General features: G+C 70.5%; 51 protein-coding genes, 2 tRNA genes and 1 pseudogene. 26 read left to right on the top strand and 28 right to left on the bottom strand.

Annotated elements, in window-relative coordinates; all coding sequences use genetic code 11:
* The first annotated feature begins 1,152 nt into the window (after positions 1-1,152).
* Positions 1,153-1,887 (top strand): hypothetical protein, encoded by a 735-nt coding sequence (locus tag AB0C25_RS29375; RefSeq protein ID WP_357377323.1) that lies wholly within the window; start codon positions 1,153-1,155, stop codon positions 1,885-1,887.
* Positions 1,888-2,003: 116 nt separating this feature from the next.
* Here the strand turns inward: AB0C25_RS29375 and AB0C25_RS29370 are convergent, their stop codons facing one another.
* The 4 genes from AB0C25_RS29370 to AB0C25_RS29355 form a co-directional block, all read right to left on the bottom strand.
* Positions 2,004-3,341 (bottom strand): biotin carboxylase N-terminal domain-containing protein, encoded by a 1,338-nt coding sequence (locus AB0C25_RS29370; protein WP_357377322.1) that lies wholly within the window; start codon positions 3,339-3,341, stop codon positions 2,004-2,006.
* 71 nt (positions 3,342-3,412) lie between these two features.
* Positions 3,413-4,012, bottom strand: a complete 600-nt coding sequence (locus tag AB0C25_RS29365; protein ID WP_357377321.1) for a TetR/AcrR family transcriptional regulator — start codon at positions 4,010-4,012, stop codon at positions 3,413-3,415.
* Between the two features lie 104 nt (positions 4,013-4,116).
* Positions 4,117-6,960, bottom strand: a complete 2,844-nt coding sequence (locus AB0C25_RS29360) for a hypothetical protein (protein ID WP_357377320.1) — start codon at positions 6,958-6,960, stop codon at positions 4,117-4,119.
* A 2-nt stretch (positions 6,961-6,962) separates the two neighbouring features.
* Positions 6,963-8,750 carry an HSP90 family protein gene (locus tag AB0C25_RS29355; protein WP_357377319.1) on the bottom strand — a complete coding sequence of 596 codons (1,788 nt, stop codon included), beginning with the start codon at positions 8,748-8,750 and terminating at the stop codon, positions 6,963-6,965.
* 81 nt (positions 8,751-8,831) lie between these two features.
* Between AB0C25_RS29355 and AB0C25_RS29350 the strand changes: the two genes are divergently transcribed.
* Positions 8,832-9,065, top strand: coding sequence for a hypothetical protein (locus tag AB0C25_RS29350; RefSeq protein ID WP_357377318.1), 234 nt, complete (start codon positions 8,832-8,834; stop codon positions 9,063-9,065).
* Here AB0C25_RS29350 and AB0C25_RS29345 read toward each other — a convergent pair.
* The gene (locus AB0C25_RS29345; RefSeq protein ID WP_357377317.1) at positions 9,062-10,219 is read right to left on the bottom strand and encodes an FAD-dependent oxidoreductase; all 1,158 of its coding nucleotides are present in this window, start codon (positions 10,217-10,219) and stop codon (positions 9,062-9,064) included. The two genes, AB0C25_RS29350 and AB0C25_RS29345, sit on opposite strands and share 4 nt — an antisense overlap.
* A gap of 105 nt (positions 10,220-10,324) precedes the next feature.
* Between AB0C25_RS29345 and AB0C25_RS29340 the strand changes: the two genes are divergently transcribed.
* The 3 genes from AB0C25_RS29340 to AB0C25_RS29330 all read left to right on the top strand — a co-directional run bounded on the left by AB0C25_RS29340 (position 10,325) and on the right by AB0C25_RS29330 (position 12,704).
* Positions 10,325-10,906 carry a TetR family transcriptional regulator gene (locus AB0C25_RS29340; RefSeq protein WP_357377316.1) on the top strand — a complete coding sequence of 194 codons (582 nt, stop codon included), beginning with the start codon at positions 10,325-10,327 and terminating at the stop codon, positions 10,904-10,906.
* A 68-nt stretch (positions 10,907-10,974) separates the two neighbouring features.
* Complete coding sequence (locus AB0C25_RS29335; protein ID WP_357377315.1) at positions 10,975-11,523, top strand: SigE family RNA polymerase sigma factor; 549 nt, start codon at positions 10,975-10,977, stop codon at positions 11,521-11,523.
* Positions 11,520-12,704: a hypothetical protein gene (locus tag AB0C25_RS29330; RefSeq protein WP_357377314.1), complete on the top strand. Its 1,185-nt coding sequence runs from the start codon at positions 11,520-11,522 to the stop codon at positions 12,702-12,704. Before AB0C25_RS29335 ends, AB0C25_RS29330 begins: the two co-directional genes overlap by 4 nt.
* A 62-nt stretch (positions 12,705-12,766) precedes the next feature.
* On the opposite strand, the gene AB0C25_RS29325 is transcribed toward AB0C25_RS29330, so the two are convergent.
* Complete coding sequence (locus tag AB0C25_RS29325) at positions 12,767-13,669, bottom strand: sulfurtransferase (RefSeq protein WP_357377313.1); 903 nt, start codon at positions 13,667-13,669, stop codon at positions 12,767-12,769.
* 114 nt (positions 13,670-13,783) lie between these two features.
* On the opposite strand from AB0C25_RS29325, the gene AB0C25_RS29320 reads away from it, so the two are divergent.
* Together AB0C25_RS29320 and AB0C25_RS29315 are read left to right on the top strand one after the other, a co-directional pair.
* Positions 13,784-14,311 (top strand): SigE family RNA polymerase sigma factor, encoded by a 528-nt coding sequence (locus tag AB0C25_RS29320; RefSeq protein WP_357377312.1) that lies wholly within the window; start codon positions 13,784-13,786, stop codon positions 14,309-14,311.
* Entirely contained in the window at positions 14,304-15,548 is a 1,245-nt protein-coding gene (locus AB0C25_RS29315; protein WP_357377311.1) for a hypothetical protein, read from the top strand. Before AB0C25_RS29320 ends, AB0C25_RS29315 begins: the two co-directional genes overlap by 8 nt.
* 86 nt (positions 15,549-15,634) lie before the next feature.
* Here AB0C25_RS29315 and AB0C25_RS29310 read toward each other — a convergent pair whose 3' ends face one another.
* Positions 15,635-16,081, bottom strand: coding sequence for a hypothetical protein (locus tag AB0C25_RS29310; protein ID WP_357377310.1), 447 nt, complete (start codon positions 16,079-16,081; stop codon positions 15,635-15,637).
* Between the two features lie 2 nt (positions 16,082-16,083).
* Entirely contained in the window at positions 16,084-16,851 is a 768-nt protein-coding gene (locus AB0C25_RS29305; protein ID WP_357377389.1) for an SGNH/GDSL hydrolase family protein, read from the bottom strand.
* A gap of 367 nt (positions 16,852-17,218) precedes the next feature.
* On the opposite strand from AB0C25_RS29305, the gene AB0C25_RS29300 reads away from it, so the two are divergent.
* The 6 genes from AB0C25_RS29300 to AB0C25_RS29275 all read left to right on the top strand — a co-directional run bounded on the left by AB0C25_RS29300 (position 17,219) and on the right by AB0C25_RS29275 (position 22,911).
* Positions 17,219-18,358 carry a transporter substrate-binding domain-containing protein gene (locus AB0C25_RS29300; RefSeq protein WP_357377309.1) on the top strand — a complete coding sequence of 380 codons (1,140 nt, stop codon included), beginning with the start codon at positions 17,219-17,221 and terminating at the stop codon, positions 18,356-18,358.
* Positions 18,322-19,401 (top strand): hypothetical protein, encoded by a 1,080-nt coding sequence (locus AB0C25_RS29295; RefSeq protein WP_357377308.1) that lies wholly within the window; start codon positions 18,322-18,324, stop codon positions 19,399-19,401. The genes AB0C25_RS29300 and AB0C25_RS29295 overlap by 37 nt, the downstream gene beginning before the upstream one ends.
* Before the next feature lie 80 nt (positions 19,402-19,481).
* On the top strand, positions 19,482-21,251 hold the full coding sequence (locus AB0C25_RS29290; protein ID WP_357377307.1) for a proline--tRNA ligase: 1,770 nt from the start codon (positions 19,482-19,484) through the stop codon (positions 21,249-21,251).
* Between the two features lie 57 nt (positions 21,252-21,308).
* Complete coding sequence (locus tag AB0C25_RS29285) at positions 21,309-21,734, top strand: CBS domain-containing protein (RefSeq protein WP_030487636.1); 426 nt, start codon at positions 21,309-21,311, stop codon at positions 21,732-21,734.
* A 68-nt stretch (positions 21,735-21,802) separates the two neighbouring features.
* Positions 21,803-22,231 (top strand): SufE family protein, encoded by a 429-nt coding sequence (locus AB0C25_RS29280; RefSeq protein WP_357377306.1) that lies wholly within the window; start codon positions 21,803-21,805, stop codon positions 22,229-22,231.
* 20 nt (positions 22,232-22,251) lie between these two features.
* Positions 22,252-22,911, top strand: a complete 660-nt coding sequence (locus AB0C25_RS29275; RefSeq protein ID WP_357377305.1) for a DsbA family oxidoreductase — start codon at positions 22,252-22,254, stop codon at positions 22,909-22,911.
* A gap of 69 nt (positions 22,912-22,980) precedes the next feature.
* Here AB0C25_RS29275 and AB0C25_RS29270 read toward each other — a convergent pair whose 3' ends face one another.
* From AB0C25_RS29270 to AB0C25_RS29260, 3 genes are all read right to left on the bottom strand, one after another.
* On the bottom strand, positions 22,981-23,529 hold the full coding sequence (locus AB0C25_RS29270; RefSeq protein WP_357244069.1) for a YbaK/EbsC family protein: 549 nt from the start codon (positions 23,527-23,529) through the stop codon (positions 22,981-22,983).
* 95 nt (positions 23,530-23,624) lie between these two features.
* Complete coding sequence (locus tag AB0C25_RS29265; protein ID WP_357243056.1) at positions 23,625-23,819, bottom strand: hypothetical protein; 195 nt, start codon at positions 23,817-23,819, stop codon at positions 23,625-23,627.
* 130 nt (positions 23,820-23,949) lie between these two features.
* The gene (locus tag AB0C25_RS29260) at positions 23,950-24,234 is read right to left on the bottom strand and encodes a flavin reductase (RefSeq protein WP_357377304.1); all 285 of its coding nucleotides are present in this window, start codon (positions 24,232-24,234) and stop codon (positions 23,950-23,952) included.
* Positions 24,235-24,414: 180 nt separating this feature from the next.
* Here AB0C25_RS29260 and AB0C25_RS29255 point away from each other — a divergent pair, with 180 nt between their 5' ends.
* Positions 24,415-24,624, top strand: a complete 210-nt coding sequence (locus AB0C25_RS29255; protein ID WP_357377303.1) for a hypothetical protein — start codon at positions 24,415-24,417, stop codon at positions 24,622-24,624.
* Positions 24,625-24,649: 25 nt separating this feature from the next.
* On the opposite strand, the gene AB0C25_RS29250 is transcribed toward AB0C25_RS29255, so the two are convergent.
* From AB0C25_RS29250 to AB0C25_RS29240, 3 genes and pseudogenes are all read right to left on the bottom strand, one after another.
* On the bottom strand, positions 24,650-25,303 hold the full coding sequence (locus AB0C25_RS29250; protein ID WP_357377302.1) for a GAP family protein: 654 nt from the start codon (positions 25,301-25,303) through the stop codon (positions 24,650-24,652).
* Positions 25,304-25,354: 51 nt separating this feature from the next.
* Complete coding sequence (locus tag AB0C25_RS29245) at positions 25,355-26,743, bottom strand: MFS transporter (RefSeq protein WP_357377301.1); 1,389 nt, start codon at positions 26,741-26,743, stop codon at positions 25,355-25,357.
* 58 nt (positions 26,744-26,801) lie between these two features.
* Positions 26,802-27,118: pseudogene (locus AB0C25_RS29240) on the bottom strand (hypothetical protein).
* Between the two features lie 162 nt (positions 27,119-27,280).
* Between AB0C25_RS29240 and AB0C25_RS29235 the strand changes: the two are divergent.
* Positions 27,281-31,723, top strand: a complete 4,443-nt coding sequence (locus tag AB0C25_RS29235) for an HAD-IC family P-type ATPase (protein ID WP_357377387.1) — start codon at positions 27,281-27,283, stop codon at positions 31,721-31,723.
* A gap of 227 nt (positions 31,724-31,950) precedes the next feature.
* Here the strand turns inward: AB0C25_RS29235 and AB0C25_RS29230 are convergent, their stop codons facing one another.
* On the bottom strand, positions 31,951-32,259 hold the full coding sequence (locus AB0C25_RS29230; RefSeq protein WP_357377300.1) for a hypothetical protein: 309 nt from the start codon (positions 32,257-32,259) through the stop codon (positions 31,951-31,953).
* A gap of 52 nt (positions 32,260-32,311) precedes the next feature.
* Complete coding sequence (locus AB0C25_RS29225) at positions 32,312-32,686, bottom strand: YciI family protein (RefSeq protein WP_357377299.1); 375 nt, start codon at positions 32,684-32,686, stop codon at positions 32,312-32,314.
* Positions 32,687-32,986: 300 nt separating this feature from the next.
* Here AB0C25_RS29225 and AB0C25_RS29220 point away from each other — a divergent pair, with 300 nt between their 5' ends.
* Positions 32,987-33,400, top strand: a complete 414-nt coding sequence (locus AB0C25_RS29220; RefSeq protein ID WP_357377298.1) for a contact-dependent growth inhibition system immunity protein — start codon at positions 32,987-32,989, stop codon at positions 33,398-33,400.
* Positions 33,401-34,306: 906 nt separating this feature from the next.
* Here the strand turns inward: AB0C25_RS29220 and AB0C25_RS29215 are convergent.
* The 6 genes from AB0C25_RS29215 to gyrB all read right to left on the bottom strand — a co-directional run bounded on the left by AB0C25_RS29215 (position 34,307) and on the right by gyrB (position 41,579).
* A tRNA-Ala gene (locus AB0C25_RS29215) sits at positions 34,307-34,382 on the bottom strand.
* 30 nt (positions 34,383-34,412) lie between these two features.
* Positions 34,413-34,541, bottom strand: a complete 129-nt coding sequence (locus AB0C25_RS29210) for a DLW-39 family protein (RefSeq protein ID WP_357377297.1) — start codon at positions 34,539-34,541, stop codon at positions 34,413-34,415.
* A 43-nt stretch (positions 34,542-34,584) separates the two neighbouring features.
* Positions 34,585-34,658: transfer RNA gene (locus tag AB0C25_RS29205), tRNA-Ile, on the bottom strand.
* A gap of 151 nt (positions 34,659-34,809) precedes the next feature.
* Positions 34,810-35,715 carry a DUF3566 domain-containing protein gene (locus tag AB0C25_RS29200; RefSeq protein ID WP_357377296.1) on the bottom strand — a complete coding sequence of 302 codons (906 nt, stop codon included), beginning with the start codon at positions 35,713-35,715 and terminating at the stop codon, positions 34,810-34,812.
* Between the two features lie 4 nt (positions 35,716-35,719).
* On the bottom strand, positions 35,720-39,502 hold the full coding sequence (gene gyrA / locus AB0C25_RS29195; RefSeq protein WP_357377295.1) for an intein-containing DNA gyrase subunit A: 3,783 nt from the start codon (positions 39,500-39,502) through the stop codon (positions 35,720-35,722).
* 130 nt (positions 39,503-39,632) lie between these two features.
* Complete coding sequence (gyrB, locus tag AB0C25_RS29190) at positions 39,633-41,579, bottom strand: DNA topoisomerase (ATP-hydrolyzing) subunit B (protein WP_357377294.1); 1,947 nt, start codon at positions 41,577-41,579, stop codon at positions 39,633-39,635.
* A gap of 521 nt (positions 41,580-42,100) precedes the next feature.
* Between gyrB and AB0C25_RS29185 the strand changes: the two genes are divergently transcribed.
* On the top strand, positions 42,101-42,655 hold the full coding sequence (locus AB0C25_RS29185; protein WP_357377293.1) for a hypothetical protein: 555 nt from the start codon (positions 42,101-42,103) through the stop codon (positions 42,653-42,655).
* Here the strand turns inward: AB0C25_RS29185 and AB0C25_RS29180 are convergent.
* Positions 42,640-43,128 carry a MarR family transcriptional regulator gene (locus tag AB0C25_RS29180; RefSeq protein ID WP_357377292.1) on the bottom strand — a complete coding sequence of 163 codons (489 nt, stop codon included), beginning with the start codon at positions 43,126-43,128 and terminating at the stop codon, positions 42,640-42,642. The two genes, AB0C25_RS29185 and AB0C25_RS29180, sit on opposite strands and share 16 nt — an antisense overlap.
* 118 nt (positions 43,129-43,246) lie before the next feature.
* On the opposite strand from AB0C25_RS29180, the gene AB0C25_RS29175 reads away from it, so the two are divergent.
* Positions 43,247-43,471, top strand: coding sequence for a hypothetical protein (locus AB0C25_RS29175; protein WP_357377291.1), 225 nt, complete (start codon positions 43,247-43,249; stop codon positions 43,469-43,471).
* A 10-nt stretch (positions 43,472-43,481) separates the two neighbouring features.
* Here the strand turns inward: AB0C25_RS29175 and AB0C25_RS29170 are convergent, their stop codons facing one another.
* The 5 genes from AB0C25_RS29170 to dnaA form a co-directional block, all read right to left on the bottom strand.
* Positions 43,482-44,018, bottom strand: a complete 537-nt coding sequence (locus AB0C25_RS29170) for a DciA family protein (protein WP_357377385.1) — start codon at positions 44,016-44,018, stop codon at positions 43,482-43,484.
* Between the two features lie 61 nt (positions 44,019-44,079).
* Positions 44,080-45,213 (bottom strand): DNA replication/repair protein RecF, encoded by a 1,134-nt coding sequence (gene recF / locus AB0C25_RS29165; RefSeq protein WP_357377290.1) that lies wholly within the window; start codon positions 45,211-45,213, stop codon positions 44,080-44,082.
* Positions 45,214-45,229: 16 nt separating this feature from the next.
* A complete protein-coding gene (gene gnd, locus AB0C25_RS29160; RefSeq protein ID WP_357377289.1) occupies positions 45,230-46,102 on the bottom strand; it encodes a phosphogluconate dehydrogenase (NAD(+)-dependent, decarboxylating) in 873 nt (290 codons plus the stop codon).
* 40 nt (positions 46,103-46,142) lie between these two features.
* Positions 46,143-47,276 (bottom strand): DNA polymerase III subunit beta, encoded by a 1,134-nt coding sequence (gene dnaN / locus AB0C25_RS29155; RefSeq protein ID WP_357377288.1) that lies wholly within the window; start codon positions 47,274-47,276, stop codon positions 46,143-46,145.
* Positions 47,277-48,048: 772 nt separating this feature from the next.
* Positions 48,049-49,878 carry a chromosomal replication initiator protein DnaA gene (gene dnaA / locus AB0C25_RS29150; RefSeq protein WP_357377287.1) on the bottom strand — a complete coding sequence of 610 codons (1,830 nt, stop codon included), beginning with the start codon at positions 49,876-49,878 and terminating at the stop codon, positions 48,049-48,051.
* A 630-nt stretch (positions 49,879-50,508) separates the two neighbouring features.
* Here dnaA and rpmH point away from each other — a divergent pair.
* The 8 genes from rpmH to AB0C25_RS29110 all read left to right on the top strand — a co-directional run bounded on the left by rpmH (position 50,509) and on the right by AB0C25_RS29110 (position 56,683).
* Entirely contained in the window at positions 50,509-50,646 is a 138-nt protein-coding gene (rpmH, locus tag AB0C25_RS29145) for a 50S ribosomal protein L34 (RefSeq protein WP_007453904.1), read from the top strand.
* Between the two features lie 33 nt (positions 50,647-50,679).
* Complete coding sequence (gene rnpA, locus AB0C25_RS29140; RefSeq protein WP_357377286.1) at positions 50,680-51,096, top strand: ribonuclease P protein component; 417 nt, start codon at positions 50,680-50,682, stop codon at positions 51,094-51,096.
* Positions 51,093-51,383, top strand: a complete 291-nt coding sequence (gene yidD / locus AB0C25_RS29135; protein ID WP_357242993.1) for a membrane protein insertion efficiency factor YidD — start codon at positions 51,093-51,095, stop codon at positions 51,381-51,383. Before rnpA ends, yidD begins: the two co-directional genes overlap by 4 nt.
* Before the next feature lie 2 nt (positions 51,384-51,385).
* A complete protein-coding gene (gene yidC / locus AB0C25_RS29130) occupies positions 51,386-52,381 on the top strand; it encodes a membrane protein insertase YidC (protein WP_357377285.1) in 996 nt (331 codons plus the stop codon).
* 211 nt (positions 52,382-52,592) lie between these two features.
* Positions 52,593-53,213 (top strand): R3H domain-containing nucleic acid-binding protein, encoded by a 621-nt coding sequence (locus AB0C25_RS29125; RefSeq protein WP_357377284.1) that lies wholly within the window; start codon positions 52,593-52,595, stop codon positions 53,211-53,213.
* Between the two features lie 154 nt (positions 53,214-53,367).
* Positions 53,368-54,066 (top strand): 16S rRNA (guanine(527)-N(7))-methyltransferase RsmG, encoded by a 699-nt coding sequence (rsmG, locus tag AB0C25_RS29120; RefSeq protein ID WP_357377383.1) that lies wholly within the window; start codon positions 53,368-53,370, stop codon positions 54,064-54,066.
* Between the two features lie 256 nt (positions 54,067-54,322).
* Entirely contained in the window at positions 54,323-55,642 is a 1,320-nt protein-coding gene (locus tag AB0C25_RS29115) for an AAA family ATPase (RefSeq protein WP_357377283.1), read from the top strand.
* Between the two features lie 27 nt (positions 55,643-55,669).
* Positions 55,670-56,683, top strand: coding sequence for a ParB/RepB/Spo0J family partition protein (locus AB0C25_RS29110; protein ID WP_357377282.1), 1,014 nt, complete (start codon positions 55,670-55,672; stop codon positions 56,681-56,683).
* The last annotated feature ends 988 nt before the right edge of the window (positions 56,684-57,671 follow it).

Genomic DNA, 57,671 nt, shown 5'->3' with positions numbered 1-57,671 from the left:
CACCTCGCTGTGACGTCGGATCGGGACAACATGTCGGCCGCTTTGCTCTGCTTACCTACACGCAACGGTTACTGTCTGTCACCCAGGCAACCGCTGGTGCGTATAGGTAAGCAGAGCAAAGGGCCGGCGAACCAGTCTTGCCGCCCCAGCCGGACAACGGCCTGCCCGGTCAGCGCGTGCGGGAGACGATGCCGGTGCCGTAGTCGCCGGAGAGGCTGGGCGATGGCTACCCGCTCAGGTGGCCCTTCCAGCCAGCACCTGATCACCCTTCGGGGGATGAATCAGGCCAGAAGGATGTCATCGCCGGCTCCGCCATGGAACTGCGGGCGGCAGGGTGGCTACGTTGGTGCCGGCGTGACGGGCGGGGCCGGCCAACGGCTCGGCCCCGCCCGTCAGGGCGCCTCCGGTGGTCAGCGCTGCGACGGTCCTTCCAAGAGCTCCGCAGCGCATCGGAGTGCGGTCGAGAGGGCGCCGGCGCACGCGGCGGCGCCCTCTCGACCCACGAGCAGGGCAATCACCACGGCGCCATCGGTGCCGAGCGATGCCTTCCGCAGAATGCGGACCGCCCGCGGAGCCCCACTCGGCCAGTCTGCACCAATACCGTTCATCCCTCTTCCTCCGGCAATCAGCCCGCAATTACGGCGCGGTTAACGTCGATGGAAGTTCCACGACTGCTTCCACGATCAACTACCAATCCCGGATCGGGCGTTGGACGTTTCCATCTCCCTGGAAACGACCGGACCCGATGAACATGACGATCTTGTGACCGGGTTGCCGCAGGACTACCCGGCCAACCCGGCAGATGGCCGGGATGCGACCACGACCCGGCCAAATTGGTCTGGCGTAAGGGCTGAACGCAGGCTCATCCTGACAACCCGGCCAGCCACCCGGCCAGAATCTGACTTGCGACACAGCCTCAGACACCCGTTTGCTTGATCCGAGGCGGTACAAATGTTGATCCCGGCGTCACGTGAGCTCATGGAAGGACCCGCGTGGCGCGGTTTGCGGGGATGCCATGACCACCGGATTGAAAGGAGCGATGTGAACGCCGAGGAACAAGTGCCACTCTCAGCAGAACGCACCCAAAGACACCGACTGGTCCCGCGGTCGACGCTCGAATCGCAATATCGCCAGCGATATCACAACCCCGCCGTGTCGGCGTACGCGCTGGCGGTCCGCCAGATCGTGGAGACCTGCCCCGAGATCGGGCCGATCGACACCTGGCAGAGACTGGCGGACCGGATCTACACAACCCAGTCCGATCCCGACCGAGCCAGTCGGAGCAGGAAACAGTCCCTTCTGCGCAAGAAGCTGTCGCGACACTTCACCGCCGAGAGCAAGGGGCCGCCCTGGCAGACGGTGATGCTGGTGGTGAAGCACGCTCTGCCGCCGGAACTCCGACGGCAGTGGCTGGCCGAGCTCGCCGAGTTGTACGAACTGGCCCGCGGCGAGAGGCCGCCGAATGGCGTTCGCGACGAACGCGCCGAGGACAGGGCCGAGGTGCGGGACGGCCGCGATCTCGAACGGTGCCTGCGCGAGAAGATCGCCGACCTGGAACGAGAGTGTCTCGACCTCCGGGTCGAAGTCAGCGAGTTGCGGGCCGCCCAGACGGCTCGCCCCCTCGGCCCCACCTCAGACGATCTGCCTCGACAGCGCGAGCCGTTGAGCGGCTCGTCGAGCCCGACGCCCAACACCAGGCACTTCCCGCCCAGCCAGGCCAGGGCCGCTGGTCCGGCCCCGAGCCACTACCGGGCACCGCGGCTGGACACAGGTTCCCCCGGCCTACCCGGGCAGAACAGGGGAGAGCTGCCCCGCCTGGTCGACCAGCCCTGGCACCCCCGACAACCACAACTCGACACTCCACACAATCTGCGCCAACACCCGTAGCCCTCTCGGTCAGTAACGGTGATCAAGAGGTTGCCTCAGGATTCCGGTCTCGGATGACGCAAACCTCTTGATCACCGACGGTGGGGCGGGGTGGCGTGGGGTGGCGTGGCGTGGGGTCAGCGCATGCGGGAGACGATTCCGGTGTCATAGGCACCGGAGAGGAACTCGTCGTTGGTCAGCAGCTCGGCGAAGAAGGGGACGTTGTTCTTCGGCCCCTCGATCTGGAAGGCCGCGACAGCCGTCTTCGCCCGTTCGAGCACCTCGTCCCGGGTCGCGCCGGTGACGATCAGCTTGGCCAGCAGACTGTCGTAGAACGGGGTGACGGTGTTGCCATCGGTGTAGCCGGAGTCCACCCGGATCCCCGCGCCGGTCGGCTCCACCCACGTCCTGATCACACCGGGACCGGGCAGGAAGCGCTTCGGGTCCTCCGCGTTGATCCGCATCTCGATGGCGTGACCACGCGGGGTCAACGCGTCCGGGTCGAACGTCGGCGCCAGCCCGGACGCCACCCGCATCTGCTCCTCGACCAGGTCGATGCCGTAGACGTACTCGGTCACCGGGTGCTCCACCTGCAACCGCGTGTTCATCTCCAGAAAGAAGAACTCGCCGGTAGCCGGGTCGAGCAGGCACTCCACCGTGCCGGCGTTGCGGTAGCCGACCGCCTCACCGGCCCGGACCGCCGCGGCGAGGAGGCGAGATCGCAGCTCCGGTGAGACCGCGGGCGACGGGGACTCCTCGACCAGCTTCTGGTTGCGCCGCTGCACCGAGCACTCGCGCTCGCCGAGCGCCACCACCCGGCCGTCGGCCAGGCCGAGGATCTGCACCTCGACGTGCCGCACCCGGGGGAAGTACCGCTCGATCAGCACCGAACCGTCGCCGAACATCCGCTCGGCGAACGCGCGAACCTTGTCGTACTCGGTGCGCAGCGCGGCCTCGTCGACGGCCACGCCCATGCCCATGCCGCCACCGCCGGCCGCGGCCTTGACCATCACCGGGTAACCGATCTCGGCCGCCGCCGTCACAGCCGCGGCGAGGTCGGCCGCCGGGTCGGTGGTGCCGGGCGCGACCGGGACGCCGGCCGCCGCCATCAGGTTCCGAGCATTGATCTTGTCGCCCATCGCGGTGATCGCGTCCGCGCCGGGTCCGACCCAGATCAGGCCGCTCGCCTCGACGGTACGGGCGAACTCGGCGTTCTCCGACAGGAAGCCGTACCCGGGGTGGATGGCCTGGGCGCCCGTCGACTTCGCGGCGGCGAGGATCGCCTCGGTGTTGCGGTAGCTCTGCGCCGGGTTCGGCGGGCCGATGAGGACCGCCTCGTCGGCCTCGACGACGAACGGCAGGTCGACGTCCGCCTCCGAGTACACCGCGATCGCGCGGATGCCGAGCCGCTTGGCGGTCCGGATGATCCGGCGAGCGATCTCGCCCCGATTGGCGACCAACAGTGACTCGATCATGTTTCCTCCCGGCGTCCGGATGGTGGGACGATGTCAGGGAATCATGACCGGCCTGCTTCTGACGAGTCGGCTCAGGCGAGCAGCGCGGCGAGGGTCGCCCCGCGCAGCAGCTCGGCACGACGCCGCCGGTCCACCTCACCACCGAGGAACGGGGTCGAGTTCATCAGACCGAACGCGGCGTGCGCGAGTACCCGCGCCTCACCGTCGGGCATGCCCGGGTGCAGCGCGGTGAGCACTGTCACCCACTCCTCGACGTAGAGCCGTTGCAGGCGGCGGATGCGCCGCCGCGGCTCCTCCGGCAGGCGGTCCAGCTCGTGCAGGTGCAACGCGATCACCGCAGGGTTGGCCAGCGCGAACTCGACGTGGAAGTCGATCAGCGACTCCAACACCTCGCGCGGAGCGTCCGGGTGCCCGGCTGCGCGTTCCCGTCCGCCGGCCAGCAGACCCTCACTCACCGGGATGAGCGCGGCGGCCAGCATCGCCTCCTTGCCGGCGAAGTGGTGGTAGAGCGCCGGACCGGTGACCCCAGCGGCCGCGCCGATGTCATCCATCGACACACCGTGGTAGCCACGGGCGGCGAACAGACCAACCGCGATCTCCAGAATCTCGTCCTTGCGGGACCTGCGCCGGCCCGCACCCGCCGCGCCCCGTGCCTGCTGCTCCACCGTCACCGGGCAAGCCTAGACCGCGAACGGGCAGTGGTGGTTGCCGGTGAGTTTCGCTCGCACCGGGGTCGGGCCGCCCCTGACCTGGCCGGGGGGCGGCCCGTTCCGGGTCAGTCGTCCTCGTCCAGGTCGTGCTCCGCACGCAGTGCGGCGGCCTCCGCGGGCCGATCGAGCAGATCCAGCGCACGAGCCAGCAGCCAGGCCGTCTGGCGGACCGGCTGCGCGTCGGCCGGCAACCCACCGAGCACCCGGCGCAGGAGCACCTCCGCCTCGGCCGGGCGGTCCAGGCGCAGCAGCAGCTCACCGGCGAGGCGCTCGGCCATGGCGGCCTCACTGAACGCCCCGATCGATCGCAACCGGTCGGGCACCCCGTCGAGCCGGCCCAACGCCTCGTCCAGTCGACCCGCCCCGCTGAGCACCCGTGCTCCCGCCTCGGCCGCCATCGCCAGCTCGTACGTCACCGACGGCTCGGCCTCCCCGGCCAACGTCGCCGCCACCGCGTCGACCACCTCGACGGCCCGCAACGCCGCGTCCCGGTCGTCGGCCCAGAGCCAGGCGTACGCCCCCCGTCGCCGGGCGCGCAGTTCGTCCAGCGGCAGCTCGCCGCGCCGGTATTCCTCAGCCGCGGCGGCGAACCGCTCGCCCGCCACCGCGTCCCGATCGGCGTCGAAGAGGATCCCGCCGGCCTCCTCCAGCACCTGCGCCCGATAGGGAAGGTTGTCCGGTCCGTCCAGGTTGACGGCCAACTGCTCCAGCAGTGCCAACGCCGGGTCAACCTCGCCGAGCCCGGCGTAGATGCCGGCCAACAGGTGTCGGCAGCGGTCGGCCTCGGCCTGGGCGCCCATCCGGTCCAGACCGAGCACGGCCTCCTCGGCGACCTCGGCGGCCTCGGCGAGCCGACCCACCATCTGGTACGCGTTCGCCAGCTCCCACCGCAGGAACGCATCCCCGCCGGCGTCCAGCTCCACGCACAGCGTCACCGCCTCGACGAAGTCGTCCACCGCGTCGACGGCCCGGCCGGCCGACTGCAACGCCCGAGCGCGGGCGACTCGGACCGGCAGCTCCGCGTCCGCCGGCGCCGCCTCCAACGCCTCGTCGCAGGCAGCCACGGCGTCCGCCGAATCGTCCGCCAACCGCGCACGGGCCAGGCAGGCGGTCACGATCACCTCGCCGACACCCAACTCACGGCCGAGCTGGCGAGCCTCGTCGACGGCGGCGCGGGCCTCGTCGACGCGGCCCAACTGCTCCAGCAGGTGCGCCCGGTACGTCGCGATCCGGGCCAGCAGATGCCGGTCGCCGGCCGCGTCGGCCGGTGCCCGGTCGAGCGCGGCGAGCGCGTCCGCCCAGCGTTCCCGGTGCAGCAGCGCCGACGCCACCCGGACGTGTCCGCCCGCCCGCTCCCGGGCGTCGCCGGAGCGGTCCAGGGCATCGGCCGCCTCGCGGGCCAGCGTCAGCCCCTCCTCGGCGCCCTCGTCGGACCGGGCCAACAGCACGCCGAGCCGCCCGGCGACCACCTGGGCGGGCACGTCCTCGCCCACCTCCCGGTACAGCTTCAGCGCCGCCCGGTTCAGCTCGACCGCGCTCTCGAGGTCTTCCTCGTCGGCACGCTCGCCCGCCCGCAGCGCCAACCGGTGCGCGGACGTACGTGCGGGCAGCTCGGCGGAGCCGAACCGTTCGTCGAAGGCGACGAGCGCCGCCCGGAAGGTGGTCTGGTCGTGTCGACCCCAGCTCTGGTCCGCGAGGTCCAGCAGGTCCTCGGGGCCGGCGTCGGCGGGCAGGTCGATGGTGGGCCGTTCACCCTTGCCTGGCCGTACTCGCTCGGCCCGGTCGGCGGTCCGACCGGTCGGGCGGCGGCGGACACTCGCCGACAGCGGCAGATGCTCCCCGCTCGCCCGCACGGCCAGCCGACGGGCGATCCACTCCGACTGGTGGGCGGTGCCGTTACGGGCGTCGAAGCGGGCGGCCAGACCTGACGCGGTTTCGGCCAACTCGTCCGCCAACACCGCCGCGGACACCTCGGCGGCCGGCCTCCCCTCGGCGGCCCGGCGGTACACCGTCGAACCGCCGGCCTGACGCAGTGCCGCGGCGGCGGCCGCCGCGAAGTGCATGGCGGCGGCCGGCGACGGCGGCCGGTCCAGCCAGTCCAGGTGCCGCTCGACCAGCTCCACCGCGCGCGCCTCGTTGCCGGTCACCGTGCAGAACTCGACGTGGTCGCCGATGTCCCACAGGTCGGCGAGGTTGCCGCGCAGCCGGCGGTACGCCTCCCGGTGCGCGTCCCGCGCCTCGTCGCCCCGCCCGGTCCGCAGGTACGGCAGGAGCAGCGCGGTGAGGATCGCCTGCGGCTGCTCGTTGCAGTTGAGCCGGCCGGCGAGCACCGGCTCGGCCAGCTCCACCGCCTCGGCGTCCCGCCCGGTGTCGGCGAGGTATTCCACCTGACTCGTCGGATCGCAGCCGGCGCAGTCGGAGAGGTCGTCGCGCGGGGTGGTCTGCCAGAGCCGGTACCAGTGCGCGGCCGCCTCGGCGTCGCCCACGTGATCAGCGATCCGGAACCGGTACTTGTGGACGGTCCGCAGGCTGTGCCCGCCCTCCCGGTAGCGGCGTTCCATGTCGTCGAGCACGGCGTACGTGCGGTCGAGCGGCACCTCCGGGAATTTCAGCAGGCCGTTGACCATGTATTTGAAGTGCCACAGCAACTGGTGCAGGTGCCTCTGGTGGTAGGGCTGCGGGTCACCGTCGAACTCGGACAGGCACCAGGAGAAGGTCACGAAGGACTTCGCCGGCTCGCCGCCGTAGATGTAGCCCTCGGTGGCCTGCATCCGGCTGACGAACGCGAGGTGCCGGTCGTCGGCGGCGTCGACCCGACGCAGCAACTGCTCCAGCGCGGCGATCTGCCCCGCCCCGTACGGCATGTCGGTGATGCCGCGCAGCACCCGCCACAGATCCTCGTCGCTCACGCTCACTCCTGTCCTGGCACGGCCCGGCCGAGCAGGCCGAGGAAGGAATCGTTCAGCAGGGCGGCGTCGGCCGCGCGGATCGGATGGTGCCCGAGCAGCAGAGCCTGTCCGTAGAGCGCCTCGACGGCGAGACCGACCAACTCCGGGTCGGTCAGCGAGGCCACCCGTCGTACCAGCGGGTTGCGGTGGTTGAGCACCAACTGCGGGCGGTCCGGCGGGGCGGTGGCGGCGAGCGCGTCGAGCACCCCGCCCCACAGGTCGTCGGCCCGGTCCCGGCTGGCCGCGAGCTGGTCGTTGAACGCGGCCGACCGGCTCACCAGGTAGAGCGCGGGCAGCGAGACCGGCTCGTACGCCCGGATGACCACCTCGCAGCCGGACCGTTCGACGGCCCGTTGCGCCGCGGTGAGGAACGGCCGCAGCGCCAACTCCACAGGCGGGTCGAGTGCGTCGAAACGGGTGGTGAGGTCGCTCGGTTCCAGCCGCTCGATGAGCACCGAGCGGTCCACCACCGGCAGCCGCTCGATCAGCTCGGTGTCGTACGTGTAGCCGGCGTTGACCACCGCCAGGTCCTGCGCGGCGGCCACGGCGGCGAGCTGACGGAACTCGTCGAGGCTGGCCGCGTAGCGGACCACGCCGTAGCGTTCGCGGAACTCGGCGAGGGTGAGCGTACCGACGTTGCTGTCCATGGGCCACCACCTGTCGACCAGCCGGAGCATCTCGTCGTCGTGCAACGCCAGGGCCTTCACACCGAGGTGGTGCACCTGGAGGAACTGCGCCAGCCGGTGCGGGTCGTGCCGCGCCAGCCGGACCAGCCAACCGCGCACCTGGTCGCCGAGCGCCTCCCGGGTCGCCGTCAGCAGGGTGTCCTCGTAGAGGGCCTCCCGGCTGGCCGTCGGGCGCAGCTCGGTAGCGTCCACCACGCAGTGCGCGAAGAACGCCCACTCGGGCAGCAGCCCGTCGGCGTTCTCGGTGAGCAGCATCCGTTTGAGGTAGACGCGGTGCCCGGCCCGAGCCGCCGGGTTCACCGGGGTGGGCAGGATGACGGCGACGCCGGTCAGCCCGGCCTCCGGCACGGCCAGCGGCAGCACGTCGAACGGGTCGACGCCGAGCGTCTCCCGCGCGTACCGGACCAACGCCGCGCGGTCCAGCGGCGCACCCGGCGTCGTCGGCCACGGCGGTGCCCCGGTGGTGGTGACGACGTCCCCGACGCGGACGGTGACCGGCAGCAGCGCCCCGAAGAGTCGGGCCAGGTCGGTGACGGTCGGGGTGGTGAACCACTGGTCGGCGTCGCGGCGGGGCACCAACGTCACGGTGGTGCCCGGCTCGGCGCGGGCGGCCTCCGGCGGGGCCAGCGTCACCGCGTAGCGACCGTCGGCGTACCCGGTCCAGCGAACGGTCGGATCGTCGCCGTGCCGGGTGAGCACCTGGATCTCGTCGGCCACCAGGAAGCAGGAGAGCAGGCCGATGCCGAACTGGCCGAGGAACTCGTGCCGGGAGAACCCCAGCTCGTCGCGCTTCGAGCTGCGGCCGATGGTGGCCAACAACTCGTGCACCTGCGCCTCGGTCAGGCCGATGCCGGTGTCGTGCACCCGCAGCGTGCCGTCCCCGGTGCGGTCCGGTGTCTCGATGCGGACCAACGCCGGCGCGTCCGGCTCGACCGCACGTCGGGCGGTGATCGCGTCCACCGCGTTCTGGAGCAGCTCGCGGACGTAGACCCGCGGGCTGCCGTAGAGGTGATGACTGAGCAGGTCGACCACGCCACGTAGGTCGACCTGGAAAGTGTGGTCCACGCCTGTTTTCTCCCCGGTCCAATGCCGGCGCCCACCGTACCGATGATCACCGACGGGCGCGTCCCTCTTTCGTCCGGCGGCTTGACCCTCGACCCGGTTGAACCCGCACGGTCACCGGATGACCTCCCCTGCTCTCGGCCGAAACTTCCGGCTGCTCTGGTCCGCCGCCGTCTCGTCGAGGCTCGGGGACGCGCGGCGTACGGCACGGTGCCGGTGGTCGGCGCGGCGGCACTCACGTTCGCGCTTGTCACCCTGGCCGCGTGGCGGACACTGCGGACCGCGCCCGGCGTGCTGAGCCCCAGCGGGGCCGCCTAGCCGGACGCCGGCTGCCGGTGGGACAACCCGGACAGGCGTAGCGCGACCTTCCGGCGGGCCGGCGGCAGCACACCGAGCAGCCGGATCAGCACGTCCCGGGCGGGACGTCGGGCCGGGGAGACGGTCGCCAGTCGAGTCAGCCCGGCGGCGAAACTCAGCACGTCCTCGGCCATCGGCCGCTGCCCGGCGCTGTAATCGTCGAGCAGCGACTCCGGGCCTCCGTCGAGCACGTCCGCCACGGCGGTGCCGAGGGCGACCGCGTCGCAGATGCCGAGGTTCATGCCCTGACCACCCGCCGGGCTGTGCACGTGCCCGGCGTCCCCAGCCAGCAGCACCGCTCCGGCTCGGAAGGTGTCGGCGATCAGGTGGTGCACCCGGAACCGGGAGCCCCAGAGCACCTCGGTCACCCGGTCGGGTCGTCGCGCCGGGCCGCGCTCGTCGAGCAGCGTCTGGAGAAACGCCGCATCCGGGTCCGCCGGAGCCGTCGCCACCGCGGCCACCAGCCGGACCACTCCGTCCGGCAGCGGCGCCCAGATCAGCGGGCCGGACCGGGCCAGGAAGAGCGCGACCTCGTCGCGGGGCAGGACGCTGTCCACCCGCACGTCGGCGAGCACGAAGGATTCCTCGTCGCGGGGGCCGGTGAGGCCGATGCCGGCTGCCTGCCGGACGGTGCTGTGCAAGCCGTCGGCACCAACGACGTACCGGGCGCGCAGTTCCGCCCCGTCGATCCGCGCCAGCACCCCGTTGTCGGTCGGGCTCAGGCCGGTCAGCCGAGACGGCCGTCGTACCCGGACGCCGAGGGCGGCCAACTGCGCGGTGAGGACCTCCTCGGTGACCGACTGCGAGACCAGCAGCGCGAAGGGGAAGCGGGACGGCAACTCGTGGAACGGCACCGTCAGCAACACCCGGTCCCGGTCCCGGACGGTGAAGCGCGGCGACCGGATCCCCCGGGCGACGAGCGGCGCCGCGGCGCCGATCCGGTCCAGCACCTCCAGGGTGTACGCGTGCACCACCGCCGCACGGGACGTCGTCGGCGGCGCGGCCAGTTGGTCCAGCACGGTCACCTCGATCCCGCGTCGGGCCAGCGTCAGCGCGGTGGCGAGACCGGTGGGGCCGGCGCCGACCACCAGCACATCCGTGCTCTCGGGCAGCATGGCCACCTCCGGAAACTGATGCCAACAGGTGTTGGCAAACGCTTGTTGGCAACGCTAGGGCGCTACTGATTGTGTGTCAACAGTTGTTGGCATACGGTCGTCGGCATGACCGCGTCCGCCCAACCGACCCAGCCCCGCCGCTCCGACGCCACCCGGGCGGCGATCCTGCGGGCGGCCCGGGAACGCTTCGCGGCGGACGGATACGAGCGCGCCACGATCCGGGCCATCGCCACCGACGCCCAGATCGACCCGTCGATGGTCATGCGCTACTACGGCAGCAAGGAGGGGCTCTTCGCGGCCGCCGCCGAGTTCGACCTCCGCCTGCCCGATCTGGCCGCCGTGCCGCCCGCTCACCTCGGCGAGGTGCTGATCCGGCACTTCCTCGCCCGCTGGGAGGGCGACGAGACGCTCGTGGCGCTGCTCCGGGCCGCCAGCACCAACCCGGGCGCCGCCGAGCGCATGCGCGGCATCTTCGTCGATCAGCTCGCCGCCGCCGTGGCCAGGTTCGGCACCGATCCCGCGACGACCGCCCGCCGTGCCGGTCTGGTGGCCAGCCAGATCCTCGGCCTGGCCTTCACCCGTTACATCGTCCGCCTGCCACCCATGGTGGACACGCCAGCCGAGGAGCTGGTCCCCTGGATCGCACCGACGCTGCAGCGCTACCTGACCGGGCTGCCGGAAAACTGACCCAACCTTTTACCCCTCCCCGTGCGTCTGGCAGGTGACGCGTATCGCGACGGCCGGGAAGGGGGCGGATGGCACCGACGGGACACGACGGCCGGGACGGCTACCTCGCCTTCGTGGAAAACCACCAACACCGGCTGCTGCGTGCGGCCTATCTGATCTGCGGCAACCAGCATCAGGCCGAGGATCTGCTCCAGGACGCCCTGCTCAAGCTCGCGCTGCGCTGGGCGTCGGTCCAGAACGGCGACCCCTCCGCGTACGTGCGGGCCATCCTCTACCGGGATGCCGTGTCGTGGTGGCGTCGACGACGGCGGGAATGGCTGAGCGCCACACCACCGGAGCGGGTGACCCACGACCGGGACGGCGCGCTACGGCTGACGATGCACGACGCACTGAGCCTGCTGCCGCCCCGGCAGCGGGCCGTCCTGGTGTTGCGCTACTACGAGGACCTGACCGAGGTCGCCACCGCCGAAGCACTCGGGGTGACCGTCGGCACCGTGAAGAGCCAGTGTCATGCGGCGCTGCGCCGCCTCCGCGAGGTCGCCCCGGACCTCGCCCGGAACGCCCGGCCACGGCAGGGCTCGGCCGATCTGGCCGCCGGCTTGGAGGTGAACCCGTGAACGAACAGGACCTGCGGCGGCTGCTGACCATCAGCGTCGAGGACGTTCTGCCCAGCCAACCGGCAACGGCCGGTTGGGACCGGGCTAGGCGCAGGCGACGGACCCGGCGGGCCGTCGGCATTGTCGCTCTGGCCGTGACACTTGTCGGCGGTGGCGCGGTGGTGGCCCTGCGACCTCCCGACCCACCGCCGAATCTCTCGGTGGCGCCGACCCCGACCGCCGTCCCCACGCACGCCGACCCGGTGCAGCGCCCCCCCGCCGAGCTGACCTTCGCACCCGACCCGCTCACCCGGCTCGGCGGCCCGGCGACCGTGCCGCTCTCCGAGCGACCGGTCGAGCGGGCTCTGGCGCTGTTCCAGCCGACGGACGAGGAAAATCGCGCGAACGGCCCGGTGCGGGTGCTCGGAAACGACGGCGTGGTACGCAGCCTCGACGTGGTGACGCTGCAACCCACCCGGGATGCGGGCTACAACGAGGCACCCGCCGTGAAGCCGGGCGTGCTGTCGCCGGACGGCCGGTCGGCGGCGTTCGCGCAGACCAAGGAACTGGTCATCGTCGACCTCACCACCGCGCAGGTACGCCGGATTCCCCTCGACGGCTATCTGGAGCTGGTCATCTGGGCGAACGACCGGGTGCTGGTCGGAGGCGACGACCGGACGTACACGGTGGACCGGGTCACCGGGGTGGCGAGCAGGATCGACGTGTCGGCCTGGGTCCTGGCCGCACCCGACCCGGAGGCCGGCCGGGAGGCGCCGCTGATCGAGCTGATCGGCGATCGGGATGGCTTGGAACTGCGGAGCCGGACGGCCCGCGAGGCGACGATCCGCTCCGAACAGCCGATCACCAGCGACGGGCTGCCCTCGCCGTACCAGATCAACGAGTTCTACGGCCGGGGCTGGCTGCACGGCGGGCGGCTGGCCAGCGCGGCATGGATCACCAGCGGTGAGATCGACGGCGCCGAGGGGACGGCGGTGCTGGATGCGCGGACCGGTGCCGTGGCCCACCTGCTCGACCTGGGCCGGGAGCGCAGTAAGGGCTGCTGCGAGGTGCTGGGCTGGGACAACGAGGGTGCGGTGCTGCTCCGGTTGGAACCGGCCGCGCTGGCCCGCTGGAATCCGGAGACCGGCGAGGTCACCGGCATCATCCGCGACCTGCGTGGCGTGATCGCAGTCGCTGGTTGAACGACCGTCCCCGCGCGACAGGGGCATCGCGCGGGGACGGTCCACACCACTACCGACGCCGCTCAGGCGGTCAGGCCACCGGGCTGGTCGCCCTTGACGACGGGTGCCCGGACCAGGTTGCCCCACTCGGTCCACGAGCCGTCGTAGTTGCGCACCTGCGGGTAGCCCAGCAGGTGCCGCAGCACGAACCAGGTGTGGCTGGACCGCTCGCCGATCCGGCAGTACGCGATCACGTCGTCGTCCGGGCTGAGCCCGAGCTGGTCGGCGTAGATCGCCTTCAGCTCGTCGGCCGACTTGAACGTGCCGTCCTCGTTGGCGGCGGACTTCCACGGCTTGCTGACCGCGCCCGGGATGTGGCCGCCCCGCAGCGCGCCCTCCTGCGGGTAGTCCGGCATGTGCAACGTCTCGCCCGTGTACTCACCCGGCGACCGGACATCGACAAGCGGCCGGCCGGCGGCGATGTGCGCCATGACCTGCTCACGGTAGGCCCGCAGCGGCGCGTCGTCGCGTAGCGGCACCGGGTAGTCGGCGCGGGGACGAGCCGGCTTGTCGCGGGTCACCTCGCGCCCCTCGGCGATCCACTTCTGCCGGCCGCCGTCGAGCAGCCGCACGTCGGCGTGGCCGAAGAGCGAGAACACCCAGAGGGCGTACGCGGCCCACCAGTTGAAGTTGTCGCCGTAGAAGACGACCGTGTCACCCCGACCGATGCCCTTCGCGGCGCACAACTCGGCGAAGCGCTCGGCATCCAGATAGTCGCGGGTCACCTGGTCGTTCAGCTCCAGGTGCCAGTCGACCTTGACAGCACCGGGAATGTGACCCGATTCGTAGAGCAGTACGTCCTCGTCGGACTCGACAACCACGAGGCCCTCGTCGCCCAGGTGCTCGGCCAGCCACTCGGTGGTGACCAGCCGTTGCGGATCCGCGTACGACTGAAGGCGGGGATCAGGATCGTTCGGCACAGACATGATCCCCAAGGTACGCCGCAACCCTGCCCGCCGAACGGCCATCGGCGATCGGGTGCAGCGAATGCGACGCTTCACACGTGACAGCGGCGAGACCCGCCGACTCTGAGGATCGACATGACCCAACGGCACCGGACCGCACCGCCTCGGGTCGTCCCGCCACCGCTGGACTTCACCGACTTCTATCAGGCGCACTTCCACCGGATCGCGGTCCAGCTCTATGCCTACCTCGGCGACCACGCCGAGGCGCAGGACCTCACTCAGGAGGCGTTCTGCCGGGTCCTGGAGCGGTGGGATCGGATCAGCGGCTACGGCGACCCCTCCGGCTGGGTGCGCCGGGTGGCCTGGAATCTCGCCACGAGCCGGCTGCGCCGGGTGCGGACCGCCGTCAACCATCTGGCCAGGCAGCGGGCAGAGCACGTACCAGGACCGGAACCGGACCGGGTGGCGCTGATCCGGGCACTGACCACCCTGCCGACCGTCCAGCGGCGGGCAGTCGTGCTTCGCCACCTCGCGCACCTGAGCGTCGCGGAGATCGCCGACCAGTTGGGCGTTCCAGAGGGCACCGTCCGCTCCTGGCTGTCCCGGGGGCGGGCGGCACTGGCCACGTACTTCAACGAGCGACAGGAGGCCGACCGTGCGTGACGTCGCCTTGGAAGAGGTCTTCGCTGAGTTCGAGGCGAATGCCAGAACCACCCTCCAACCGCCGGGCACCCACGACGCCCAGCAGCGGGTACGGGACCGCCGCCGTCGGCGTCGAGGGCTGCTCGCCAGCGCCGCCGCACTCCTGCTGGCCAGCCCGGCCGGCGCGTTCGCCATCGCTGGGCGGAACGCGGACCGGCACGAACCCGCTCCCACGGAGTCGCCCGCGCCGAGACTCGTCGAGCGGAAGATCGGCCTCCCGCAGGGCGTCGGCGTATTGGTCGACCTGCGCTTCGTCAATGCTCGACACGGCTGGGCGCTCTTCGACACCTGCGGTACCACCGCGCCGCCGGAGGGCCTCGACTGCCGACTCACCTTCGCCCGGACCACCGACGGCGGCACCGTCTGGACCATGTCCGGACGCCCCCCAACCCAGCGCCCCGGCTCATACCTGCTTCCGCTGGACGACCGCACGCTCACGGTGGTCATGGATGACGGCTACTACGTGACCACCGACGGAGGGACGACGTTCACGACCTACCCGTTCAGCTCACCACCACCTGTGACCCAGCAGGCAAAGGCCACGGCCAGCGGATTTGTCATTGGGTGCCCATCGGCGGGCGGGGTGCCGGGCGTGAATTGCGAACGACGGCAGCTTGAGCGGATCGGTTCCGGTGCGGTCCAGCCGCAGCCCCCGGTGGCCCTCACTCAGGAGAGCACCGGTGGGTTGATCGAGGGGGGTGACGGGCGACTCTGGCTGTCGGTACGCGAGAGGGACAAGCTCTCTGTCCTGGTCAGTGCCGACAAGGCGGCGACGTGGCGACTGCTGCCGGCCATCGAGGGGGCGCACCAGCTGATGGTCTCACCGGACGGCCGCGACGCCTGGCTGACCACCGTCGCCGAGTCCGAGTTCGGCACGGCCAGTCTCAAGGACGTGTGGCGCCTTGCCGGAGACCGGTGGGAGCCGGGGCCTGGGTTACCCGACGACACTCGCACCGCTGCCGCGGTGAACGGCGGAATCCTTGCCGTCACTGGTGCGTACGGCGGCTTTGGGTTCTGGGTCGCAGGCCGCTACGTTGACGCGCCCGAGTTGCGTGCTGCGACCCTACCGGGCACCGACAGCCCGGATGAGCCCTCGATCCAGGTACTGCCGGACGACACCGTGGTCGTCAGCAGGACGGCCGCGGCGATCATCGGTACCGGTTCTGGCACCACGCGCACGTGGACTCGGATTTCCTGATCCGAAAGGCCGCCGGCGGGCGTGGGCGAGCCGCTCGGGCACGCCGGTGGGCCGCGGTTCAAACCGCTGCGGCCCGTGCTGCACGGTCAGGCGCGGCGGTGAGCGATTCGACCGGCGACCACGGTCACCAGGCAGTCGCCGCCGGCATCGTGGACCGCCAGGTCTGCGCGCCCACCCGGGAGCAGCACCGGCGGTACGGCTGTGGACAGCACCAGCAGATCGGTCTTGTCGACGGCGGCCCGCAGCGCCGGGTCGGCCAGGTGCTCCACCAGCACCGCCGTCACGCCGCGTCGCAGCAACACGTGCACCCGCTCACGTGGGGTGGGCGCCGCCGGCAGCGGGCCGTCGTGCAGCAGGCCCGGCCCCAGCGTGCCGGGCCACCGGCGGACCCGAACATCCGCGTACGCCGCACGCAGGTCGGCCAGCGGCCCGACGGCCTCGACCCGGTCGCCGCTGACCAGCACGGCGTGCTCCGACACCGGCTCACCGCCAGGGGTGCGCCGCAGCAGCGGCGCGGTGTGCAGTGTGCGCACGGTCAGTCGACGATCGGCCCGAGCAGCGGGCGCTTCGCCGTCACGGTGTCGCCGGACGACCGGCCGGTCAGCCGTCGCTTCACCCAGGGCGCGAGGTGCCGACCGGCCCACCGCACGTCGGCGGCACGGGCCGCCAACCACGGCGACGGCGCCGGGTGCGGCGGGACCATCAGCCACTCCTCGTCGCAGCCGACCCCGAGCGCGTTCAACACCTGCCCCGCGACCCTGCGGTGACCGGCCGGGGAGAGGTGCAACCGGTCGGTGCTCCACAGCATCGGGTTGAGGAAGGCGTCGTCGGCGTACAGGTCGACCATGATCGCGCCGTGCCGCTCGGCGGTCTCACCGACGGCCTGGTTGAGCAACTGCACCCGGGGGGCGACGAGGCGCTGGCCGGGCAGTCGGGCCATCACGTCGGCGAACCGGAACAGCAGCACGTCCGCGCCGCCCGAACGCAGTTGCCGGACCACCTCGTCGAAGCGGGACACCAGCGTGTCCGGGTCGAAGGTACGGCGCAGCACGTCGTTGCCGCCGGCCGCGAAACTGATCAGATCCGGCTTCATCGCCACCGCCGACGGCACCTGCTCGGCTACCACGCTGGGGAAGAGCCGACCCCGGATGGCCAGGTTCGCGTACCGGAAGTCGGGTCCCGCCTCGGCGGCGAGGCGGGTCGCCACCAGGTCCGCCCAGCCCCGGAAGGTGCCGTCCGGGTACGCGTCATCCATGCCTTCGGTGAAACTGTCCCCGACCGCGACAAAACTGCGCCAGCGCACCCGCGCCCCCTCACACCGCTCGTTGCCTGCGGCGACCAGTCTGTCACCGGCGGCGCGGCGGGTAGTGCCCCGATCGGGCGACGTGGCGGAGGTCATGCGACACCGAACCGACCCTCGACCCAACTCCCATGATCGACACGAGTTCACGGAAATCGCGGTATCCGAAGCGAGTTGACACCGCGACATCGGTGAACCCGTGTCGATCACCCGCGACTCGATCGCCCGCGAGGTCAGGCCTTCGACATCACTGACCCGGTGCGCTCTCGTGCGGCAGTCGGCTATCCGGCTGATTGCGGACTGTCGTGGCTCGCATCCAGGACCCACAATGGGGGGCCGATCACCGGTCCGAGCAGCGGGGAGGACCCAGTTGAGCCAGGCAAGTGAGCCGAGCCCTCCGGGGCCGACCCCGGCGACGGCCACATCGTCGCGCACCGCACGGGCCCGCCAGATCCGACTCGTGGGGCTCATCGTCGCGCTGGCCGTCCTGGCCGCCGCACTGGTCCCGATCGTCCTCACGATGGGGCCGCCGACCCGCGACGAGTTGCTGGAGAAGGCCGGTCTCAAGGGAAAACAGCAGCTCGTCATCGGGGTGAAGGACGACCAGCCGGGCATCTCGCAGCACCTTCCGAACAACGTCTGGAAGGGCTTCGACGTCGACGTCGCCTACATGGTCGCGGGCTATCTCGGCTTCGACCACTCCCAGGTGCGCTTCCTGCCGATCGAGAGCGAGGACCGGGCCCGTCGACAGGCCCGGGACAACGACGGGTTCGTCATCGTCGACCTGGTCATCGCCTCCTACAGCATCAACGACAAGCGTCGGGAGGAGGGCGCCGTCTTCTCCGCCTCGTACCTGCACACCGAGCAGTCGGCGATCACCCTGAAAAGCTTCGAGGGGCAGGTGAGCAGCCTGGAGGATCTCCGTGGGCTGACGGTCTGCTCGCTGACCACCTCGACGTCCATCCAGCGACTCGGCGAGGCCGGTGCCCGGCCGGTGGGCCGAAACCGGATCAGCGAGTGTGTCCAGGAGCTGTACGACGGCAAGGTGCAGGCCGTCACCACCGACGCGGCGATCCTCGCCGGCTTCGTCACGGCCGACCAGCCGGGCGACGACGGTCAACGCTTCCCGGTGACCCTCAAAAACCCGAAACCGCTGCGGCACTGGGACATCGGCTCGTCGCCGCAGGAGAGGTGGGGCATCAACGTCGGCCCCAATCAGGCCCTGCGGGACCTGGTCGACCTCGCGCTCTACGAATCGGCCCAGGACAAGGAGAACTCGACCTGGGAGAACGCGTACAACGCCAACCTCCGTTGGCAGCAGGGATACAACCTCCCGCAGCCGGTCGCGGAACAGCAGCAACCCGAGGCGAGGAAGGTGGAGGTGCGACAGTGGCCGTGGGAGAGGATCGCGCTACCGACCCCGGCGCGCCCCGGATCGTCACCATCTCCGGCGAGACCCGTCGCCCGCGCCGGATGGCGGGGGCGCGGCAGGCGCAGCAGTGGCTGCTGACCCTCCTACCCGCCTTCCCCGTCCTGCTCCTGGTGCTGCGACTGTGGCAGCTCAGCCACCAGGACATGTCCACGATGCTGCTGCTGGTGCAGTACGTCAGCCCGCTCGGGCTGCTCAGCGCCCTGCTGATCGCCCTGGTGTGGGCGTTCCCCGTTGTCGTGCTCGCCTTCGGGGTGCTCGGTCGGCTGCTGCGGCTCAGTGCCCCGGACCGGTTCGACCCGGAACGATCACTCCTGGCCTCCGGGACGGCACGCACCCCGGGCTGGGTGATCAGCGCGGCGGTCGCGTTGGGGGCGCTCACCTGGCAGCTCCGCTTCCTGCCGTCGCTGCTGATGCTCGCCCTCTGGCTGCTCGCGCTGCGTACCCGCTATCTGCACCCGGACCAGCCGACCCGGGTCCTGCTGGTCAGTCTGGCGCTGCCCGTGGCGGCGGCGGTCCTGGCCTACAGCGTGCTGGGGCCGGCGATCTGGACGGCGTACCAGGATCGCGAGTGGGCCACCGCCGCGCTGCTGGCGGTGCCGCCCGCCGCCACCGTGCTGCTCACCGGCCCGATCCCCGGCTGGATCGCCCCGGCGCTGACCCATGGCCTGGCGTTCACCGTCGCCACCGTGCTCCCGGTGGTGATGGGCGCGGTCTTCCTCCGGGTGCCGTTGTTGCCCACCGCCGCGATCGAGGTCGTGCCGAGGGAGTCGGCCAGGACGAGCCCGGCCGCGACACCCGCGACGGACGACGGCGCACCGGCCGAGGGCAGCGGGGCCGGGCCGTCACCCGCCGCCGCTGACCCGGAGGTGGTGCTCGGCGCGCTCATCGCGGTCACCGACACGTCGACGATCGTGCTGGACCGGGCTGCCACCGTGCGGTTCGTGCCGAACGGTTGGGTCGAGTCGCAGGTCCTCTGCCCACAGGTGACATCGGTGCCGTACAGCCTCGTGTCGGTGCGTGGTTGGCCGGTGGAGGAGACCGCGCTGGACTGGATGATGCCCCGCAAGCCGGTGGCCGATCCGGACGTCCGCTGTGAGGGCCGACTCCCCGGCGCGCGGTGACCCGGCCCCGACGGCGGGTGCCGCGACGCACCTGACGAATAGGGTGGCCCGGCCGGTCGGCGCGGCCCTACGCTGCGCGCATGCTGCTGCGCATGTCGACCCTGCTGCTCCGGACCCTGCGCGAGGACCCGGCCGACGCGGAGGTGCCGAGCCACCGGCTTCTCCTGCGCGCCGGGTACATCCGTCGCGCCGCGCCGGGCGGCTACACGTGGCTGCCGCTGGGCAAGCTGGTGCTGGACCGGATCACCGACGTGGTGCGTGGCGAGTTGTTCGCGATCGGCGACCAGGAGGTGCACTTCCCGGCGCTGCTGCCGGCCGAGCCGTACCGGACCAGCGGCCGGTGGACGGAGTACGGCGACGACATCTTCACCCTCGCCGACCGGCGCGGCGCCGAGCACCTGTTGGCACCCACCCACGAGGAGATGGCGGCGCTGCTGGTCAAGGACCTGGTCACCTCGTACCGGGACTTCCCGTTGACGCTGTTCCAGGTGCAGACGAAGTTCCGCGACGAGGCGCGGCCCCGGGCCGGTCTGCTGCGCGGCCGGGAGTTCCTGATGAAGGACGCGTACTCCTTCGACCTGGACGACGAAGGGCTGCGGGACGCGTACGCGCGGCACCGGGCGGCGTACCGGCGGATCTTCGACCGGTTGGGCCTGGACTACACGGTGGTGCGGGCGATGTCCGGCGCGATGGGCGGGTCCGCGTCGGAGGAGTTCCTGGCGGCGACACCGGTCGGCGAGGACACCTTCGTCGGCTGCACCGCCTGCGACTACGCGGCCAACACCGAGGCGGTGGTCACCCGGGCACCGGCCGCCGGTGACCCGACCACGCAGCCGGCCGTCGAGGTGCACGACACCCCGGACACCCCGACGATCGCCGGTCTGGTGGAGTTGGCGAACGCCCGTCGGTTGGGCGGTCGGGACGGCTGGACCGCCGCCGACACCCTGAAGAACGTGGTGCTGTCCGTTCGGCAGCCGGGTGCCGAACGGGCCGAGCCGCTGGTGATCGGGCTACCCGGGGACCGGGAGGTCGACCTGAAGCGGGTAAGCGCCGCACTGGCGCCGGCCCAGGTGGCCGTCTTCGACGAGTGGGCCGAGCATCCCGAGCTGGTCCGCGGGTACCTCGGGCCGCAGGTGCTCGACAAGCTGGGCATCCGCTACCTGGTCGATCCCCGGGTGGTGCCCGGCTCGGCGTGGCTGACCGGGGCGAACGAGCCGGGCCGGCACGCGACCGACGTGGTCTGCGGGCGGGACTTCACGCCCGACGGGACGATCGAGGCGGCCGAGGTGCGTGCCGGGGACAGCTGCTCGAACTGCGCCGACGGCGAGCTGACGATCCGGCGGGGCATCGAGATCGGCCACATCTTCCAACTCGGTCGCCGCTACACCGACGCGTTCGCGGTCGACGTGCTCGGACCGGACGGTAAGCCGGTCCGGCCCACCATGGGCTGCTACGGCATCGGGGTGTCCCGGGCGGTCGCAGCGATCGCCGAGCAGCACCACGACGACCGGGGTCTGGTCTGGCCGGCGGCGATCGCGCCGTGCGACGTACACCTGGTGGTTGCGGGCAAGGGGCCGCAGCTCGACGCGGCGCTGGAGTTGGGCGGGCGTCTCGCCGCCGCCGGCCTGCGGGTGCTTGTCGACGACCGCACGCACGTCTCGGCCGGGGTCAAGTTCACCGATGCGGAGCTGATCGGCATCCCCCGGGCCGTCGTGGTCGGCCGCCGACTCGCCGAGGGGTACGTCGAACTGCGCGTACGGGCCGGCGACGGGCGCACCGAGGTGCCACTTGACGGTCTGGTGGCCCGACTCGTGCACGAGGTACGTCAGGAACGTGGAAACCTGGTGTAGCTACCGCGTCACCGGGTAGATCAGTTCGATCGGGTGGAATCGTCTTCGGAGGCTCTCATGACCGGTTACCGGGTCAGTGACGTGATGACCAAGCAAGTCGTGTACCTGCCGGCGGAGACCACCCTGGACGAGGCGGCCAGGGTGATGAAGGAGGCGGACATCGGCGACGTGGTGGTCACCGACGGCGCCAGCCTCGCCGGCATGCTCACCGACCGGGACATCGTGGTGCGGGCCGTGGCGGAGAACAGCTCGCCCGCGGCCACCACCATCGGCTCGATCGTCACCCGCGAGGTGGTCATGATCGAGCAGCACTGCACGGCGGGCGAGGCGGCGGCGCTCATGCGGGACCGGGGCATCCGCCGGGTCCTGGTCTGTGACAGCGATCGCAAGCTGGTCGGGATCGTCTCGCTCGGCGACCTGGCCATGCAGCTCGACCCCACGAGCGCGCTCAGCGAGATCAGCGAACAGTCTCCGACGGTGTGACGAACGGGTCGGGGGCGCGGTGTGAGCCGCCGACCTGTTCGTGAATGGCCGGCGGGTAGCCTCGACGCATGGCTGACATGCCGGCCCGACTGGCCGAGATCGTCGACGAGTTCGCCGCCGCGCCGCGCGACCTGGTGCTGGAGATGCTCCTGGAGTACGCGGACGTCATCCCGGTGCTGCCGGAGGGCACCGTCGAACGCGAGGGCATGGAGCAGGTGCCCGAGTGTCAGACGTCGTTCTTCCTGCGCGCCAAGGTGACCCCGCACGGCACCGTGGCGACGATCTTCGACTGCCCGCCGGAGGCGCCGACCACCCGGGCGTTCGCCGGGATCCTCGCCGAAGGGTTGGCCCTGGCCAGCCCCGAGGAGGTGCTGGCCGTGCCGGACGACCTCTACCAGCGGATGGGCCTGGCGCAGGCGATCAGCCCGCTGCGGATCCGCGGTGGCACGGCGATCCTGGGCCGGCTCAAGCGTCAGGTGCGGGAACAACTCGCCTGACCGCGAGGTTGCCACCGATCATGGAGATCGAGATCTACGCGGACGTCATCTGCCCGTGGTGCTACATCGGCAAGCGCCGCCTGGACGAGGCTCTCGCCAGCTACCCGGGCGAGGTGACGGTCCGCTACCGGCCGTTCCAGCTCGACCCGTCACCGGTCGCCGAGCCGCTCCCGCTGGTGCAGGCGCTGGCCGGCAAGTTCGGCGGGCCGGAGCGCGCCCAGCAGATGGTCGCGCACGTGACCCAGGTCGCGGCCGCGGACGGGCTTCGGCTGGACTACGACCGCGCGGTGATCGCGAACACCTTCGACGCGCACCGGCTGGTCTCCTACGCCACCGACCAGGGCCGGGCAGCCGAGATGGTGGAGGCGCTCTACCAGGCGCACTTCAACCACGGGATCGACGTCGGGTCGCGGGAGGCGCTGGCCACCCTGGCCGGCACGATCGGCCTGGACGCGGCCGACGCACGCCGCTTCCTCGACTCCGACGAGCGCGTCACCGAGGTCGCGGCCGAGTTGGCCACCGCCCGGGATCTTGGCATCACCAGCGTGCCGACCTTCGTCCTGGCCGGGAAGTACGCGGTCACCGGCGCACAGGAGGTGCAGACCCTGCTCGCCGCGCTCAGCGAGGTCGAGCAGCGCGAGGCAGCGGAAGGCGAGCAGCGCGAGGCAGCGGCACACTGAGCCACCGGGTGCCCCCGGCATCGATGATCACGATGTTTCACGTGCAACAACATCGATGCCGGTGCCTGTTCAGGCCGGCCTGGCCAGCCCTTCCACGACCTGCGCGCCCGGCAGCGCGCCCAATGCCGGCCCCGGCAGCGCGATCTTGCTGTGCCGTACGCCGGACCCGATGATCACGTGCGGAGTGGCGATGACCCGTGCGTCCACGAGGATCGGCCACTGGGCCGGCAGCCCGATCGGGGTGATGCCGCCGTACTCCATCCCGGTCAACTCGACCGCGTCGGCCATCGGGGCGAAGCTCGCCTTGCGGACGTCGAGCGCCCGACGGGCCACCCCGTTCACGTCGGCCCTGGTGGTGGCCAGGACGATGCAGGCCGCGTAACGGACCACACCCTCACGCTTGCCCGCCACCACGACACAGTTGGCCGACACGTCCAGTCCCACCTCGTACGCCGCACAGAACGCGGCCGTGTCGGCGAGTTCGGCGTCGATCGGCGCGACCAGCACGTCGTTGACGTCCACCGGCGCCTCGGCGGGCCACTGCGCGATGGCCTCCGCCACCGGCGGGGCGAGCAGGTCCAGGCGGGCGCGGGCGGGTTCGGTCTTCAGCGTTCCCATCACGGGTGCGATCCTCGCATCCGCCACGCTGAACCGCCCGACGGCTCCCGGTCCGTTTCGGGACGCCACCGGCCCGGGCCGAACCGATCCGGTGCTCAACTGCCGGCGAGGAACGCGTTGTCGCGCAGGAACGATTGGTCCCTGGCGGCCGCCAGCTCCTCCTCGCGCCGGGCCCTGGCCCGTTGCAGCTCCAGGTCCTCCAACGCGTGCCGGACTCCCAGCCGGATCACGCCGTAGAGGAAGACGAAACCGAAGACGTAGAGGATCACCGTGGTGACGACAGCGAACATGGCGTCACCGTAAGACGAACGTGAACCGTTGTTGCTCTCATTTCCGCCCCGTTCCCCCGTACGTGTCGACGTGTCTCGCTCATGTGGTGAGTTGACCGCAGCCTTTGGCTGGGGCTCAACGAGGCATGCACTACCGGAGCCAGTGCCCCCAGTTGCGGGACCGATTCACGGCAAGGTGTCGGACCCAGCCCAGGAACCGCGCGTAGGTCGCCACCGGGTCGGGGGGCTCGGGGTACAGCCGACAGAGGTCCCGGGTCGCCTCCCCCAAGCAGTCGGCCATGTCCACGGCCAGCAACCTGGGCTCGTCGGCGTAGTCGGCGACCAGCTCAACACGGGCCTGACCGCACGGCCAGGGTTGAGCGTCTGCGGCGCAGAACCAGAAGGGGCGGACGGGGGCATGCCGTTGGCTGCTCATTGGGCCTCCCGGGGCGGGTGCGAGCGGCACCCCCACCTGCCGCGAATCGTCACCAGGTAGGGGCCTGTGACCGATCAGATCCCAGCGACCACTACCCTGTCAACATTGGCGCACCCATATTAGGGTGCAAACTTACGCGCGCTCATGTTGACACGTCTGCCCCGGCCTACCTTGATTGACATGGCTGAGGGACCGGGCGAGCTCGTCGCGGCAGGCGAAATCTTGACCATGCTGGGCGTGGGCCGTTCACGTTTCAGACAGATCCAGCAGCACCCGGCTTTCCCGCGCCCGTACCAAACCCTGAGCGTCGGCTCGATCTGGCTGCGGTCCGAGGTCGAGGAGTACATCCGGCTGCACCGCCGCCCACGTCCGGCGGACGACGAGGAATAGGCCCCTTCTGAGGTGTGGGGCGCTTTCACCCCGAGCGGATCAGGTCGAGCACGGTCAGCAACGCGAAGAACGCGATCACGATCTCGTTGACGATCCAGGCATGGCCCTCGGCCCACTCCCGCATCCGGGTCAGTGCCCGCGCCGCCCTGTCTCCGAGCAGCAGCAACGCCAACAGGGGCAGGGCGAGCAGGAGCACGGTGAGCAGCACGAACGGCACCAGGTGCCACCACGGCAGGTTGTGTCGGGCCACACTCGCCCCGACGGCGGCCATGGTCAGGTCGTCGGTCGGCGTCAGCACGAAGAGCAACGCACCCAGTCGTAGTGCCGCACGTGGGTCGGCATGCTCGATGCTCCCCAGCCACCTCGGCGGCCCGGACTGGTCCCGCCGTACCCACACCAGCACGGCCAGGCCGACCAGCAGGGCGAGAACCACCAGGTCGATGGCGGGACCGCGATCGACCTTGCCGGCGGCGGCGCGGGCGTCGGCGACCAGGCCGCCCACCCAACGGGTCAGCAGCCAGCTCACCGTCACTCCGGCCGTGACCACCAACCCGGCCCCGGTGAGGAAGCCCAGCGACGCCGCCCGGGGGCGGTCCGACGAGGCGAGGAAGACCGCCACGACAAGTTGGCTCCCGGCGACCATCACCACGGCGAGCGGCAGGATGGTCAGGAAGTTCATCGCCCGCCATCCTCCCGGCCCAACCGGGCCGGCCGCGACCGAATCCCCGGATCACCCGCCGGGTCGGACGAGTCCGCCCACCACGACGCGACCGGCCAACAGCGCCCCGAGCAGTGCCAGGCCCGCCGTCACCGCCAGAGTCGCCGCGTAACTGGCCGGACCGGGCTCGCTTCCCGCGGCCAGCACGGCACCTGTCAACGCGAGCACGGTCGCCGCGAAGAGGGAGTCGCCCAGTTGCAGGGAGGAACTGTTGCGGCCCTGTTCGCCGGGGGCGGACAGCTCCAGGGTGAGCACCGACAACGACGGGTAGAGCAGTCCCATGCCGAGGCCGGCCGCCGCCCACCCGAGCACGGCGACAGCCACCGGCAGCTCCGGCCGGACGGCCAGCGCCACCGTGGCCGTGCCGACCGTGATGCAGCTCAACCCGGCGCGCGGCAGGCTGGCCCGCGACGCCGGCACCGGGATCCGGCCCTGCAACCAGGAACCGGCCGACCAGGCCAGCGCGCCGACCGTGAGGACCAGCCCGGCGGCGGTCGGCGAGAGGCCCCGCTCCCGGGAGAGCATCAACGGGATGACCACCTCGGCGCCGACGAACGCCGCCGACGCCAACCCGCGCAGGCCGACCACCGTGGGAAGCCCCCGGGCCGCCCGCAGGAACCCGGCCGGCAGCAGGCGCGGGGCACAGACCAACAGGCCGACGACGGCAAGCGCGATGAGCGTCAGGGCGGGAACGCCGCGCTGCTGTCCCCCGATGTGCAGCAGAGCGGCGCTCACCGCGGCCCCGCACGCCCAACCGATCCGTCCCGCCGCGCCGGCCGGTGGCGGGTTCGCCGCGCTCCGCCCCAGCGACCGCAGGCCGGGATGGATCAACAACACCGCCGGCACCGCCACCGCCGGCACCGCGAGGAAGACCCACCGCCAGTCCAGGTACTCCACGATCAGGCCGGCCACCGCCGGCCCCACCAGCGACGGTACGACCCACGCCGCCGCGAACGCCGCGAAGATCCGCCGGTGCAGGTCCGGCGGGTACGCCTGCCCGACGATCACGTAGAGCGCCACCGAGAGCAGCCCGGAGCCGAACCCCTGCACCACCCGACCGACGACCAGCACACTCATCACGGGGGCGGTCCCGGCGATCAGCAACCCGACCACGAACCAGGTGACCCCGTGCCACATCGGACCCCGGGGGCCTCTGGCGTCACACCAGATGCCGGAGACCACCATGGCCAGCACGCCCGTGGCGAACGGGCCACCGAACGCGATCCCGTACAGCGCCACCCCGTCGAGGCTGCGGGCGACGGTCGGCATCGCCGTACCGACCGCCAGCGCCTCGAACGCGAGCAACGAGATCAAGGCGACGCTGCCCACCGTCATCGCACGCAATCGGGGTGCGAACAACCCCGGTACGACCGGTGCGTCGGTGGCGACTGTGCTCGGCATGACCCGAGCATGCGACTTCAACCTGGATTCAGGTCAATCACCGGTGACCCGGCTCTCGTCAGGCGTCCTGCAGCGCCTGCCCGACCCCGCGCACCACTCCCGACAGGTGCTGATCCGCCAGCAGGTGGCCGGCCGTGATCACCAGGGCGATCGGCCACTCGATGACCTGGAGTGCGGCGAGCACACCGAGCCCCGCGTAGTAGGCGACCTTGTCCGGTGGCGGCACCGCCACGGCACCCAGCATCGGTAACGCCACCCGCCGGTTGTACATCCGGACGTTTTCGTTCGAGCCGTTCAGATGTCGCGTCAACGTGCTCATGCCGGCCTCCCCATGTCCGGTGATGGTCGTCGGGTTCCACGGCCCACCCCGTCCATGCGCCGGCGACGACGCAAAGTTCCGCCATCGCGGGGGCATAACGGATGACAGGTCGGGAAGCCAGGCCGCCGGACGTGAGTGCGGTGGGAGGACGAAATGGCCAACGTCAGGACCAGCAGCAACAGGGAGTCGGACCGGCGTCCGTCCAGCCGTACGCCTCGATGACGGCGGCGGGTCGCGCAGCCGGCCGCATCCTGCCGTCCTTCGGCATGCCGCACCTGGTCGGCGAAGCGTCCCGGACTGTCGGTTCGGTCGCCACCCGGCTGGCCCGGACGACCGGGCTGACACGGCGGCGGGTCTGGTCCCGGCCGGGCCGACACCACATCGAGGTGCACGGTGTCTGCCAGGACGGCGGAAACCGGCTGGCCCGTCAGGTGGAGGGCGCGCTGGAGCGTCTCCCCGGCGTCGCCTGGGCTCGGGTCAACGCCCCGTCCGGGCGGGTGGTGGTTGCCGTCGAGGCCCCCGAGCCGGCGTTGCGCGACCTGATCGCCACGATCAGCCGGGTCGAGCGGACCTGTGACCACGAACCCGACCCGGAGATCCCGCCACCACATCCACCTGAGGAGGGGCCGCGAACCCCCCGTACCCTCGGCGCGCTCGCCTCCGACGCTCTGGGCCTGACCATCTCGGCGGCCACCCGGATCCTGCCGTTCGCGCCGCTGCCCGGTGAGGTGGCGGGCGTGCTCGCCGCGGTCGACCTACAGCCGAAGCTGCACGAGTTCATCGGCAAACGACTGCGCTCCGACCCCCGCGCCGACATCCTCTTTCCGCTGGCCGAAGCGGTGGTGCAGGGCCTGACCGGCCGTTGGACCGGGATCGTCCTGGACGGCGCCCAGCGGGTGGTGCAGTGGGGCGAGGCGCGGGCGCAACTCGCCGCCTGGGAGCGGGCCGAACCGCAACTGACCGGCGAGGCGGAACGAGCCACCGCCCGCTGGCCGGTCGTCGAGCGTCCCCGCCCGAAGCCGGACGGACCGGTCGAGCGGTACGTCAACCGCATGCTCGCCGCGGGTGCGGCGGCCGGTGCGGCGGCCATGCCGTTCGCCGGGCCGAAACGGGCCATCGCGGTGGGCTTGTCGACGCTGCCGAAGGCGCCCGGCAGCGGACGCGAAGGGTACGCCGCCCAACTTGGCTGGATGCTGGCCCGGCGCGGAGTGATCGCGATGGACCGCAGCGTGCTGCGGGAGTTGGACCGGATCGACACGCTCGTGCTGGACGCCGCCGTGCTCGGCTCGGACCGGGGCGTCCTCGCCGATCTGGCCCCGGCGCCCGGCGCGGACGTCGACCAGGTGGCGGAGCGGGCCTTCGCGCTGTTCGACCCGGACGATCCGGCTGCTTCCCGCACGGCGGACGGCTGGCGGCTCGGGCCGCTGGACCAGCTGCCCCGCACCGACCCGGGTGACATCCCGGACGGCGACCGGCTGCGCTCCGCCGGTGGCCAGCTGCTCGGCCTCGTCCACGGCGACCGGCTCGCCGCGCTCCTGCGGGTCGAGCCGGAACCCGCGCCCGGCGTCGACGGCCTCCCGGCCGCCGCCCGGCAGGCTGGCCTGCGGCTGGTGGTGGCCGGCGGCGACGAGCAGCGGTACGGCTTTGCCGACGCGATGCTGCCCGGCGGGGACCAACTGACCGAGTCGGTCCGCGCGTTGCAGCGCGACGGTGCGGTGGTGATGCTGGTCTCGGCGGACCGGAAGGCGCTCGGCGCGTCCGACTGCGGTCTGGGGCTCGCCGCGCCGGAGGAACTGCCGCCGTGGGGCGCACACCTGCTGGTGGGCTCCGACCTGCGGGTGGTGGCCCTCGTGGTCGAGGCGACCGGGGTGGCCCGACGTACCGCCCAGCAGAACATCCGACTGGCGATGGCGGGCACCGGCCTCGGGGCACTGGGAGCGTTCACCGCCCCGCCTACCCAACTGCCGCACAAGGCGCTCGTCGCGGTCAACGGCGCGGCAGGGTTGGCCTTCGCGAACGGGGTCTGGCAGGCCCGCCGGCTGCACGGCCAGTCGGACACCCCGGCACCGGTGACGACGGCCTGGCACCTGATGCCGGTCCGTACCGTGCTGGACCACCTGCACACCACGCCGGACGGTCTGGCCACCGCGGAAGCACAGCGCCGGCACCACGACGGTGGCGGGAACGGCGATGCGGGACCGGGACGCGGCGGCCTGCTGCGCGCCTTCGTGGACGAGTTGTCCAACCCGCTGACCCCGGTGCTGGCCGCCGGGGCGGTGCTGTCCGCGTCGTTCGGTTCGCTTGTCGACGCCGCGCTCGTGGGCAGCGTGGTCGGTGGGTCCGCCCTGATCGGCGCGGTACACGAACGCAACACCGAACGGTCACTCGCGGAACTGCTGTCCCGTTCGGCGGTGACCGGGCGGGTCCGCCGGGACGGTGGCGAGCAGGTTCTCGCCGCCGAGGACCTGGTCCTCGGTGACGTCATCGCCCTGGAGCCGGGTGACTCGGTGCCCGCCGACTGTCGCGTCCTCGAATCGGTGGGCCTGGAGGCGGACGAGTCGTCACTGACCGGCGAGTCGCTGCCGGTCGCCAAGTCCAACCGACCGGTGGTGGCCGCCGCCATCGCCGATCGACACTCGATGCTCTACGAGGGCACCACCGTCGCCGCCGGGCACGGCACTGCCGTGGTGGTCGCGACCGGGTCGGACACCGAAGCCGGCCGCAGCCTGGCGCTCGTCCGGCAGGCCCCACCGACAAGTGGGGTGGAAGCCCGCCTCGGTTCGTTGACCAGCGCCGCCATCCCGTTGGCCGCCGGTTCGGCGGTGGCGGTGGCCGGCGCGGGCCTGCTTCGGGGCGTACCCCTGGCCGAGACGGCGGCGACCGCGGCGAACCTCGCCGTGGCGTCGGTGCCGGAGGGGTTGCCGTTCCTGGTCAGCGCGGCGCAGTTGGCCGCCGCCCGGCGGTTGGCCGAGCACGGCGCGTTGGTCCGCAACCCGCGCACCATCGAGGCGCTGGGTCGGGTGGATGTGCTCTGCTTCGACAAGACCGGCACCCTCACCGAGGGCCAGTTGCTGCTCGCCGGGGTCGGCGACGGCGTGGGCGATCGGTACGCCCCGGTGGACCGGCTCGACGACCGGCTCCAGTTGACGCTGGCCGCCGCGCTGCGCGCCACCCCCGCCGCGGCCAACCCGGAGGAGTTGGCGTTGCAGACCGACCGGGCGGTGCGGCGGGGCGCGGGCGTGGCCGGGGTGGTGGAGCAGACCGGAGCGGCTGGTTGGCGGGCTGCCGGCGGGCTGCCGTTCGAACCGTCCCGTGGCTATCACGCGAGCATCGGGGAGACCGACGGCCGCCTGTTGTTGAGTGTCAAGGGCGCTCCGGAGACGGTGCTGCCGCGCTGTTCGACCCGGCGCACGGACGGCAGCCAGGAGCCCCTCGACGACGCCGGGCGCGCGGAGCTGGAGCGGATGCTCGCCGACCGGGCCGGAGCGGGAAACCGGATCCTCGCCGTCGCCGAGTGCCAGGTGGACGACCCGAAGGTGACCGACAACAACGTCCGAGGGCTGACCTTCGTGGGTTTCCTGGCCCTCGCGGACGGGGTCCGGGAGAGCGCCGCCCCGGCGGTGCGTCGCATCCGCCAGGCCGGTGTGCACACCATCATGATCACCGGTGATCACCCCGCCACCGCCGAGGCGATCGCCGCCACCATCAGCGAGCACGACGAACAGCGGGTGGTCACCGCGGGCGAACTGGACCAACTGGACGACGACGCGCTCGCCGAGCGGTTGGCCAACACCGATGTGGTGGCCCGCTGCACCCCGGCGCACAAGGTACGGATCATCCAGGCGTTGCAGAAGTGCGGACGGACCGTCGCGATGACCGGTGACGGCGCCAATGACGCCCCGGCGATCCGGCTGGCCGACGTCGGCATCGCCCTCGGCCAGCGGGGCACCCCGGCCGCCCGCGCCGCAGCCGACCTGGTCGTCACCGACGACCGGCTGGAGACCATCATCGCCACCCTGATCGAGGGGCGGGCGATGTGGTCGTCGGTGCGGCACGCGCTCAGCATCCTGGTCGGTGGCAACCTCGGCGAGATCGCGTTCAGTGTGCTGACCGCCGCCGCCACCGGCCGCTCCGCGCTCACCGGACGACAACTGCTGCTGGTCAACCTGCTCACCGACCTGGCGCCGGCGCTGGCCATCGCGGTCCGGCCACCCGCGTCGGATCGCACCGACGCGCTGCTCCGGGAGGGTCCGGACACGGCACTCGGTGAGAGCCTCACCAGGGAGATCGGCCTCCGGGCGGCAGCGACCACGCTGGGCGCGACCGCGGGCTGGACGCTGGCCCGGTACACCGGACGCCGGCAGCGGGCCGGAACTGTCGCCCTGATCTCCCTGGTCGGCACCCAACTCGGGCAGACCATCCTGGCCGGCGGCACCAGCCCGGCCGTGCTGGCGTCCACGGCGGCCTCCCTGGGCGTGCTCGTCGTGGTGGTGCAGACGCCGGGGGTGAGCCAGTTCTTCGGCTGCACCCCACTCGGACCGGTGGGCTGGACCATCGGGGCCGGCTCGGCGCTCGGCGCGACCTTCGCCAACGGCGCGCTCACCAGGCTGATGGAACACGTGCCCCAGGCCCGGCCGGAGACCGCGTCCACCGACAACTGAACCGCATGCCCACGGCGCACCGGGGTACCGGAGCCGGAGGAGGTGGGCACGATGGTGGAGCAACCCCAGGTGACGTTCCTCGGTACCGCGACGACGGTGCTGCGGATCGGCGGGTTCACCCTGCTGACCGACCCGAACTTCCTGCATCGGGTCAGCGGGCGACCGTTTCTCCTACCCCGGTCGGCCACGGCCATGCCGCCCGCCTTCACCTCACCGCGCTCGAGTCGTCACCCCGCGTCCGGGCGGAAAGGGTCCCGGGGTGGGCCCTGCTCGGCCCAGCAGAGGCCACCGCGAAACTCCACTCCCGGAATGTCGTCGACCAGGTGGCTGATGTCCACGATGCTCGACACGGAGGTCGCCAGTTCCGATCGAAGCTCCTCGACCGCCTTCTCCAGGTCGTCCTTCTCTGTGGACCAGTCGATGTCCGCCGCACGCAGGTCGGCGACCGCGTGACCGGTGACCGCCGCCGGGTCGGTGACGAGCACCTCGACCCGGCAGTAGATGTGCATGGTGCCGGGCACCGACTGTTCATCCATGCACGGATCATGACAAAGGGCGGCGTCCCTTGGCCGGGCACCGTCGGTGGTGTCACCCCCGACCGTCGGCGCGACCGAGCATCGCCTCCGTCTCGGGATCGGGCATGAGCTCCCGGACCTCCTGCGCGCAGCGGCAGGAAGCGGCAATCTTGGCAGCCCAGGCCAATCCCTCCTCGCGGGTGGCCACGTCGACGACGACGAAACCGCCGATGACCTCCCTGGTCTCCGGGTAAGGGCCGTCGGTGACCGTCCCGTCGGGGGTCACGATGCTCGCCTGCTGCCTTTCGAGGCCGATGCCGTACACCCACACGCCGGCGTTCACGGCCTCCTGGACCACCTCGTGCGCGGCCTTGCCCACGTCGGGCATCTCCTCCGCGGGGATGTGGTCCATCGCGCCGTCATTGAACGAGATCAGGTACCGCGTCATCCTCATGACTCCTTGTCCCGGCGGCCTCCTTCGGCCACCTCTCGTCTCCTCTACGAACGAGTCATTCCGGATTCGACGCCCCACCGGAAAGATTTCGCCGGATCCTCGTCGGCTCGGCGCTCGCCATGTTCGTCGCACGAGCAGATCGCGCGTGAGTCTGCACGTCACGGGACTCAAGCCCCACCAACGCCCTGGCTGATCTGGACGGGCGACCGCAGGGCGGCGTGGCTACGAACCCGTGGACGGCCGCCAACTTCCGACTGGCCCCAGGGTCGCGGCGTGCGAACTACCCTGACCGCCATGACGACCATCGAGCAGCTTGAACGGGACGTGTGGACGGACCTCGGCCCGGAAGCCACGTCTCTGATCAGACGTTGCACGGAGCTGCGACGCACACCGTTGACCGAGTTCACGGTCGAAGACCTGCGCATCATGCTCGGGCAGGAGATTGGCGTGCCTGCTCTGCTGCCTCTCGCGGTACCTGTCCTGCTCAACGATCCGTTGGTCGAGGGAGACTGTTACCCGGGTGACCTGCTCGCCAACGTACTGCGGCTACCCGACACGGCCTGGTCGGACCTGCGACCGGAACGGGAGCGGCTGGAAACTGTTCTGGCTGAGCTCATTGCCGGCACCCCGTCCTCCGACCCCGACCGTGAGCCTCGCGACCTGGACCGGCCTCTTCGCGACGCGATCGTGCGGTTCCTTGGTCGATGAGAGCGGATCTCCTCGTCGGCCTGTCGTCAAGCGGTCCAACCGCAGAGGAGGGTCGCCGGCGCAGGCCCACCGCCTCGGGCTGCCGTGGATCGAAGTCGTGCTTGGTGCCGCGCTCGCACCCCGCGCCACCGCTACAGGTCAATGCATGAGTAGCCATGCGCACTTGGCTGCACTCGGACCGAGATCAACCGGTGAAAGTGCTGGTGGAGCCCAGGGAACTCGAACCGCTGAACCTGACCACAGTTGACCTCCCGCAGCCGTCGTATCGGGCACCAACGGGAACGGTCAGGTGTCCGGTTTCTGGCTCAACACGGCGGCCGGAGACCGCTCTATTCTGACGCGATGACTCTGCCGGGCATCCCGTACGACTCTCGCAATTCCCTCCCTCCGATGACCCTTCCCGGCATGGCCCTTCTAATGCTGGTCAGCATGTTGTTCGGCGTGGCTATCACCTGGACGGTCACGCGTGAGAGGGGCGCGCCGCAGGCTGTGTTGGGGACCGTCGCCGGTGTGAACCACGATGTCTCCGCAATCGCCTTCAGCCCCGATGGCCCTGATGGAAGCCATCTCCCGGATGGCATGGGCGAGGGCATGATCTTAACCAGCGATCTCCTTTGGAAGGACGCGAGCGGCACCCTGCACACCGGAGGGGTTCCGCCCTGCCTCCAGCCCGGGACTTCCGGGCAGCGTGTCGAACTGGGCATCGTGGAGCTTCACCGAAGCAATGATTCTCCTCCGGCACCGACAAAGATCGTGGTATCGGTTCGCTGCCTTAGCAGCTACAGCCAAGCCTCCGGCCCTCGGCCGAACCGAGCGGCGCGCTCTGACCCCCGAGGAAGCCAAGACCCTGCTGTCGGTGCTGACCGGGGACCGGCTGGAATCGCTGAGATCATCCGGTGAAAGTGCTGGTGGAGCCCAGGGGACTCGAACCCCTAACCCCTGCCTTGCAAAGGCAGTGCTCTGCCAGTTGAGCTAGGGCCCCGTGGACGACCGCTTGTCGCCGCGTCAGACGTTAGCGCAGGTCGGGTGCGGTGGTCGCCTCGTGCCAGAGGGCACGCTCGTCGCTCGAGGCCTTGATCTTGTTGAACACGACGGCGGCCACGCCGACGACGCCAGCCAGAATCAGCAGCTTCTTGAACATGGGGCGACCCCTCGTGCTCGACTAACGTCGGACGACCGTGCGGTGGGGCTAGATGGAATCGAACCATCGACCTCAGAGTTATCAGCTCTGCGCTCTAACCGACTGAGCTATAGCCCCGCGTTGCGACGAGCAAGATTAACCCATCCGCTGCGCCGGCCCCAAATCGGGGTCCGCGCCCACGAGCCGGGCCGTCGTCGCCTGCCAAAACCTACCCGAGTACGGGACGCCGGAGCGACCGCGTTTCGCGGTGCCCCGGCGTCCGGGTCGCTCAGTCCCGCTCGGCGAGCGTCAGCTCGATCCCGCCGACCAGGTCTGCGCAGACGTTGTAGACGAACGCGCCCAGCGTGGCCAGCGCGGTGAACAGCACCACGTTGACCAGACCGATCAGCGCCGAGCTGAGGATCACGCCCTTGGCGGTGATCTGGAAGCCGCTGGTGCTCTGCCCACCGCCGGCGTTGACCAGGTCGCTCAGGCTCTCGTTGACGCTCTTGAACACACCCATCGCATCCAGCGCCAGGTAGAGCACCGAGGTGGCGACCACCACGACGATGAAGAGCACCACCGAGACGGCGAACGCGAACTTCATCACCGACCACGGGTCGATCCGCTTCAGGTTCAGCCGTGCCCGGCGCGGTCCCCGCGACGCAGCCGAGCTGACCGACGTACGTGCCGCGCGTACCGCGTCGCCGACACGGGCAGCCCCGACGGCCGACGCGTTGCCGATGCCCGGCGGCAGGCCACCGCCGCTGACCGGGCGGCCGGCGGCTGAGGTACGCGCCCCGTCCGACGGCGGCTGGGTCATGCCGGGTGTGATCCGCGGCTGGGTGCCGGTGGCGCCGGTCGACGCGGCCTGGCCGGGTCGGACGTTGATCGGCTGGGTGGTCGCCGGTCGGGCCGAGGGTGCCGCCGAACCCGAGGGTGCGGCGGCGGACGTCGGCGCCTCGGCACCGGACGCCTCGGTCTTGTCACCCTTGCCAGCGTCTTCGCTGCCCGGCTCCGGCGGGGGTGTCATGCCCGGGGCCCTGGTGAATTTCGGGGCAGGCGCGTCGGCGGGGACCGTCGCCCGGCCTACGGCCGCGCGGCCGGTCGCTGGTGTGCCGCCCTTGGCGGCCTCCTCGTCGACCGGGTTGGCCGAGGTCCCCGTGTTCCCCGACTTCGCCTGTGTCTCCGTCATTCAACTAGTCCTGTTCGTCAGGCTCGTCGGCATTGCGAGCAATCGCCACGATAGTCACGCCGTCCGGGAGGTCCATCAGCTTGACCCCCATTGTGTTCCGGTCACGCGTACGGCGTACAGGCTTCACCGGAGTCCGGATGACACCACCGTTGCTGGTGATCGCGAACAGCTCGTCGTCCGGATCGATCACCACCGCGCCGACCAGACCACCGCGCCGTTCGGTGATCTTTGCAGTCAACACGCCCTTACCTCCCCGGCCCTGCACCGGGTATTCCTCGATCGGGGTCCGCTTCGCGTATCCCCCGTTCGTGGCCACCAGAACGTCCAGACCCTCCCGAACGACCTCCATGGCCAGCAGGACGTCGTCGTCCGTGAAGCGCATGCCGATCACCCCCGAGGTGGCCCGGCCCATCGGCCGCAACGCCTCGTCCGAGGCGTTGAACCGGATCGCCTGCGCCTTCTTGGAGACCAGCAGCAGGTCGTTCTCCGGCGCAACCAACGCAGCACCGACCAGCTCGTCCTCATCGCGCAGGTTGATCGCGATGATGCCGCCGGAACGGTTGGAGTCGAACTCCTCGAGCCGCGTCTTCTTCACCAGGCCGTTCTTCGTGGCCAGTACCAGATAGGGGGCTACCTGGTAGTTCGGGATCTCAATGATCTGCGCTATCTGCTCGTCGGGTTGGAAGGCGAGCAGGTTGGCCACGTGTTGGCCCTTGGCTACCCTACTGGCCTCCGGCAACTCGTACGCCTTGGCCCGGTACACACGGCCCTTGTTCGTCAGGAACAGGATCCAGTCGTGGGTCGAGCAGACGAAGAAGTGGCTGACGATGTCGTCCTGCCGCAGCGTAGCGCCACTGACGCCCTTACCCCCGCGTCGCTGCGAGCGGTAGAGATCGACCTTGGTCCGCTTGGCGTACCCGGTACGGGTGATCGTGACGACCACATCCTCGCGGGCGATGAGGTCCTCCATCGAGACCTCGCCGTCGAACGGGATGATCTGCGTACGCCGGTCGTCGCCCCACTTGGCGACGATCTCGCCGAGCTCCTCGGAGACGATCTTCCGCTGCCGCTCCGGCTTGGCCAGGATGTCCTTGAAGTCGGCGATCTCGATCTCAAGCTTGGCCAGGTCGTCCACGATCCGCTGCCGCTCCAACGCGGCGAGACGGCGCAGCTGCATGTCCAGGATGGCGGTCGCCTGGATCTCGTCGATCTCCAGCAGCCGGATCAGGCCCTGCCGGGCGTCGTCCACGGTCGGCGACCGCCGAATCAGCGCGATCACCTCGTCCAGCGCGTCCAGTGCCTTGCCCAGACCGCGCAGGATGTGCGCCCGCTCCTCGGCCTTGCGCAGCCGGAACGCGGTCCGCCGACGGATCACCTCGATCTGGTGCTCGACGTAGTAGCGGATGAACTGGGCCAGGTTGAGCGTGCGCGGCACCCCGTCGACCAGGGCCAGCATGTTGGCGCCGAAGGTCTCCTGGAGCTGGGTGTGCTTGTAGAGGTTGTTCAGCACGACCTTCGCGACCGCGTCGCGCTTGAGCACCAGCACGATCCGCATACCGGTACGGCCGGAGGACTCGTCGCGGATGTCGGCGATCCCGGCGAGCTTGCCCTCCTTGATCAGCTCGGCGATCCGCTCGGCCAGGTTGTCCGGGTTGACCTGGTAGGGCAGCTCGCTGACGACCAGGCAGGGACGGCCGCGCTTGTCCTCCTCGACCTCCACCACGGCGCGCATCCGGATCGAGCCACGACCCGTGCGGTACGCGTCCTGAATCGCGGTCTGGCCGACGATGAGGCCGTAGGTCGGGAAGTCCGGGCCCTTGACGATGCCGAGCAGGGCTTCGAGGGTGGCCTCCTCGTCCTCCTCCGGGTGCTCCAGGCACCACTGCACCGCCGCGCCGATCTCGCGCAGGTTGTGCGGCGGGATCTTGGTGGCCATGCCGACCGCGATGCCCTCGGAGCCGTTCAGTAGCAGGTTGGGAATCCGCGACGGCAGGATCGTGGGCTCCTTGGCCCGACCGTCGTAGTTGTTCTGCAGTTCGACGGTGTCCTCGTCGATGTCCCGCAGCATCTCCATGGCCAGCGGGTCGAGCTTGCACTCGGTGTTGTGGCTGACGAACCCGTCCGAGACGAACGAGTGGTCGTCGGTGTCGACCCGGACGCTGTAGACCGGCTGCACACCGGCGTCAGTGATCTGCGCCACCTCGGCGTAGTAGAAGCGCCCGTCGACCAGCGGCTCGACCACGTCGAGCACCTCGGTGTTGGTGACCCGGGCGGCGATCTCGTCGCGGTCCCGCTCCCACCGCTCCACCCGGTCCACGTTGTGCCGGCGAAGCCAGTCCCGCTCGGTCCAGCGCTGCGCGCCGTGCTCGCGAATGAACTCACCGACCAGCGGCACGTGGTCGCTGGAGAGCGCGGTGCTGCTCACCGGCACCTGGGCCAGTTCCGCCTCCAGCTTGGCCTGCTTACGGCCGAGGAAGCCGACGTGCGCGGCGAAGATCCGGGCGTCGCGGCGGTTGGTGACGACGACCTTGATCTCGCCGTCGTCGTAGCGGGTCTGCTGGCTGATCACGCCGAACTCCAGCAGCAACTGCTGGACCTCGCGGGCCAACCGCTCACTGCGAGTGGAGTACGAGACCTGGATCGTGTTGCGCGGCAGCAGCGAGGACGAGCCGTCGCCCTCGAAGAGCGCCTGGAGGAAGGCCCGCTTGATCGCGGCCGGCCCCTGCCAGACGAATTCGGGGACGAACTTCGCGGCGCTGCGGGCGCCGACCAGGTCACCGAGGAGGCTCTTGCGCAGCGCGGTGAGGTCCTGCACGTCGAGTTCGTGCAGAGTGCCGCCGGAGGCGATGACCCGCTCGCTGACGTAACGGGGGCCGCCCACCGCCAGGTCGTAGGCCGCGAGGACGCGGACGAAGAAATCCCGGTCCACGTTGTTGAACCCGGCCCGCCCAGGGGAGACCCAGCCTTCGCTGACAAACGCGCCGGCGAGGACCGCCGCCTCGACGTGCTCCAGCATCGGGTAGCCGATCTCGTCCGGCACCGAGCGCTGGAGAACGACCCGGTCGCCCGGGGAGATCTCGGCCAGCAGCTTCCACAGCAGGGTCGGCACGCCGGCCACGTCCACCAGGCAGAGCACCGGGTGGTTGTGGGTGCCGGACAGTTCGTACCCCTCGCGGGTGCGCAGCCGCAGCGTGGGGTGCTCGCCGGAGTGGAAGAACTTGGAGGCGCGGACCAGGTCGCCGTTGCGGTCGCGGACCTTGAGGTCGATGTCGGTCTCGCTGCTCGCCGCCGCGCCGGGCACGATGTCGCCGACCCGGACGCTACCCTCAGCGGTACGAATACGGACATCTCCTACGATACAGTATCGCATCGCGGCAGCCGGATCATTACCGGGCGAGCCGAAGTTGCCGTTGCCGTCGACCAGCGGGTATCGCAGCGACCAGGGCTGCGCCATCCGGACCAGCGCGTCGTAGATCGACGAGTCGCCGTGCGGGTGGAACTGGCCCATCACGTCGCCGACGACCCGGGAGCACTTCACGTAGCCGCGGTCCGGGCGGTAGCCGGAGTCGAACATCGCGTAGAGGATCTTGCGGTGGACCGGCTTGAGGCCGTCCCGGACGTCCGGCAGCGCACGCCCGACGATGACGCTCATCGCGTAGTCGAGGTAGGAGCGCTGCATCTCCACCTCGAGCCCGACCGGTTCGATGCGGTCGTGTGCGACCACGGCGGCGACGGCCTCGGCGGGGACCTCGGGCTCGTTCGGTGTGGACTCGGGAGAATCGGTCACTGTATACCCTTATCAGACTCAGAGTCGTTTTCGTGCTGTGGATAACCGCTGTGGATACCGGCCAAGCTGTGGATAACTCTGTGGACCGCCGGATCGGCCGGGCAGTGCCCGGCCGATCCGGCGCAGTCCGTCAGATATCCAGGAACCGCACGTCCTTGGCGTTGCGCTGAATGAACGACCGGCGCGCCTCGACGTCCTCACCCATCAGCACACTGAACAACTCGTCGGCGGTCGCCGCGTCGTCGAGAGTGACCTGACGCAGGGTACGCGTCGCCGGGTTCATCGTGGTTTCCCACAGCTCGGGATAGTTCATCTCACCGAGGCCCTTGAAGCGCTGGATGTCGTCCGGCTTGGCGTTCGGCTTCTTCTGCTGGCGCAGCGCGATCAGACCGTCCCGCTCGCGGTCGGAGTACGCGTACTGGGCGTCGTCGCCCTTCTTGTTCCATTTGATCTTGTAGAGGGGCGGGGCGGCCAGGTAGACGTGCCCCATCTCGACAAGCGGACGCATGAAGCGGAACAGCAGGGTGAGCAGCAGCGTCTGGATGTGCTGGCCGTCGACGTCCGCGTCGGCCATCAGCACCACCTTGTGGTACCGCAGCTTCTCCATGTCGAAGTCGTCGTGGATGCCGGTGCCCAGCGCGGTGATCAGCGCCTGGACCTCGTTGTTCTTCAGCACCCGGTCGATCCGGGCCTTCTCCACGTTGAGGATCTTGCCGCGGATCGGCAGGATCGCCTGGGTCCGGGGGTCGCGGCCCTGCTTGGCCGAGCCGCCGGCCGAGTCACCCTCGACGATGAACACCTCGGACTCGCGCGGGTCGGTCGACTGGCAGTCGGCCAGCTTGCCCGGCATCGAGCCGGACTCCAGCAGCGACTTGCGTCGGGCCAGCTTGCGCGCCTGCTGCGCGGCGATCCGCGCCCGGGCCGCCTGGGACGCCTTCTGGATGATCGTCTTGGCCTCGGCCGGGTTGCGGTCGAACCAGTCGACAAGCCGGTCGTTGCAGACCCGCTGCACGAAGCTCTTCACCGGGGTGTTGCCCAGCTTGGTCTTGGTCTGGCCCTCGAACTGCGGGTTGGTCAGCTTGACCGAGATGATCGCGGCCAAGCCCTCGCGGATGTCCTCGCCGGAGAGCTTCTCGTCGCCCTTGAGCAGCTTCTTGTCGGTGCCGTACCGGTTGACGACGCTGGTCAGCGCCGACCGGAAGCCCTCCTCGTGGGTGCCGCCCTCGTGCGTGTTGATGTTGTTGGCGAAGGTGTAGACCGACTCGCCGTACGACTCGTTCCACTGCATGGCGATCTCGAGGGACATGCCCTCCTCTTCGGCCTCGAACTCGACCACCGTCTTGTGCATCGGGTTCTTGGAGGCGTTGAGGTGTCGGACGAAGTCGGCGATACCACCGTCGTACCGGAAGGTGACCTCGCGGGTCTTGCCGTCCTCGTCCTCCGGGACCCGCTCGTCGAGCAGGTGGATGGTGATGCCCCGGTTGAGGAAGGCCATCTCCTGCAGGCGTCGGTAGATGGTCTGGAAGTCGAAGTCGATCGTCTCGAAGACGTCCGGGTCGGGCCAGAAGGAGACAGCCGAGCCGGTGCGGTCGGTGGTCTCGCCCTTCTCCAGCGTGGATGGCTTGGAGTGGGTGTACTGCTGCCGCCAGACGAAGCCGGACTTGTGGATCACCACGGCCATCTTCGTCGACAGCGCGTTCACCACGGAAACGCCGACGCCGTGCAGACCACCGGAGACCGCGTACGCCTTGCCGTCGAACTTGCCACCCGCGTGCAGCACGGTCAGCGCGACCTCGACACCCGGCTTCTTGAGCTTCGGGTGGAGGTCGACCGGGAAGCCACGGCCGTTGTCGGTGACCTGGACCCCACCGTCGGCGAGCAGTACCACGTCGATGGTGTCGCAGTAGCCAGCCATCGCCTCGTCGACCGCGTTGTCGACGACCTCCCAGACGAGGTGGTGCAGACCGCGCTCGCCGGTGGACCCGATGTACATACCGGGCCGCTTGCGAACTGCCTCCAGCCCTTCGAGAACGGTGATCGACTCTGCGCCGTACTCCTGCTTGTCCTGCGCTGCCACCCTCGGCCACTTTCTCGCGTCAACCGCGCCGGTAGGGCGCGGCGGGCGCGGGTTCGGCGGACAGGACGCGACGTCGGCGCGTGGACCGGTGCCGGAGACCTCCGGACAGCGGGTCGAACGCGCCGGTCGCCGCGGTTGCCCGCGGATCGCGATCGGCTCAACCCGACGTGGAGAATGAATCTGGGGCCACCGGCCCCGTCCCTCTCCCGCACCGGGTCTTCGTCTCGCTGTCAATCCTACTGTGCGCGGGGGACAGAACCACCACTCGGCACCCTCAGAGAGGCGGCTGAGAAGTCCATAGCCGGCAGAACCCCGTTGCCCGCGACTCCCCCCACACGCCAGGGTCCGATCGCACGCGCCGTCCCCGAACGGGTTGACCCGCGCTCGGGCGGGTCGGGGGTCGCGGCCGGAGCGTCCGTGCCGTACGTTTGCGGCGCTCCGGAACCAGGCTTGATCTTTACCGGCCGGAACCGGGACGATCGACCCGATCGACCCGACACGTGCTCTCTAAGAGGTGACAGATGGGGCTGGACAACGTCGCGGTGCACTGGCCGCGGACCGGCCGCTTCTATGATCCGGTCGCGCCGGCCGAGTTCGTCGACTTCGGCGAGATCGTCGATCTGCCACGAATCTCCGCGCCGACGGCGGCGCTGGCCGAGCTGATCGCGAAGACCGGCACCATCCGGGCGACGGCGTACACCGAGCTGGTGGATCTGCTCCTCGGCCTGGAAGGTGTGTTGTACGCCACAGACGCCGCCGCCGAGGACGAGGACCCGGTGATCGACCCGGACGGCTGCGCCTGGATCGCCAGCGGCATCGAGCGCTTCGTGGCCGGGCACCGCGCGCACGGTGAGGTGGTCACCTTCGAGTCGGTGAGTACGGTGCTGCGCTCGTTGCTCGGCGACGGCAGATTGGCCGAGCAGCAGCTGCGGTGGCTGGAGAGCCGCCTCGACGCGCTGCGCGACGAGCGCGGCGACCCGCCGCAGTGGAACTTCACCTGCGCCGAGCTGGGCGTGCTTGCCGCTTTCTACAGGCGCTGCGCGGAGCGCGGGTTCGCCGTCTACGCCGACGTCTGACCCGCCGCGCCGGCCCCCGAGGCGGCCGGTCGGTTTGCGGCGGCGATCACCTGGGTGAGCACCGCGTGCAGGTGTTGCAGGTCCTCGACGGGCAACCCGAGCCGCTGCACGATCGCGGCCGGGATCAGCTCCGCCTGGCTCCGCAGTGCGGCGCCGCTGGCGGTGAGCGTGACGGCGAGGCTGCGCTCGTCGCCGGGGTCGCGTTCGCGGCGCAGGTAGCCGGCCGCTTCGAGCCGCTTGAGCAGGGGTGAGAGTGTGCCCGGGTCGAGCTGCAACAGGCGGCTGAGGTCGCGACCGGACAGCGGGGCGTGCTGCCAGAGCGCCAGCATCACCAGGTACTGCGGGTGGGTCAGCCCCATCGGTTCCAGCAGTGGCCGGTAGACGGCCACCACGCTGCGCGCGGCCACCGACAGGGCGAAGCAGACCTGCTGCTCCAGCGCCAGCGGGTCGCCGCGATCCGGTCGATCGCTCATCGGTTGCTCGTACCAGCCACGGTGACTACTCTACCGATCATTGGTGTACCAATCATTGGTGCCCCAACCATCTGCTCGTGCGACGGGCGGACGGACACGCGGAGGGAAAGGGCGGCAGATGAGCGAGGACGGTGCGGTCACCAGGGCGCCAGGCGAGGGCGGCCGACTCCTGAGCTGGGCCTTCCGGCACCTCGCCGGCCCGGCCGAGGGTGTCCAGGGTGCGGTCCAGGGCGGTTCGACCGAGGCCCGCGAGGCGTGGAAACGCGACCTGGCCGAACGCAAGCGCTACACCCGGGAACAGCGCGAACGCCGGCGCGCGGCCCGCGAGGCCCGAAAGGGCTGAGGAGCCCGACTCAGCCGTACGTGTCGCGGGGCCCCCGGCCGCGTACCCGGCGCGGCCCCTTGCCCCAGGAGGGCGCAGCCGGGCCATGGATGTGCAGCTTGCGCACCACGTTGTGGCCGACCTCGCTGGCGATCTGCTTGAGCAGCGAGCCGGCGAGCAGACGCAGTTGGGTCGCCCACGCGGTCGAGCGTGCCTCCACCGTCAGCTCGCCGTTCTCCAGTTTGACCGGGCGACTGTGCTGGGCGACCTCCGCGCCGACGACTCGCTCCCAGGCGCCGAACACGGTGGCCTCGGCCGCCGGCTGCTGCCAGCCCCGCGCCTTCACCAGCCGGTTCAGCACCGCGCTGAGCGGCTGCGGGTCGCGCGGGTCGGGACCGGGGCCGGAGTAACCGCGCAACCGCCGTCCCGACCCGCCGGCCGCGTCGCCGCCCGCACCGCCAGGGGTACGCCGGGCGCGGGCCGCCGCCTGCCGCCGGGACAGCGCCGCATCGAGCACCGCCCGAGCCAGCTCCGGACCGCTGGCCGCCGCACCGCCCGCCGCTTCCACCCCGGGGGTACGCGCGCCCGCCGCGTCGCCCTTGCCGCTCTCCGGTCGCTTGGGGCGTGGCTCATCCGACACGGCGTACCGTCCCTTCGCCGACCTGGTAGCGGGCACCGCGCAGGGCGGCTGGCACATCATCGTCCACCGCGCAGGTGACGAGCAGTTGACTCGCCCCGCCGACCAACTCGGCCAGTCGCTCCCGACGGCCGGTGTCCAGCTCCGCGAAGACGTCGTCGAGCACCAGCACCGGCTCGATGCCGTCGGCGCGCAGCAGGTCGTACCCCGCCAGCCGCAGCGCGAGCGCGAACGACCACGACTCGCCGTGGCTGGCGTACCCCTTGGCGGGCAGCGGGCCGAGAGTCAGCGCCAACTCGTCCCGGTGCGGACCGACCAGCGTGGTGCCCCGTTCGATCTCGGCGGAGCGGGACGCGGCCAGTGCGGTGGTCAGCGCGTCGGTCAGCGTGGCCCGGTCGGTGGTCGGCTCGGACAGCTCGATCGAGGGCCGGTAGGCGATGCTCGCCGCGCCCCGGCCGGCGGCCACCGCGTCGTACGCCTTGGCGACGTGCGGGGTGAGCGCGGCCACGAGTTCCAGTCGGCCGGCGAGCAGCTCCGCGCCATGCTGGGCCAGGTGGGTGTCCCAGACGGCGAGGGTGCCGAGGTCACCGCCGCGCGACCCGCCGGTCTTGCGAGCCAGGTACGCGGTGCGCAGCAGGGCGTTGCGCTGCTTGACGACCCGCTCGTAGTCGGCCCGCACTCCCGCGTACCGGGGCTGCCGGTTGACCAGCAGGTCGTCCAGGTAGCGGCGGCGCTCGGACGGGTCGCCCCGGACCAGCTCAAGGTCTTCCGGGGCGAAGAGCACGAGTCGCAGGGCGCCGAGCACGTCCCGGGCCCGCCGCGCCGGTGAGCGGCCCAGCCGGGCCCGGTTGGCCTTGCCGGGCACGATCTCCAACTCGACCAGCAGCTCCCGGCCGTCGTGCACCACCGCACAGCGGATGACCGCGGCGGTGGCGCCCATCCGGACCAGCGGCGCGTCGGTGGCGACCCGGTGTGAGTCCAGGGTCGCCACGTAGCCCAGCGCCTCGATGAGATTGGTCTTGCCGACGCCGTTGGGGCCGGTCAGGACGTTCGCCCCCGGCTGGAGGTCGACGGCCACCCGCTCGTACGAGCGGAAGTCGACAAGTTCCAGCCGGTGGACATACACAGGTTGTGGATACCGCTCAGCGCTTGTGGACGGCGTGGCCACCGAACTGCTGACGCAGCGCGGAGACGGCCTTCATGGCGGGCGAGTCGTCCTGCCGCGAGGTGAACCGGGCGAACAGCGAGGCGGTGATGACGTTGAGCGGCACCCCCAGCCGGACCGCCTCGTCGACGGTCCACCGACCCTCGCCGGTGTCCTCGGTGTAGCCGCTCAGGTCGGCCAGCTCCGGGTCCTCGTCGAGCGCCCGGTCCAGCAGGTCGAGCAGCCAGGAACGGACGACGGTGCCCTCCCGCCAGGACTTGATGACGCCCGGCACGTTTGTCACCAACTCCGAGGCCGCCATCAGCTCGTAGCCCTCGGCGTAGGCGTGCATCAGGCCGTACTCGATGCCGTTGTGCACCATCTTCGAGTAGTGCCCGGCGCCGACCGGCCCGGCGTGCACGAAGCCGAACTCGCCCTCCGGCTTGAGCGCGCTGAAGATCGGCATCAGCCGGTCCACGTGCTCCTGGGCGCCGCCGACCATCAGCCCGTAGCCGTTCTGCCGACCCCAGACGCCGCCGGAGACGCCGACGTCGACATAGCCGATGCCCCGCTCGTTGAGCCGCTCGGCCCGGGGCGCGTCGTCGCTGAAGCGCGAATTGCCGCCGTCGATGATGATGTCGCCCTCGCCGAGCACCTCGGCCAGTTCGTCGATGGTGGCGTCGGTGACACCGGCGGGCACCATGACCCAGACCGCGCGGGGCGACTCAAGCTTCTCAGCCAGGCCCGCGAGGCTCGTTACGTCGCTGATCTGCGCATTGTGGTCGAAGCCGACAACGTCGTGACCAGCGGCGCGCAACCGCTCCCGCATGTTGCCGCCCATACGGCCGAGTCCTACAAGGCCGAGCTGCATGTGTTTCTACCTCCGTGGATCTGGGTGTTGCTGGGCGCGATCAGCGCGAGACGCGGATCGGCATGATGAGGTACCGGTACCCCGGAATGACCTCTCCATCCTCGCCGGCGGGGGAGATCACCGCGGGCTTGAAGGCGTCGACGAACGAGAGCACGGCGGTCTGCGAGCCGAGGTTGGCCAGGCCGTCGATGAGGTACTGCGGGTTGAACCCGATGGTCAGCGCGTCACCGGTGAAGGTGGCCTCCATCGCCTCGCTGGCTCGTGCCTCCTCGGAACCGCCGGCCTCGACCACCAGGCCGTCGGCGCTGAAGCTCAGCAGCACCGGAGTGGTCCGCTCGGCGACGAGCGCAACCCGCTTGACCACCTCGATGAGGGTGCTCACCGAAACCCGGGCGGCGGCGTTGTGGGTGGCCGGGAAGAGCGAACGCACCGGTGGGTAGTTGGCGCCGTCGAGCAGGCGGCTCGTGGTGCGCCGGGTGCCGCCGGCCAGACCGACCATGCCCTCGCCGGCAGCGCCCTGAGCGAGGGCGAGGGTGACCTCGCCGCCGATCGGACCGAGAGCCTTGGCGGTGTCGTTCAGGGTGCGGGCCGGCACCAGGGCGTTGATGCTGACCTCAGGGTCGTCCGGCTGCCACTGGATCTCGCGCAGCGCCAGCCGGTACCGGTCGGTGGCGAGCATCGACAGCGTGTTGCCGGAGAGCTCGACGCGGACGCCGGTCATCATCGGCAGCGTCTCGTCCCGACCGGCGGCGATGGCCACCTGGGACACCGCGGTGGCGAACGCGGCCGCGTCGACAGTGCCGGCGCTCTGCGGCATCTCGGGCAGCGCGGGGTAGTCCTCCACCGGCATGGTGGGCAGGGTGAACCGGGCGCTGCCGCAGACCAGCTCGAGGTGTGCGCCGACCGCGGCGATGTCCACCGGCTTGGCCGGCAACGCCTTGGTGATCTCGGCGAGCAGGCGGCCGGAGACGAGCGCGGCGCCGTCGGCGTCGCCCTGCACCTCGACGGTCACCTGGCTGGAGACCTCGTAGTCGAACCCGGAAACCCGCAGGTTGCCGTCGGTGACCCGGAGCATCACCCCGGCGAGCACCGGTACGGATGGCCGGTTGGGCAGGCTCTTCGCGGTCCACGCCACGGCCTCGGCGAGCGCGTCGCGCTCCACTCGGAACTTCATCAATGCCTCCGCGTCGACGTCAGCGACAACTCTCTCATGCCGACCGCTGCCTACCGTCCCGCCCGACCGTGCGGGTACCCATCGCACCTTAGGGCGCGGGGGTATCGGCTGTGCGCCCGACCCCATGGTTCGTGTCGGTGCTGACCTGTCGATCGGGCAGCGTTCGGCACGATCCACAGAAAGCCCAACGGTGATGATTGGTTTTTGTTCTCTTAGAAGAGATAACTCATCGTCTTCATCGCACCTGTGCAAACTGTGGAAAACTCGAGTCTGCCCAGCTCAGACACCTTATCTACAGGTGAATTGGCTGTGGAGAACCGGGGGTACAACCGGCCTGCCTGTCCACAGGCCGATCTCGCCGCTCGGTTGTCCACCGTTGTCCACCGGTTGTCCACCGGTAATCCACCGACTTTCTCCCCAAGCCTGTGGATGACGATGAAGATCACCATTGCCGTCATCCACAGAACCTTCAACAGCTCGTACACAGGTCGACGGTCGTCGGTGGAAAACTCGACGGTTGTCCCCAGGCGTCCACAGCTCCGTACACAGGGTTTCTCCACAGCCTGTGGGTAACCGGCGAAGGACGGACCGTAGTTATCCACCGACGGTGGACAACGAGCTGTGGACAACGAGTGGGAGGCGAGGCGGTCACGGCCTCAATCTGTGGCCTACACCATGTCGAGAGTCCAGCCCCAGAGCCGAAAAAACGCCCGACCGGATCTCCGGTCGGGCGTTTCCTGGGCCGCGTGCCGCCGCGTCGGCGGCGTACGCCTCAGCTGTTCTGCTTGATCCGGTTGGTCAGCTCGGCGATCTGGTTGTAGAGCGAGCGACGCTCCGCCATCTGCTGACGGATCTTCCGGTCGGCGTGCATGACCGTGGTGTGGTCCCGGCCGCCGAAGGCCTGCCCGATCCGGGGCAGCGACAGCTCGGTCAGCTCCCGACACAGGTACATGGCCACCTGGCGGGCGTTGACCAGCACCCGGGACCTGGACTGACCGCGCAGGTCCTCCAGACTCACCCCGAAGTAGTCGGCGGTCGAGGCCATGATCTGGTCGGCGTTGATCTCCGGCCCGGCGCCGTCGGGCATGAAGTCCCGGAGCACCTCCTCGGCCAGGGACAGCTCGACTGTCGACCGGGTCAGGCTGGCGAACGCCGTCACCCGGATCAGCGCGCCCTCCAGTTCCCGGATCGAGTTCGACACCCGGGAGGCGATGAACTCCAACACGTCCGGCGGGGCGTACATCCGTTCCTGCGCCGCCTTCTTCTGCAGGATCGCGATCCGCGTCTCCAGGTCCGGTGGCTGGATGTCGGCAAGCAGCCCCCACTCGAACCGGGTTCGCATCCGGTCCTCCAGGGTGGCGAGCTGACGCGGCGACCGGTCGGAGGTGATCACGATCTGCTTGTTGGCGTTGTGCAGGGTGTTGAAGGTGTGGAAGAACTCCTCCTGCGTACGCTCGCGGTTCTCCAGGAACTGGATGTCGTCGATCAGCAGGATGTCGACGTCGCGGTAGCGCCGCTGGAACGCGCTGGTCTTGTCGTCCCGGAGCGAGTTGATGAAGTCGTTGGTGAACTCCTCGGTCGAGACGTACCGGACCGAGCGGGCGTTGCCGAGCGTCGTGGCGTAGTGCCCGATGGCGTGCAGCAGGTGCGTCTTGCCCAGCCCAGAGTGCCCGTAGATGAACAGCGGGTTGTACGCCTTCGCCGGTGACTCCGCCACCGCCACGCTCGCCGCGTGGGCGAACCGGTTGGACGACCCGATGACGAACGTCTCGAACATGTACTTCGGGTTGAGTCGGTTGCCGCCGGTGTCGGCGCCGGGCAGCCGGCGGTCGTCGCGGCCACCCGCCCGGTGGTCCACACCGCTGCGCCCAGGGCCGCTGTCCGTGCCACCGTCGCGGGGCATCGCGCGGATCACGTGCTGGTCGCGCGGCGACCCCGGATCTTCCCGGTAGCGCGGCTCGTAGGGCCGGGTGTCCGGGCCGGGTGGGTCGAGGCGACCGGCCTGCTCGTCGTAGCCACGCCGGTCCGCTCCCGGTCGGGGCGACCGCATCGGCTCCGCGAAGGAGGCGCTGAACAACGCCTCCTGCCCGTCCCTGCTGGCGGGGATCATCCCGGGACGATGCGCGTCGACGCTCGGCGCGAGCGGCGGACCCGCGGGTGCGGGTGGCGCGGCCGGCTCGGGCGTACGCGGCGCGTGTGACTGCTCGGGGATCATCGTGTCGGCGTGCGCTCGTGCGCCGTGGTCGGTGTCGAAGGGCGCGGCAGCCGGACCCTCGACCTCGAACGGGCTGGGCTCCGGGGCGCTGCGGTAGACGGTGCCGGCCGGTCGGCCCGTGGCGTCCTCGGCCACCCGAACGGTGACCGCCACCTGGATCGGCCGGCCGAGCCGGCGAGTGAGCGCCTCGGTGATCGCCGGGCGCAGCCGTGACTCGATCACGTCACGGGTGAACGCGTCCGGCACGGAGAGCAGTGCGGTGTCCTCGACGATCGCCCGCAGCCGGGTCAGTCGGAGGTAGGCGCGCTGCTGAGCAGAGATGATCTCGTCGGCAAGCTCGTCGGTCGCCGCTAACCACACTGCGGCAAGGTCGGTCGTACCGGCCACCGTCGTGCCACCCCCTCGCCTCTGCTCCCGGCCGCCGCTGTCTGCCAGCCGGCCGTCCCGGGCCCGCCGCGTTCGCGGGTGGAACAACACCCCACCCGGACGATCGACCGGTGGTCATCCACAAGTTATCCACAGCCTGTGTACCGACCGATTGTGGCCGCTGCCGGACTCGGGTGGGACCTGCCCCCTGCCTGACCGGGCGCTGAAGCGGGTTCACCGTGCCGAACGATTCACTACCTTGTCCGGTCTTGCCTGTGCGACGACCGGAGCTTCCGACGCTCACCGCAATCGGGCACGGTAACAGCGTTGTCCCTGCGCCATCAACCGGCGACGCGGCGGCACCCTTCTCGGCATCAGCGAAAACCACCCTCCTGCCCCGGGCGCGTCCTGTTGGCCGCTCCTCGGGGTGTTTGACGGTCATTGCCCCCCTGCGTAGGCTGGAACGGCTGCTTTCTCGCCCTCTGCTAGGGTGATGGGTGCTTGCTGTCCGCGGTCGCACGCCCCGCGTCGTCGAGGTCCCGCCCCGCCGGACAGCACCGATCGGAGGCCACCGTCGAGGTGGCCTGGACACCACCACACGACCCCGGCGATCCCGTCGCGCGGGGCGCGTACGAAAACGGAGAGCCTGACGTGAGCAAGCGCACCTACCAGCCGAACAACCGCCGGCGCGCGAAGACCCACGGCTTCCGGCTGCGCATGCGCACCCGTGCCGGCCGTGCCATCCTCTCGAGCCGTCGCGCCAAGGGTCGCACCACCCTGTCGGCCTGAGCCGACCGGGCCGGTCAGGGGACGTGGGCAGTCGTGCTGGCCGCCGCGCAGCGACTGCGGCGCAGCACTGACTTCGCCGCAGCGGTTCGCGGTGGCCGACGCGCCGGACGTGGCGCCGTCGTGGTCCACCTGACCGTGCCGGTGCTCGCCGACCCCAACCTTTCGACCTCGTCGGAGCCGGTGCGGGACGACAGTGCGGAGCAGTCATCCGCGTCGTCCCGCGCCGGCTTCGTCGTGTCCAAGGCCGTCGGCAACGCGGTGATCCGTAACCGGGTCAAGCGTCGGCTGCGGGCACTGGTCCAGGACCGGTTGACCGCCCTGCCCGCCGGCAGCACGCTTGTCGTCCGGGCGCTGCCCGCAGCGGCGGAGGCCTCGTATCCCCGCCTCGCCACCGACCTGGATGCCGCCATCGCGATCGCCCGGTCCCCCCGCGAGCGGCGGTCCCGATGACCGGTGCCGAGAAGACCAGTCCACGCGCGTCGACAACCGGTGCCAAGGTGCTGATCGCGCCCATCATCGCGTACCGTCGGTGGATAAGTCCGGCGTTGCCGGCCCGCTGTCGGTTCTACCCGTCGTGCAGCGCGTACGCCCAGGAGGCGGTCGCTCGGCACGGCGCGCTCCGGGGAGCCGCGCTGGCGGTCCGGCGGCTGTTGCGCTGCCACCCCTTCCACCCTGGTGGGTATGACCCGGTGCCGGAGCCGGGCGGCCGCCGTCGTGCTGATGTGACTGGAGCCTGAGAGTGGACTTTAGCCTCGACTGGATCTACTACGCGATCTCGTGGATCCTGCTGACCTGGCACTCCGCCTGGGACGCCATCGGGGTGCCGGTTGGTGCGGTGATCGGCACCAACTTCGCCTGGATCCTGTCCATCATCTTCCTGGTGGTCACCGTCCGGGTGATCCTGTTCCCGGTCTTCGTCAAGCAGATCAAGTCCCAGCGGGCGATGCAGGCGCTCCAGCCCAAGGTCAAGGAGCTTCAGGAGAAGCACAAGGGTGACCGGGAGACGCTCCAGAAAGAAATGATGGAGCTCTACAAGAAGGAGAAGGCCAACCCGTTGATGGGTTGCCTTCCGATGTTCCTTCAGATCCCGGTCTTCCTGGGTCTCTTCCACGTGCTGCGCCGCCTCGACCCGGACAAGCAGAGCAAGACTCTGTACGGCTGGACCGCCGACCAGTTCCAGAGCGCGTCGCAGGCGAAGCTCTTCACCGCCCCGATCGCCGGCAAGTTCGGCTCCACCGCGGACGAGTTGGCCAGCCTCGGCGCCAACGGCACCACCGTGAAGATCATTGCTGGGGTCCTGGTTCTGGTCATGATCGCGACCACCTATCTGACCAGCCGTCAGATGATCCTCAAGACCGGTTGGGCGGAGGACCCGCAGCAGCGGATGATCCAGCGGCTGATGCTCTACGGCATCCCGGCGTCGCTGCTGATCTCCGGCGCGATCTTCCCGATCGGCGTCATCATCTACTGGGTCACCAACAACCTCTTCACCCTCGGCCAGCAGCAGTGGGTGCTGCGGAAGTTCCCGCCGCCGGTGACCGCCAAGAAGGCCGTCGCCCCCGCGGCCAACCGCAACCCGGTGCAGCCCGTCAAGTCCGGTGGTCTGTTCGGTCGCGGCAAGGCGGCTCCGCCGGCGCCGGTCAAGGCGACCGCGCCCAAGGTGGCCGGGCCGAAGCCAGGTGCCAAGCCGGCGAACAACCCGAAGAAGAGCCGTCCCGCCAAGCGGCAGGGCTGAGCTCAGAGGGCCGTCGCCGGGTGACCGGCGACGGCCCGTTCCGCACCGTGCAGCCGCCGTCCGGTGGCGCCGAGCGGAACCGACCGCGCATCGTGCGGCCACGGGCGACACTGCCCGTACAGACGTGCCCGCGGGCACCGGCGACCTCCCGCCGGCCCCGGGAAACCAGTCGGACCCGACGGTCCGGCCGAGCGAGTACGGAGATGAGACCGTGACCGAGACCAGCATCCCCCGCGCCGAGCAGGCCCTGGACGAGGAGGAGACCGCAACGCTCGCGGTGGACGGTGACGACACCGAGACCGACGACGACAGCGCGGCCGACGACGACACCGATACCGCCGCCGGCGGCAGGGTGAAGAAGGCGGTGAGCGAGAGCGACCTGTTCCGGCAGAGCGAGATCGCGGCCGACTACGTCGAAGGCCTGCTCGACATCCTCGACTACGACGGTGACATCGACGAGTTGGTTGCCGCTGGGCGCCCGATGGTCGAGGTCGTCGGCGAGCGGTTGCAGAACCTGGTCGGCCAGCGGGGAGCCACCCTGGAGGCGCTCCAGGAGCTGACCCGCCTCGCCGTCTTCCGGCAGACCGGGACGCCGAGCCGGCTGCTGCTCGACGTCGGTGGCTACCGGGCGAACCGCCGCAAGGAACTCGCCGCGGTCGCCAAGAACGCCGTCGAGAAGGTCAAGGAGTACGGCGAGCCGGTCCGCCTGGAGGCGATGTCCGCGTTCGAGCGCAAGTGCGTGCACGACGTCGTCAACGCGATGTCCGGGGTGGCGAGCGAGTCCGAAGGCGTGGAGCCGAACCGGCGCATCGTCGTACGGCCGGCGGACTGACCGGGTGACCCACGACGACACCACGGCCGACGCCGTGACCGGCCCGGGCGGTACGCCGCTCGGGCCGTCCGCTGTCCGGCCGGCTGGGGATGGTGCCGACTCAGATCGACTCGGCACCACCCCGTCGCCCGCTGACGCGGCGCTACCGCCCGAACTGGCCCCGGCCGCGCTCTCCCTCTTCGGCGATCGTCTCGACCTGGCTGCCTCGTACGCCGAGTTGTTGGTCACCGACGGGGTGGTCCGCGGCCTGATCGGCCCCCGGGAAGCACCTCGCATCTGGGATCGGCACCTGCTCAACTGCGCGGCGGTCGCCGAGCTGATCCCGCCCGGCGCGTCAGTCCTCGACGTCGGGTCCGGTGCCGGTCTGCCGGGTCTGGTCCTGGCCATCGCGCGGCCGGATCTGACGGTCACCCTGATCGAGCCGCTGGCGCGACGCACGTCTTTCCTGATCGAGGTCGTCGAACGACTCGGTCTGGCCAAATCCGTGCGGGTGTTCCGTGGTCGGGCGGACGAGGCGGCTACCGGGTCGAGCGGTCGGGAACCGATAAGCGGCGACGTGGTGACCGCCCGCGCGGTCGCGCCACTGGATCGCCTCGCGGGCTGGAGTCTCCCCCTGGCGGTCCGTGGTGGCCGGCTGCTGGCGTTGAAGGGTTCGTCCGCGGCGGCCGAGATCGAGGAGCACGCCGAGGTGGTGGCGCGACTCGGTGGCGGGGAGCCGGCGGTACACCTGTGTGGGACCGGGGTGATCGATCCACCCACCACCGTCGTGGAGATCGTGCGTGAGCGGATGGTCGGCCCGGCACGCGTGGCGGCCAGCAAGCGCTCCCGCGGCGGTCGCCCCCATCGACGCTGACACTTCGCGTCATCGGGCTTCCGGCGGGTGGGTTGCCTCGTTGTACCGGTGCGGATGGACAAGGGGATGAGAACCCGACGTGGACCGGCCGCGCCCGTCCGCCGTAGGCTGACCGCGCGTCGATAGTGTGGAGCGGGCGACGGACGTCGCGGGTCTCCGACCGCTCCCGTGAGCCGTACGCTCTGGGTTGCGAGCGTGGGTGTGGCCAAGTTGACCGGGGCGCGGACCGACCATCCGAAGCGGGCAGGGATGACAGGTGCATGACGACGGCAGGTACGACGATCCACGCGTGACCGGGTCGACAGGCGATCCCGTTTCACGTGAAACCGACTACCCGAACTGGTCGCCGGACGCGACCGGGCCAGCGACCCGACCCGCGGACGGCGATCCGCTGGTGTTCGGCGGAGAACCAACGGCTCAACAGACCGGACCCGAGGCAGTGGACCCGGCGGCGGCTCGACGGACATCGGAGGGGTCGACCCGACCAGCCAATGTCGTTGAGGTGCGGCAGGCGTTGGGACGGCGCAACACCGCGAGAGCGGTTCGCTTCGAGCCTGCGGTTCCGCACCAGCCCAGCGCGGCGGCTGTCCGGGACGCCGCTCCGGTGATCGCCGACCCACCTGTCGCTTCGACCGAGTCGTTGGCCGCCGTGGCGGCCGACCCCACGTACGTTTCACGTGAAACCCCGACGCGCGAAGAGGATGACCCACCGTTGGCTATGGAGGCGATGCGCGCCGTGCAGATCCTGAATCCCAGTGGCGAGGTGACCATGCCTCGGCCCGACCGGACCCGGGTCATGTGCGTCGCCAACCAGAAGGGCGGCGTGGGCAAGACCACGACCACCGTCAACCTTGCGGTGGCGCTCGCCCTGCACGGCAACCGGGTGCTCGTGGTGGACCTCGATCCGCAGGGCAACGCCTCCACCGGGCTCAACGTCCCGCACCACACCGGAATCCCGGACGTCTACGACTGTCTGATCAACAGCGTGCCCCTGGCCGAGGTGGCTCAGGCGGTCGAGGGCATCCCCAATCTCTGGTGCGTACCCGCGACCATCGACCTGGCCGGCGCCGAGATCGAGCTGGTGTCGGTGGTGGCACGGGAGTCGCGCCTGGACCGCGCGATCGCCGCCTACCCGGGCGAGTTCGACTACGTCTTCATCGACTGCCCGCCGTCGCTCGGCCTGCTCACGGTCAACGCCCTGGTTGCCGCGCAGGAGGTGCTGATCCCGATCCAGTGTGAGTACTACGCACTGGAAGGGCTCAACCAGCTGATCAACAACATCAACCTGGTGCGCCAACACCTCAACCCGAAGCTCGATGTCTCCACGATCCTCCTGACGATGTACGACCGGCGTACCCGGCTGGCTGACGCCGTCGAGCAGGACGTCCGGAACCACTTCGGCGACAAGGTTCTCCAGGCGGTCATCCCCCGCAACGTCCGGGTCTCCGAGGCACCCAGCTACGGCCAGTCGGTGATGACCTACGATCCCGGATCGCGGGGAGCCACGAGTTACTTCGAGGCCGCCCAGGAGATTGCCGAGCGAGGCGTCAAGGAGCCGGTGGGCCGGAATGCGTAGTGCGGACGAGTCGCTGGGAGGCGAGGAATGAAGAACCGTCCTCGGGGCGGCCTGGGTAGGGGCCTGGGAGCGCTGATCCCGACCGGGCCGGTTCCGGGTGCCGCCGGCACCGTCGTGGCGGAACCGGAGAACGAGTACGCGGACGACACCGGCACCGCTGCCGTCTCGACGGTGCCTGTCGGGCCGACGGTTCACGAGCCGGAGCCCACGCTCAGTCCGGTACCCGGAGCGCGATTCGCCGAGATCCCCGTCGACGCGATCCTGCCCAACCCGAAGCAGCCCCGCCAGGTCTTCGACGAGGATGCACTGGAGGAGCTCAAGACCTCCATCCAGGAGGTCGGCTTCCTCCAGCCCATCGTCGTCCGGCAGCTCGACGACGAGAAGTACGAGCTGGTGATGGGCGAGCGGCGTTGGCGGGCCGCCCAGGCGGTGGGGCGGGACAGCATTCCGGCGATCATCCGGGACACCCGTGATGACGCCATGCTCCGCGACGCCCTGCTCGAGAACATCCACCGAGCCAATCTGAACCCTCTCGAAGAGGCCGCCGCCTACCAGCAGCTGCTGGAGGAGTTCGGGGCCACCCACGAAGAGTTGGCTCGCAGGATTGGTCGGAGTCGCCCGCAGATCTCCAACACGATCCGACTGCTGAACCTGCCGGCCCAGGTGCAGCGCCGGGTCGCCGCAGGGATCCTGTCGGCGGGCCACGCCCGCGCACTGCTGAGCCTCGACGGCACCGAGGCGCAGGAGCAGTTGGCATTGCGGATCGTGGCGGAGGGCCTGTCGGTCCGGGCGACCGAGGAGATCGTCGCCCTGACGCTCAACGACGGGCCGGCGAAGGGGCAGGCGGCGAAGCGCCGGCCGAAGGCGCACGCGCCGGCCCTGACCGATCTCGCCGATCGACTGTCCGACCGGTTCGACACCCGGGTGAAGGTCGACATCGGCCGGAGCAAGGGCAAGATCACCATTGAGTTCGCGACCGTGGACGACCTTGAGCGGATCGTCGGGATCATCGGAGTGCAGCAGGAGGAGAGCGGCGACTGAATCCGCCCGCTCCGCCGACGGCCGCGCACCTCCGGGTGGCGCGGCCGTTCCGTATCCGGCTCACCGCGTTTCACGTGAAACGACCCGCCGTTTCACGCTTCCGGCAAGCGAGTTTCTGCCGTGCTGGCCGTTGTCGGCGGCCCTCGCTGCGAGACCGACCGCAACACCCCGCGCCGCCAACTGTCAGCGCTCCGTCTTCCCCCGGACCAGGCAGCAGTCGGCGCTCGGCGAGCGCGGGCGAGGGTTGGGCGACGGCTCGGCGTGCGGGGTGCGACGCCGGCCCGGGGGCAGACCCTGGCCTGGCTCGTTTCACGTGAAACGGAGATCGCTGGGCGGGAACGCCTCGGCCTCACCCGGGAATGACCATGAGGTGCCGTTGCGGCCGCTGAGTGGCTCGCTGCCGCCCCGCGTGCCGCAGGGGGACCTCCCTTTGGCCCAAGCCGCCGTGCGGGCCTCTCGACGCGAATGCGACCTCAGAGGGCTCTCTGCCGTGACTCCCCGCTCTACCGCTCGACGTTCGGCTACTGCCGCCGATCGTTGGTTCCGGGTCAGTCGTCCTCGTCCAGGTCGTGCTCAGCACCCAGTACGGCGACCTCCGGTGCTCGGCCGGGGTGCCTCCGGGTCGATCTGAGGTAGGCAGGGATCGCCGGCCGTTGGTGCCTGACGGTTGGCGAGGTCCTCCGGCGGTTGGTGCCCGATGGTGGGCGAGGTCCTCCGGCCGTCGGTGCTCCGAGGTTCGAGGGGGCATGCGGTCGGCGGTGCTCTGAGGTTCGAGGGGGCATGCGGTCGGCGGTGCTCTGAGGTTCGAGGGGGCATGCGGTCGGCGGTGCTCTGAGGTTCGACGGGGCATGCGGCCGTCGGTGCTCCGAGGTTCGACGGGGCATGCGGCCGTCGGTGCTCTGAGGTTCGACGGGGCATGCGGCCGTCGGTGCTCCGAGGTTCGACGGGGCATGCGGCCGTCGGTGCTCTGAGGTTCGACGGGGCATGC

Source organism: Micromonospora sp. NPDC048839, assembly GCF_040649915.1.
In the GTDB taxonomy this organism is placed as follows: domain Bacteria; phylum Actinomycetota; class Actinomycetes; order Mycobacteriales; family Micromonosporaceae; genus Micromonospora.
The sequence above is the reverse complement of the archived record's forward strand: the minus strand, read 5'-3'. Positions and strand labels throughout refer to the sequence as shown.

Coding starts and splice junctions, on each gene's coding strand:
- AB0C25_RS29370 (WP_357377322.1), bottom strand. CDS start 3,341: ATGATCGAGTCACTGTTGGTCGCCAATCGGGGCGAGATCGCTCGCCGG.
- AB0C25_RS29345 (WP_357377317.1), bottom strand. CDS start 10,219: ATGCTGCCCGAGAGCACGGATGTGCTGGTGGTCGGCGCCGGCCCCACC.
- AB0C25_RS29340 (WP_357377316.1), top strand. CDS start 10,325: ATGACCGCGTCCGCCCAACCGACCCAGCCCCGCCGCTCCGACGCCACC.
- AB0C25_RS29335 (WP_357377315.1), top strand. CDS start 10,975: ATGGCACCGACGGGACACGACGGCCGGGACGGCTACCTCGCCTTCGTG.
- AB0C25_RS29325 (WP_357377313.1), bottom strand. CDS start 13,669: ATGTCTGTGCCGAACGATCCTGATCCCCGCCTTCAGTCGTACGCGGAT.
- AB0C25_RS29320 (WP_357377312.1), top strand. CDS start 13,784: ATGACCCAACGGCACCGGACCGCACCGCCTCGGGTCGTCCCGCCACCG.
- AB0C25_RS29295 (WP_357377308.1), top strand. CDS start 18,322: ATGGCGGGGGCGCGGCAGGCGCAGCAGTGGCTGCTGACCCTCCTACCC.
- AB0C25_RS29290 (WP_357377307.1), top strand. CDS start 19,482: ATGCTGCTGCGCATGTCGACCCTGCTGCTCCGGACCCTGCGCGAGGAC.
- AB0C25_RS29285 (WP_030487636.1), top strand. CDS start 21,309: ATGACCGGTTACCGGGTCAGTGACGTGATGACCAAGCAAGTCGTGTAC.
- AB0C25_RS29280 (WP_357377306.1), top strand. CDS start 21,803: ATGGCTGACATGCCGGCCCGACTGGCCGAGATCGTCGACGAGTTCGCC.
- AB0C25_RS29275 (WP_357377305.1), top strand. CDS start 22,252: ATGGAGATCGAGATCTACGCGGACGTCATCTGCCCGTGGTGCTACATC.
- AB0C25_RS29270 (WP_357244069.1), bottom strand. CDS start 23,529: ATGGGAACGCTGAAGACCGAACCCGCCCGCGCCCGCCTGGACCTGCTC.
- AB0C25_RS29265 (WP_357243056.1), bottom strand. CDS start 23,819: ATGTTCGCTGTCGTCACCACGGTGATCCTCTACGTCTTCGGTTTCGTC.
- AB0C25_RS29260 (WP_357377304.1), bottom strand. CDS start 24,234: ATGAGCAGCCAACGGCATGCCCCCGTCCGCCCCTTCTGGTTCTGCGCC.
- AB0C25_RS29255 (WP_357377303.1), top strand. CDS start 24,415: ATGGCTGAGGGACCGGGCGAGCTCGTCGCGGCAGGCGAAATCTTGACC.
- AB0C25_RS29250 (WP_357377302.1), bottom strand. CDS start 25,303: ATGAACTTCCTGACCATCCTGCCGCTCGCCGTGGTGATGGTCGCCGGG.
- AB0C25_RS29245 (WP_357377301.1), bottom strand. CDS start 26,743: ATGCCGAGCACAGTCGCCACCGACGCACCGGTCGTACCGGGGTTGTTC.
- AB0C25_RS29235 (WP_357377387.1), top strand. CDS start 27,281: ATGACGGCGGCGGGTCGCGCAGCCGGCCGCATCCTGCCGTCCTTCGGC.
- AB0C25_RS29230 (WP_357377300.1), bottom strand. CDS start 32,259: ATGGATGAACAGTCGGTGCCCGGCACCATGCACATCTACTGCCGGGTC.
- AB0C25_RS29225 (WP_357377299.1), bottom strand. CDS start 32,686: ATGACGCGGTACCTGATCTCGTTCAATGACGGCGCGATGGACCACATC.
- AB0C25_RS29220 (WP_357377298.1), top strand. CDS start 32,987: ATGACGACCATCGAGCAGCTTGAACGGGACGTGTGGACGGACCTCGGC.
- AB0C25_RS29210 (WP_357377297.1), bottom strand. CDS start 34,541: ATGTTCAAGAAGCTGCTGATTCTGGCTGGCGTCGTCGGCGTGGCCGCC.
- AB0C25_RS29200 (WP_357377296.1), bottom strand. CDS start 35,715: ATGACGGAGACACAGGCGAAGTCGGGGAACACGGGGACCTCGGCCAAC.
- AB0C25_RS29185 (WP_357377293.1), top strand. CDS start 42,101: ATGGGGCTGGACAACGTCGCGGTGCACTGGCCGCGGACCGGCCGCTTC.
- AB0C25_RS29180 (WP_357377292.1), bottom strand. CDS start 43,128: ATGAGCGATCGACCGGATCGCGGCGACCCGCTGGCGCTGGAGCAGCAG.
- AB0C25_RS29175 (WP_357377291.1), top strand. CDS start 43,247: ATGAGCGAGGACGGTGCGGTCACCAGGGCGCCAGGCGAGGGCGGCCGA.
- gnd (WP_357377289.1), bottom strand. CDS start 46,102: ATGCAGCTCGGCCTTGTAGGACTCGGCCGTATGGGCGGCAACATGCGG.
- dnaN (WP_357377288.1), bottom strand. CDS start 47,276: ATGAAGTTCCGAGTGGAGCGCGACGCGCTCGCCGAGGCCGTGGCGTGG.
- yidD (WP_357242993.1), top strand. CDS start 51,093: ATGACCGGTGCCGAGAAGACCAGTCCACGCGCGTCGACAACCGGTGCC.
- AB0C25_RS29110 (WP_357377282.1), top strand. CDS start 55,670: ATGAAGAACCGTCCTCGGGGCGGCCTGGGTAGGGGCCTGGGAGCGCTG.